Source organism: Mesorhizobium sp. WSM2240 (genome assembly GCF_040438645.1).
In the GTDB taxonomy this organism is placed as follows: domain Bacteria; phylum Pseudomonadota; class Alphaproteobacteria; order Rhizobiales; family Rhizobiaceae; genus Allomesorhizobium.
Map to the genome: position 1 here is coordinate 3554096 of NZ_CP159253.1, position 57423 is coordinate 3611518.

Consider the following 57423-nt stretch of genomic DNA (forward strand, 5'->3'; position numbering starts at 1 on the left):
GTTGTTGATCGCCGAAATCTGCGCCGGCACGTCCTCGCCGGTGGAGACGACCTTGAACTCCTTGAGCTTGGCCGCGACCTCCGGCTGCGCCGCATAGGCCTTGGCCGTCTGGATCATCTGGATGCGCCAGGTGTTGGCGATGTAGCCGTTGGCGAGCGCGATCCGGAACGGGCCTTCCTTCTTCGGGTATTTCAGGAATTTGGTATCGGCAGACCATGGAGCGAAACATTCCGGCTCGGCGGACGGGCCGCTCACGATTTCCGGCTCGGCCATGGCCGTCGTATTCAGCATGACGAGTGCAGTGGCGGCAACGATGCCGCCGAGAACGGTTCTGATCATCGATATTCCTCCCAAATGCAGTTCTGGTTTGACTTGTAGTCCCTGCGAATCTGGCCTCCTGCGGCGGCTGCGCTCCCCCCGCTGAACGTCCGTGGGCAGCTCTCCTCCAGCCGACCGCATTTGGCCTGATTTATCAGACAATATCAATACCGCAAGCCGTTCGCCACGGTCAGAAGCGCGAGCTTGCAGCAATGATGGTAGCGCTACCATCTCAGGCTGTAAAGCAGCTTTCCGCTACGTAAGCTCCCGTCAGCCGGCCCGTTTCGTGCTTTTGCGCGGCATCAGCTCGAAGCCGACATCGACCACTGGTTGCGGCGGCCGCTCGCCCGAAATTGCCGCCCGGGCCATGCTCACAGCCCGCCTGCCGATTTCGTAGCGGTGCGTCCTGACGCTGGTTATCGGCGGAAACGCAGCCTGCATCATCTCGAGATCGTTGAAGCCGGCGATGCCTATGGTGGCGGGAACCGCGAGCCCGGCGCCGTGGCATTCGAAAAGCACGCCGAGGGCAAGATCGTCATTGTTGCAGAAGACGGCGTCGAGCGCCGGCATCTTCGCCCGCGCCTCGCGAAGCAGGTCGCGCCCGAGCGACACGCTGGAGGGTGAGGCCGTGGTGGTGACGAGCCGCGGGTCGAATATGCCGGCGTTCTCCATCGCCGCCCGGTAACCCGCCAGGCGGCGCTGCGAACGCGGATCCATCCGCGCTCCGATGAAGCCGATATTTCGATAGCCGGCCTCGGCCAGGTGGCGGGTCACTGCCCGCCCGCCTTCGAAATGCGAAAACCCGACCATCATGTCGACCGGATCGGGGCCGGTCTCCATGATCTGGACGACCGGGCAGCCTGCGTCTTCCAGCAACGCGCGGGCGGTCGGCGTCTGGTCGATGCCGGAGACGATCAGCGCCGACGGCCGCTGGCTGAGAAATACCTGCAGCAGGCGCTCCTCTTCCAGCCCGGAATAATGCGTATTGCCGATCTGGACCTGAAGATGGCTATCGCCCAGCCCGTCATAGATGCCGCGCACCACTTCCGCGAACACATTGTTGGTGAGCGACGGCACCAGCACGCCGACGACGTCGGCGCGGGCGGAGGCCAGCGCGCGGGCGTTGCGGTCAGGCACGTAGCCCAATTCCGCGACGGCGGCGGCAACCTGGCTGCGCAATTCCGGCGAGACGCGCCCCGGCTCGCGTAGCGCCCGCGAGACGGTGATGGCGCCGACGCCGGCGCGTAGCGCCACATCGGCAATGGTTGGGCGGCCGCCGCCGCGGCGAGCGCGCGGCTTCACCAGTTCTGCGTCCGGCCCACTCTCATCCTGCGGCATGCCCACCCCGCGACCAGTCGTACCAGCCGAGCATGGCCGGCACGAGCAATGGGGTTGCGCAGCGCCTGCACTATGTCAAGCCAAGACCGGCGCTCATCGCAACCGGGTGAGGTCGGCCGCCCTGTTCTCGACGATAGCTTCCATGGAAAAGAAGCCGGTCACCGTGGCGAGGTCGAAATTGGTGATGAGCCGCTGGTAAAACGCGTCGTAGCCGGCCATGCCCCTGGTCACAACCTTCACGAGATAATCCCAGTCGCCGCCGATCCGGTAGAAGTCTATGACTTCCGGCAGGCGTTCGACGTGCTTGCGGAAGCTGTCGGCCCACTCCTTCGAGTGATGGCGAGTGCGGATCATGACGAAAACCGTAAGGTCGAGGCCCAGCGCGGCCAGATCGATATTGGTCCGCGAGCCGAGAACGAGGCCGCTGGCCTTCAGCCTCTGCAGCCTGCGCCAGCAGGCATTTTGGGAAAGACCGACCCGATCCGCCAGGTCCCGCTGCGAAATGGTTCCGTCATTTTGCAGGCAGGTCAGGATTTTCAGATCAAAGCTATCGATGTTTTCCATATTACCGATCATCTGACACAAGGCATCAGCCAAATCGCAGAATTTCGATAAGGTTTCAACTCGATTGTCGCGGTATTCTCATCGGCATAGCTTTATGGAGGCATGCCATGCCCATGACACGAGTAGATCCAGCCGCCGACCCGGGCCTGCTCCGGCAGTTCAGGGCGGCGCTTTCTTCGGGCGACGTGATGGAACGGCTGCGGGCTGGCCTAATCGGCAACGATGCCATGATCGACGGGCCGTTCGGACGCAAGCCCCTCGTCTATGCCGACTACGTGGCCTCCGGCCGGGCGCTGATGCAGGTCGAGGAATTCGTGCTGGCAAAGGTCCTGCCCTTCTACGCCAACAGCCATACAGAGGCGTCCTACTGCGGCGGCTTCATGACCAGGCTGAGGCGTGTGGCCCGCGCCGTTGTCGGCGAATGCTGCGGCGCGACCGGCGAGCACGCCGTGATCTTTGCGGGATCGGGAGCGACCGCCGGCCTCAACCGGCTGGTGTCATTGCTCGGCGTCGCCGAGGCCGTGGCTTCCGGCAGGCGGGCCCGCATCATCATCGGCCCCTATGAGCACCATTCCAACATACTGCCCTGGCGCGAAAGCGGCGCGGAAGTGGTCGAGATCGCCGAAGATCCGCTCGGCGGCCCAGATCTCGATGCGCTCGACGCGGCGCTGCGCGACGCCGACGGAATGGGATGCGTGGTCTGCGCTTTCTCCGCCGCATCCAACGTGACCGGCATAGTCACCGATGTCGCCGCGGTCACGCGCAAGGTCAAGGCGGCGGGCGCCAGGATGATCTGGGATTATGCCGGCGCGGGACCCTACCTGCCGATCGCCATGTCTCCCGCGGCGGGCGCCCAGATCGACGCAGTCGTGGTTTCGCCGCACAAATTCATCGGCGGTCCGGGAGCGTCGGGCGTGCTGATCGTGCGCCGCAAGGCGGTGACGGCGACGAAGCCGTCCTGGCCCGGCGGCGGCACGGTGCGGTTCGTGTCGCCTACGAGCCACGATTACAGCGACAGCCTCGAGGCGCGGGAGGAAGCCGGCACGCCCAATGTCGTGGGCGACATCCGCGCCGCACTGGCCTTCCTGGTCAAGGATGCCATCGGGGCGGATGCCATGCAAAGCCGCAATGCCGACCTCACCCAGTGCGCAACCACGGCATGGAGAGAGGTGGAGCAGATCGAACTGCTCGGCTGCCAGGCAGCGCCGAAACTGCCGATCTTTTCCTTCAGGGTCAGGGACGGCAATGGCGGCTATGTCCACCAGCAGCTGGTGACGCGCATGCTGAGCGACCGCTTCGGCATCCAGGCGCGAGGCGGTTGCGCCTGCGCAGGTCCCTATGTGCACCGCCTGCTCTCGATCGACGCGGCGGAATCCGAGCGGATGCGGCAGGCGATCCTGGCCGGTGCGGAGATGGAGAAGCCGGGCTTCACCCGGCTCAATTTCAGCGTTCTCCTGCCGGACGACAAGGTGAGGTTCATTCTGGACTCCGTCGCCGAACTCGCCCGCGATGCGGGGAAGTTCGCGCCGCGCTATGATGTAGATGCCGGCCGGGCGATCTTCTTTCCGCATGCGGCCTAAACCGAGCAGAGGTTCCCACATGCAACGCCCCGACGTCGCCGGCTTCTACGATCCCCGCACCTGCTCGATCCAGTATGTGGTCAGCGATCCGCGCACGCGCAAATGTGCCGTTATCGATCCCGTCCTCGACTTCGACGAGAAATCGGGTTCGACGGCGACCTACAATGCGGACCGGCTGCTCGACTTCATCCGATCTCAGGATCTCGACCTTCAGTGGATCCTGGATACGCATCCGCATGCGGACCACTTTTCCGCGGCAAGCTATCTGAAGTCCAGGACCGGCGTCCCGACCGCCATCGGCGCGCATGTCGTCGACGTCCAGAAGCTCTGGGCGGGCATATACAACTGGCCGGAACTGCGCACCGACGGCTCGCAATGGGACCGGCTGTTCGCCGAGGGCGAGACCTTCCGGATCGGCGACATCGACACGCGGATCCTGCATTCGCCCGGCCACACGCTGGCATCGATAACCTACATAGTGGGGGACGCGGCCTTCGTGCATGACACGATTTTCATGCCGGATAGCGGGACCGCGCGCACCGACTTTCCCGGCGGCAGCGCCAGGGCGCTATGGGCGAGCATACAGGAAATCCTGGCGCTTGACGGAGAGACGCGGGTGTTCGTCGGCCACGACTATCAGCCTGACGGGCGCGAGCCGCGTTGGGAAAGCACCGTCGCGGAAGAGAAGGCGCGAAACACCCACCTGACGCGCTACCCCAGCGAGGAGGCGTTCGTGGCGTTCCGCAACGAACGCGACAGCACGCTGGCCATGCCGAAGCTGATCCTGCATGCCCTGCAGGTCAACATCAATGGCGGCCGCCTCCCCGAGCCGGAGGCAAACGGCAGACGCTATCTCAAATTTCCGATCGACGCGCTCTCCGGCGCTGCCTGGGGCTGACGCAGCAACAGGCGGCGACATCGAGTCGCTTTTGATGGCGAGAGCCGGTTCTCGCGGTTCGGGCTCGGTAGATAGTGGAAGATCGTGCGATCGGCGGGACAGGTTCTTGTGCTGGTCCGCGCGATCTGATTCTCTTGGGTACTCCGATTCGGGCCGGGGCGCGCACAGGACCGGATGGCATGACGAACAGCAACAAACCCGAATTCACCGAAATGAAACCGCGGCTGACGGTCGTCGGGGTCGGCGGCGGAGGCGGCAACGCGGTCAACAACATGATCGCGGAAGGCTTGGAGGGTACCGAGTTCGTGGTGGCGAACACCGACGCCCAGGCGCTGACCATGTCGAAGGCGTCCCGGCTGATCCAATTGGGTTCGCTCGTCACTGAGGGGCTGGGCGCCGGATCACTGCCGGAGATCGGCCAGGCTGCCGCCGAAGAATCGATCGACGAGATCATGGACCAGCTGGCCGGCACGCATATGTGCTTCGTGACGGCCGGCATGGGCGGCGGCACGGGAACGGGCGCGGCGCCGGTGATCGCGAAGGCAGCGCGCCAGGCCGGCATCCTCACCGTCGCCGTCGTGACCAAGCCGTTCGTGTTCGAAGGCAAGCGCCGCATGCAGATGGCCGAACAGGGCATCGAGCTCCTGCGCGAATATGCCGATACCGTCATTGTCATTCCGAACCAGAACCTCTTCAGGGTCGCGACCGCCAGCACGACCTTCGAGAACGCGTTCGCCATCGCCGACAGGGTTCTCTTTTCCGGCGTCAGCTGCATTACCAACCTCATCGTCAAGGAGGGCCTCATCAATCTGGATTTCGCGGATGTGAGGACGGTGATGAAGGATATGGGACGGGCGATGATGGGCACCGGCGTCGGCACCGGCGAGCACCGGGCGAAGAAGGCGGCCGAAGCTTCGATCGCAAATCCGCTGCTTGACGAAAAATCGATGAAGGGCGCGCGAGGCGTGCTTGTGTCCATGTCGGGCGGCTCCGACATGACCTTGTTCGAGGTCGACGAGGCCGCCACACGCATCCGCGAGGAGGTTGGCGATAATGCCGACATCATCATAGGCGCCATCTTCGATGACCAGCTCGAAGGCCAGTTCAAGGTATCGGTGGTCGCGACCGGACTGGAAGGAAGCGAAGCTGAGGCCGGAGCCGAGATGATCCTCAGGTCCGGAACCGGCTCGGCCGAGATTCCGGGCCATACGCTCCAGTAGGTCGGGTTTGCGGCGAAAGCCCTCTGCGAGTACAGCCCGCGGGGATCGCCGTCGGCTTTCAGGCCAATTTATTAAAACCCAGATCATTTGGAGCCTTTCATGGCCACTTCATCGGACAGATTGCGTATCGCCGTGCTCTTTGGCGGACGCTCCGCCGAACATGACGTTTCGGTGCTTTCGGCAACCAATGTCATGCGCGCGCTGGAGCCCGCGAAATACGACGCCGTTCCCGTCTTCATCACCCGTGAAGGACAATGGCTGCTGAGCAGCTTCGAGAGCGGCACGCTGGCGAAACCTTCGAGCGGCGCGGAAATCTGCCTGGTGCCGGGCGGACAGGGGCGGATGATGGCGATCCCGACCAATGGCGCACCCTACGAACTGCCGAAGATCGACATCCTCTTCCCGGTGCTGCACGGCCTGCATGGCGAGGACGGGGCGGTGCAGGGGTTGGCGGAAGTGGCGCGCGTGCCGCTGGCCGGCTGCGGCATTCTCGGTTCGGCAACAGCTCTGGACAAGGACATCGCCAAGCGCCTGCTGAACGAGGCGGGCGTGCCCACAGCGCGATCCGTCACGATACACCAAGCCGCCGCACCGGCTTTTGCAGAACTGCAGAGCGCGCTTGGGCTTCCGTTTTTCATCAAGCCGGCGCGGCAGGGCTCCTCTGTCGGCGTGAGCAAAGTCTGGACCGAACGAGACTACGAGGCCGCGCTTACAGAAGGCTTCAGGCACGACCACAAGCTTTTAGCAGAAGAATTCATTCGAGGCCGGGAGATCGAATGCAGCGTGCTGGAGGACACGGAAGGCGGCCTCTTCGTTTCCCGTCCCGGCGAGATCGTGCCGGCGGAGAGCCACGGCTTCTACAGCTACGACGCCAAATATGTCGATGAGCACGGAGCGGCGCTGAAAATCCCGGCGGAGCTGCCGAAAGAGATCGAAGACAGTATCAGGGCGATGGCGGCAAAGGCCTTCCGGGCGGTCGGCTGCGATGGCATGGCGCGCGTCGATTTCTTCGTGACGCCGCAGCTGCGCATCCTCATCAACGAGCTCAACACCATTCCCGGCTTCACCGATATCAGCATGTATTCCAAGGCGATGGCGGCAAGCGGCGTCAGCTATTCCGAGATCATCGATCGGCTGGTGGCGCATGGCCTGGCCCGCGCCGGTCGATCAACCTGATGGTGAACCCCGGGGCCTGATAGCCAGTTTCACCTCACCGGCGGAACCGGGATAGGACCGGGCGGTGGCGTCGGCTGCGGCATCGGGTCCGGTGCGGGATCGGGGCCAGGGAAAGGCTGAGGCGGAATGGGCTGCGGCGGGATCGGCTGCGGATTTTGCTGATTGGTGGAGTTCAACATTTCGTGTCCCTTCGGGCGCTTGTTCCAAGTCCGTTTCAGGACCGTGGGGTCGTACCTCAACCATTCGGGCCTCACCTTGTTCCAACACGCGAGGCGGCGCCCGGCCCCTGTTCGACCGAGGCCCGGCGCAGCGCTTTCATTGGCCAGGAGATATCGCTGTTGGGAAAAAAGTGCCGCGTCCGAGAAGCGCCATGTTCGTCAGGCATTCATAAAGATGGGCTGCAAGAAAGCGGGTGCGACGCTTTAACCGGGCCTTAACCCGCGACTCATGCTAACATCGGATCAGAGAGTCAGGCTCGCGCGACACAGACTCTCCGGGATGTGAAGGAACCACAGGCCCATTCCGGAAGTTGAAGTTACGCTGGCCGCAGGCAACCAGACCGGCCAAAGCGCGAGGGTGTCATGCAAGGAAAAACATCCGACGTCTTCGACCTATTTTCGGAGATTTACACGGATACGGCTCGAGAGGAGATGAGCCTTCAGCAATATCTCCTCGCATGTTGCGAGGACAGTTCGATGTATGCCTCCGCCCCTGAGCGGATGGTAGCGGCCATAGGCAAACCTAACCTGGTCGACACCAGCAAGGATGAGCGCCTCGGCCGCATTTTCGCGAACCGGACGATCAAGATTTATCCTTCGTTCGCGGACTTCTACGGCATGGAGGACACGATCGAGCGGATCGTCGGCTATTTCCGCTATGCCTCCCAGGGGCTCGAGGAGCGCAAGCAGATCCTCTATCTCCTGGGTCCGGTCGGCGGCGGCAAGTCGTCGTTGGCGGAGCGGCTCAAGAAGCTCATGGAGGAGCGCCCGATCTACACGCTGAAGGTCGGCAACGAAATCAGCCCGGTTTTCGAATCGCCGCTCGGGCTCTTCAATCCGGACCGTATGGGCGACCTGCTGGAAGAAAAATACGGCATCGCACGTCGGCGTCTGAACGGCCTGATCTCGCCTTGGGCGGCCAAGCGACTGGATGAATTGAAGGGCGATATCTCCAAGTTCAGCGTCGTCAGGCTCACGCCTTCCCGGCTTCGCCAGATCGGCATCGCCAAGACCGAGCCGGGCGACGAGAACAACCAGGATGTTTCCGCCCTGGTCGGCAAGGTCGACATCCGCAAGCTCGAGGATTTCAGCCAGTCTGATCCCGACGCCTATTCCTACAGCGGCGGCCTGAACCGGACGACGCAAGGCCTGCTGGAATTCGTCGAGATGTTCAAGGCGCCAATCAAGGTGCTGCACCCGCTGCTGACGGCTACCCAGGAAGGCAGCTACAACGGCACCGAAAGCTTCGGGGCCTTCCCCTATCAGGGCATCGTGGTGGCCCATTCCAACGAGTCGGAATGGCTGCAGTTCAAGAACAACAAGAACAATGAGGCGTTCCTCGACCGCATACTGGTGGTCAAGGTTCCCTATTGCCTGAGGGTCACCGAAGAGAGGCAGATATACGAAAAGCTGCTGCGCGAAAGCGAGCTGGCCAACAGCCCCTGCGCTCCCGAGGTGTTGGACATATTGAGCCGGTTCACCGTCTCGACGCGCCTGGCCGAGCACGACAATTCGCCGCTCTACACCAAGATGCGTGTCTATGACGGCGAGAACCTGAAGGAGATCGACCCGAAGGCAAAATCGGTTCAGGAATATCGCGACGCCGCCGGGGTCGACGAGGGCATGACTGGCGTCAGCACGCGCTTCGCGTTCAAGATCCTGTCGCAGACGTTCAACTACGACACTGAGGAAGTGGCCGCCGATCCGGTGCACCTGATGTACATACTGGAGCAGGCGATCAAGCGCGAACAGTTCCCGAAGGAAACGGAGTCCGACTATCTCGATTTGATCAAGTCGGAACTGGCCACGCGATATGCGGAGTTCATCGGCCACGAGATCCAGAAGGCCTATCTGGAATCCTACAGCGAATACGGCCAGAATCTGTTCGACCGCTACATCGCCTACGCCGATGCCTGGATCGAGGATCAGGACTACAAGGACCCCGACACCGGCCAAAACCTCAATCGCGAGGTGCTGGATAACGAGTTGTCGCAGATCGAAAAGCCGGCCGGCATCGCCAATCCCAAGGACTTCCGCAACGAGGTGGTGAAGTTCACCTTGCGCGCGCGCGCCCGCAACCATGGGCGCAATCCGTCGTGGACGAGCTACGAAAAGCTGCGTGAAGTCATCGAAAAGCGGATGTTCGGACAGGTCGAGGATCTGCTTCCCGTGATCAGCTTCGGCTCCAAGCAGGACAGCGTGACGGAGAAGCGGCATACGGAGTTCGTGCAGCGGATGGTCGAGCGCGGCTATACCAAGCGCCAGGTGCGCCGGCTGGTAGACTGGTACATGCGCGTCAACAAGGCGGGTTGAAGCCGGCCCGATAAATTGGGTCAGGACCCATCATGCCGATCTTCATCGATCGCCGACTGAACCCGAAAGACAAGAGCCTTGGCAACCGCCAGCGCTTCCTGCGCCGTGCGCGCGAGGAGTTAAAGCGCAACATCAGGGATCAGGTCCGAACCGGCAAGATTTCCGATGTGGACGCCGAGCATACGGTTTCGATGCCGGCCAGGGGTACCAACGAACCGAGATTCGACGACGCTAAGGATAGCGGCCGGCGTCAGCACGTCCTGCCGGGAAACAAGCATTTTGCCCCCGGCGACCGGATTCCGAAGCCCAGCCAGGGCGGTGGGATCGGAAGCCGGCCGGGCAAGCGGATTTCCGAAGACGATTTCCGGTTCGTGCTTTCGCGCGAGGAGGTGCTCGATCTTTTCTTCGAGGATCTCGAATTGCCGGACATGGTCAAGCTCAACCTCAAGGAGATCGTCGCATACAAGCCGCGGCGGGCAGGCTTTACCGTGACCGGGGCTGCGACCAACATCAATGTCGGGCGCACAATGCGCCACAGCCATGGCCGCCGCATCGCGCTGAAGCGTCCCAAGCGGCAGGAGGTGGAGGCGGTGGAGCAGGAGCTTGCCGCGCTTGAAGCGGCACCGCCAAGTGCGGCCGCTAGCCAGCGCATAGCCGAGTTGCGCGAGGAGTTGGAACGGCTGGAGCGCCGGCGCAGGCTGATCGCCTTTGTCGACCCGATCGACATCCGCTTCAACCGCTTCGACCCGCAGCCGGTGCCTAACGCAAATGCGGTCATGTTCTGCCTCATGGACGTGTCGGGCTCGATGGGTGAGCGCGAGAAGGATCTGGCCAAGCGGTTCTTCGTTCTGCTCCATCTTTTCCTGAAGCGCCGCTACGACCGCACCGAAATCGTCTTCATCCGCCATACCCACGAGGCGCAGGAGGTTGACGAGGAAACGTTCTTCTACAGCACCCAAAGCGGCGGCACGATCGTCTCCACCGCGCTGGAGGAGATGCGCCGTGTCATCGACGAGCGCTATCCCAGCAAGGAATGGAACATCTATGCCGCGCAGGCATCGGACGGCGACAATTCGGTCACCGATTCCGAACGCTGCATCTCCCTGCTCGACGGCGAGATCATGCGACTCTGCCAGTATTTCGCCTATGTCGAAATCATCGACGAGCGCGAGAGCCACATCTTCGGCTCGACGGACAATGGCACCTCGCTGTGGCAGGCATACAGCACTGTCGACGACAATTGGCCGAACTTCCAGATGACCCGCATCGCCAAGGCCGCCGACATCTATCCGGTGTTCCGCCGACTCTTCACCAAGCAACCCGTCCTTCAAAAGGGCAGGTGAGAGCAAAGGTCGATGTCCATGGACGCAGGCATATCCGGTTTGCTGTTTTCCGGCTCGGACTGGGATTTCGCAACGTTGTCGCGCGCCCACGACGCCATCGAGAAGATCGCGACCGAAGAGCTTCACCTCGACGTCTATCCAGTGCAGATGGAGATCATCTCGTCAGAGCAGATGCTCGATGCCTATTCCTCGATCGGCATGCCGCTGATGTACCGCCACTGGTCGTTCGGCAAGCATTTCCTCTACCAGGAGCTCTTGTATCGCAAGGCTGGCCGCGGGCTCGCTTATGAGCTCGTCATCAACTCCGACCCATGCATCGTCTACCTGATGGAAGAGAACACCATGCCCTTGCAGGCCCTGGTGACTGCGCATGCAGCCTTCGGCCACAACCACTTCTTCAAGAACAATTATCTGTTCCGTCAGTGGACGGATGCGGGCTCCATCCTCAGCTATCTGGATTTTGCCAAGAGCTACATCACGCGCTGCGAGGAACGCCACGGGCTGGCCGCGGTGGAGGAGATCCTCGATGCGGCGCACGCATTGATGGAGCAAGGCGTGTTCAGATACCGGCGCCCGCCGAAACTGTCGACGGAAAAGCAGCGCGAAGGCATTCGCGAGCGGCTGGAGTATGAAGAACGGACATACAACGATCTATGGCGGACGGTTCCAAAATCGAAGAGCGGCGAACCGGCCGACGAGGCGGAATCCAAGATGGCGGAGCGCAAGAGATCGCTGCACCTGCCGGAAGAAAACCTGCTCTATTTCCTGGAGAAGAACAGTCTGATCCTGGAGCCCTGGCAGCGCGAGATCATCAGGATTGTCCGCATCATCGCGCAATATTTCTATCCGCAGCGCCAGACGCAGGTGATGAACGAAGGCTGCGCCACCTTCGTGCACTACACCATCATGAACACGCTTTTCGACCGGGGCCAGATCAGCGAAGGCGCCATGCTCGAAATCCTGCGCAGCCATTCGAACGTGGTGTTCCAGCCGGCTTTCGACGACCCTCGCTATTCCGGCATCAATCCCTACGCGCTCGGTCTCGACCTGATGCAGGACATCCAGCGCATCTCGATAGAGCCGACCGCCGAGGACCGCGACTGGTTTCCCGACATTGCGGGCAATGGCGACTGGCGCGAAACCCTTCTTGAGGCCTGGGCCAACCACCGCGACGAATCCTTCATCCGCCAGTATCTGAGCCCGACGCTGATACGGAAATGGCGGCTTTTCACCCTCAACGACGCTGCCAGCGAACCGCATTACCAGGTCGCGTCGATTCACAACGAACGGGGATACGAGAAGATTCGCTCGGCGCTCGCCGACAGCTATGATGTCGGGACGAGCCGGTCGGACATCCAGGTGGTCGATCTGGATCTCCTCGGCGACCGGCATCTGCGTTTGCAGCACAAGGTCAGGGACGGCATCGTTCTGGAGGAGGAGAGCCGGGACGCGACGTTGCGCCATGTCCGCAAACTCTGGGGCTACGATGTCAGCCTGCAGGGAGTGGACGCCGAAACCGGCGCTTCGGTCTACGAATGCTCGACACGCCAGATCGGAGAGTGACCAGGCGCGGCTACGCGGAAGAGACCCATTGTTTGGGTTAGACCGTTAGGAACTTTCGTACCTGCGGCCTGTCGAGGTCCTCGGCCGGACCGGTATGCACGATCTGGCCGCGATCCATGATATAGACCTCGTCGGCGAGTTCTCGGCAGAAATCGAGATATTGCTCGACCAGCAGCACGGCGATGCCCGCCTGGTCGCGCAGATAGCGGATGGCGCGGCCGATATCCTTGATGATCGACGGCTGAATGCCCTCGGTCGGTTCGTCGAGCACCAGCAGTTTCGGCCGCATTACCAGCGCACGGCCGATGGCGAGCTGTTGCTGCTGGCCGCCGGACAGATCGCCGCCGCGCCGCGACAGCATCTGGCTCAGCACCGGGAAAAGCTCGAAGACATGTCCGGGAACATTGCGGTCGGTCCGTTTGAGCGAGGCGAAACCGGATTCGAGATTTTCCTTCACCGTCAGCAAGGGGAAGATTTCCCGCCCCTGCGGCACGAATGCGATGCCCGACCGGGCGCGATCGTACGCCGCGCTCCGGTCGAGCGCCTTCCCCTCGAAGGCTACGCTTCCCGACGTCAGCCGGTGGTGGCCGACGATCGATCTCATCAGACTGGTTTTGCCGACGCCGTTACGGCCGAGCACGCAGGTGATCTTGCCGGCGTCCGCCTTGAGCGAGACACCGCGCAGCGCCTGGGCGGCGCCGTAGTGGAGGGTGGCGTTGGAGACTTCCAGCATCAGAAGCCTCCGCAAGAGGTCAGGAGGCTTTCGACCCGACCAGCCACAGCTTGGGCCGGGGCTTTCTTGTTTCTACGGTGATGGTCTTGTGATGGCAGCTGAACGAGACCCGCCAGCACTCCCGCGCACCGGAAGCCGTCTGCGTCTCCCACATGCCTTTCAATTTGAAGGGCGGCGCGCCGGCGTCGCCGCGCCACTCGACATTCCCGACTTGAAACTGGCCAGCCTTCAAGCCGGCGCGCAAACGCGTCCAAAGCTCGCGAGAGTTCATTGCAGTCCCTACCGCCCAAGATACACCTCAATTACTCGCTCATCTGACGAGACAAAATCAAGTGTTCCTTCGGACAGGACCGCACCTTCGTGCAGACATGTGACTTTTACGCCAAGCTCTCGCACGAAATGCATGTCGTGCTCGACGACGATGATCGAATGAGTCTGGTTGATGTCCTTCAGGAGGCGCGCGGTTTCTTCGGTTTCGGCGTCGGTCATGCCGGCAACGGGTTCGTCGACCAGGAGCAGCTTCGGATCCTGCGCCAGGAGCATGCCGATCTCCAGCCACTGCTTCTGGCCATGAGAGAGACTGGCTGCCGGCTTGTCGCGCTTGTCGCCGAGCCGCGTGACGCCGAGGATGTGGTCGATGCGGCGCGCGTCTTCGGCTGAACGCCTGTGAAACAGCGCGGGAAAGATCGAGCGCGGACCGCTGAGCGACAGCACCAGATTATCCTCGACCGTATGGCTTTCGAACACGGTCGGCTTCTGGAATTTTCGGCCGATGCCCATCATGGCGATCTCGGCCTCGTCGTGGCGTGTCAGGTCGACTTCCCCGTCGAAGAACACCTCGCCCTCGTCAGGCCGTGTCTTGCCAGTAACGATATCCATCATCGTCGTCTTGCCGGCGCCGTTGGGGCCGATGATCGCCCGCATCTCGCCCCTGTCGAGCACCAGCGAGAGCTTGTTGATGGCGCGAAAGCCGTCGAAGGCGACCGAGACGCCGTCGAGATAGAGGATAGTGCCGGATTTCGACATCTTCTACTCCGCCGGCTGCGGCTCGGGGCCGCCACTCGGTTTCGTCCAGTTTCCCGCTTGGACGCCGGCCTGCGGACGGGCGACCGGGGGCGGCGGGTCGACATCGGTGCCGGCCTCCGCCGCAACCGAGACTTCCCGCTGCGCTCGCGCATCGCGCCACTGGTCCCACAGGCCCAGAATGCCCTTGGGCAGGAAAAGCGTGACGGCGACGAACAACCCGCCGAGCGCGAACAGCCACAATTCCGGCAGCGCGCCGGTGAACCAGCTCTTTCCGGCGTTGACGAGCAGCGCGCCGATGATCGGGCCGACAATCGTGCCGCGGCCGCCTACCGCGGTCCACACCACCACCTCGATAGAATTGCCAGGCTCGAACTCGCCCGGATTTATGATGCCGACCTGCGGCACGTAGAGCGCGCCGGCGATGCCTGCCATCACCGCCGACACGGTGAAGGCGAACAGCTTCACGTTCTCGGCCCGCCAGCCGAGGAAGCGGGTGCGGCTTTCGGCGTCGCGCACGGCGATCAGCAGCTTGCCGAATTTCGAGCTCACGATCAGCCATGTGACGAAGACGCCGAGCGCCAGCGCGATGGCGCTCGCGGCAAACAGCGCCGAGCGCGTCGCATTCGCCTGCACGTTGAAGCCGAGTATGTCCTTGAAGTCGGTCAGGCCGTTATTGCCGCCGAACCCCATATCGTTGCGGAAGAATGCCAAGAGCAGGGCATAAGTCATCGCCTGCGTAATGATCGACAGGTAGACGCCGGTGACCCGGCTTCTGAAGGCGAACCAGCCGAACACGAAGGCGAGCAGCCCCGGCACGAGCATGACCATCAGCGCCGCGAACCAGAACTGGTCGAAACCGTACCAGAACCACGGCAGTTCCTTCCAGTTCAGGAACACCATGAAATCGGGAAGATCGGGGTTGCCGTAGACGCCCCTCGAGCCGATCTGGCGCATCAGATGCATGCCCATCGCGTAGCCGCCGAGCGCAAAGAAGGCGCCGTGGCCGAGCGAAAGGATGCCGCAATAGCCCCAGACGAGGTCGAGCGACAGCGCCAGCAGCGCATAGCAGAGATATTTGCCGACCAGCGCCACCATGTAAGGCGGCATGTGGAAGGCGCTGCCGGCCGGCACGACAATGTTGAGCACGGGTACGACCATCGCCGCCGCGACTAGGAGCACGATGGCAATGAAGATGCGGCGGTCGGAGCCGAAGAAGCGGGCAGCGATCATGCTTCCACCGCCCTGCCCTTCAGCGCGAACAGGCCGCGCGGACGCTTCTGGATGAACAGGATGATCAGCACCAGGACAAGAATTTTTCCGAGCACCGCTCCTGCATAGGGTTCCAGGAATTTGTTCAGCACGCCGAGCGAGAAGGCGCCGACCAGCGTACCCCACAGATTGCCGACGCCGCCGAACACCACGACCATGAAGCTGTCGATGATGTAACCCTGTCCGAGATTGGGCGAGACATTGTCGATCTGCGAAAGCGCCACCCCGGCGATTCCGGCTATACCCGAGCCGAGTGCGAAGGTCAGCGCATCGACCCATGGCGTCCTGATGCCCATCGACGAGGCCATGCGGCGGTTGGCCGTCACGGCGCGCATCTGCAGGCCCCAGGATGTCCGCTTCATGATGAAGAGCAGCAGGAAGAAGACGGCCAGCGAGAAGGCCAGGATCCAGAGCCGGTTCCAGGTCACGGAAAGCTCGCCGAGTTTGAAGGCTCCAGACATCCAGGACGGATTGCCGACCTCGCGGTTGGTCGGACCGAAGATCGAGCGCACCGCCTGCTGCAGGATCAGCGACACGCCCCAGGTGGCGAGCAGCGTCTCCAGCGGGCGGCCGTATAGGAAGCGAATGATGCCGCGCTCGATGGCGAGCCCCACCGCGCCGGCGACCAGGAAGGCAAGCGGCAGCGCGATCGCCAGCGACCAGTCGAACAGGCCGGGGAATGAGGTGCGGATGACGTTCTGCACGACGAAGGTCGTGTAGGCGCCGAGCATCACCATCTCACCATGCGCCATATTGATGACGCCCATCACGCCGAAGGTGATGGCGAGCCCGATCGCCGCCAGCAACAACACCGAGCCGAGCGACAGGCCGTACCAGACGTTTTGAGCGGAAGCCCAGACCGCCAGCGTCGAATTCATTCGGGTGACTGCTGCCGAAGCGGCGTCCTTCAGTATCCCCTCGGCGCCGGCTTCATAGCCGGTGAGCAGCGATAGCGCGTCACGGCTGCCCATGCCCGCGATCATGTCGATCGCGGCGAGCTTCTCGGCATCGGGCAGATCGGATACGAGCACCGAGGAGGCGCGCGCCTGCTCCAGTTTTAGCCTGACCGAGCCGACCGTTTCCTTGGCGATGGCAGCGTCGAGCGTTTCGATATTCGCGGCGGCAGGCGTTTTGAACATGGTGTCGGCGGCGACGATGCGGGCGTTGGAATCGGGCGAGCCGAGCGTCAGCCCGCCAAGTGCATCGCGGATGGATCGGCGCAGCGCGTTGTTCACCTTGATCTTGGCGACGGACGCCTTCGGTTCTTCACCCGCCTCGGCGCCGGTCAGCGGGTCGGTGAGCTTGATCGCCCGACCCGCCTCCGCACCGATGAAGACGGCGGCGTCGGATTTGCGGAAATAAAGGTCGCCCTCGGCAAGTGCCGCAAGCGGGCGTTCAACGGACGGGTCGCCGGTCGCGGCCAGTTCGCTGACGATCTCTTCGGTGGCCCTGAAGTTCTTCGCGATCGCGAACTTGCCGACGATTTCGCGCAGCGCGGCTTCATCGGCGTGAGCAGGCTGAGCCACGGAAAGAAGCGACAGAAAAAGCGAGACGATCGCTAGGAATGCGCGCATGCGGAAGATAGCCTTCGAAAAAACGCCCCGGGCAGGTATAGGGAACCCTGCCCGGGGCACGCGGGCCGCCTGGTAGGACGCGACGTCAGTTGATGCCCTTCCCGCCGCATTTCCCGGTGGCGACGTTGAAGTTTCCGCACGAGAGCGGCGCGCGCCAGTCGGCGATCAGATCCTTGGAGTCCGGCAGGTAGTCCGACCATTCGTCGCCGACTACGAGGCCCGAGGTCTCCCATACGGTTTCCATCTGGCCGTCGGCCTGGATTTCGCCGATCAGCACCGGCTTGGTGATGTGGTGGTTCGGCATCATGGTCGAGAAGCCGCCCGAGAGGTTCGGCACCGACACACCGACGATGGCATCGATCACGGCGTCCGGATCGGTGCTGCCGGCCTTCTCGACCGCCTTCACCCACATGTTGAAGCCGATCACATGGGCTTCCATCGGGTCGTTGGTGACTCTGCTGTCGTTCTTGATGAAGGCGCGCCAGGCCTCGATGAATGCTGCGTTTTCCGGCGTGTCGACCGACTGGAAGTAGTTCCACGCGGTCAGGTGCCCGACCAGCGGTGCGGTGTCGAGGCCGGCGAGTTCTTCCTCACCCACCGAGAAGGCGACGACCGGGATGTCCTCGGCCTTGATGCCCTGGTTGCCGAGTTCCTTATAGAAGGGAACGTTGGCGTCGCCGTTGATCGTCGACACCACGGCGGTCTTCTTGCCGGCCGAGCCGAAGTTCTTGATGTCTGTCACGATCGTCTGCCAGTCGGAATGGCCGAACGGCGTGTAGTTGATCATGATGTCTTCCTTGGCCACGCCCTTGGATTCCAGGTAGGCCTGCAGGATCTTGTTGGTCGTCTGCGGGTAAACATAGTCGGTGCCGGCAAGCACCCATCGCTCGACGCCTTCCTCGTTCATCAGATAGTCGACCGCAGGGATCGCCTGCTGGTTCGGGGCCGCGCCGGTATAGAAGACGTTGCGCTGGCTCTCCTCGCCCTCATACTGGACGGGATAGAAGAGCACCGAATTCAGCTCCTCGAAGACCGGCAGCACGGATTTGCGCGACACCGAGGTCCAGCAGCCGAACACGGCCGAAACCTTGTCGACGGCGATGAGTTCGCGCGCCTTTTCCGCGAATAGCGGCCAGTCCGATGCCGGGTCGACCACCACGGCCTCGAGTTTCTTGCCGAGCAGCCCACCCTTCTTGTTCTGCTCCTCGATCAGGAACAGCATCGTATCCTTGAGCGTCGTCTCCGAAATCGCCATCGTGCCCGACAACGAATGCAGGACGCCGACCTTTATCGTCTCTTCCTGGGCTAATGCCTGCGTTGCGAGACCGAGGCCTGCCGCGACAGCGCTCGCGGACAAAAAACTTCTGAATGTCGAGAAATTACCCATCATGTTGAACAGCTCCGAACAGGGTTGTTTTGCCGCAATAATGCAAAGCAACCGACGTGCCAGTTCGGGGCAGGCCTTATGCAGAGGAATTAAGATAGGGTTATCAACCGCTTAGAGGATATCAACGAAACTCGAGGTGGGGCCTGCGCCTGCAGCCGCGAAGAATTGGGCTTGTTTTGAGCAGTCGCAACCAGAACTGATTACAATTTCAGCAAACCCGAAGTCTGCATAAAATTCGCTCACATGGTGGATGCGAGTCAGCCAGTTCACGATGTCGCGATCTGGCCGTCTAACCGCTTGTTGGCTTCCCGGCCTGACCCTAACCTATCTGAGTACGCCTCGCGAAAACGCCGGCCGCCCCAGCCGGATGAGGCGCAACCCAATTAGCCAGCCCCAACAAGGAGAGCCAGCCATGGTCGCTTTCACCCTCAATGGCGAATCGCGAACGCTCGACGTCGACCCGGAAATGCCACTGCTGTGGGCGATCCGCGAGATCGTCGGGCTGACAGGAACGAAATTCGGTTGCGGCCTCGCGCAATGCGGCGCCTGCACGGTCCATATAGACGGCGTGCCGACGCGCTCATGCCAGACCGCGATCAGCGACATCGAAGGCGCCTCGATCACCACCATCGAAGGCCTGTCGGGCAAGGTCGGCGAGACGGTGCAGGCCGTCTGGGCCGAGCTCGACGTGCCGCAATGCGGCTATTGCCAGTCGGGCCAGATCATGTCCGCCGCCGCCCTCTTGGCCGAGACGCCAAACCCCACCGACGACGACATCGATTCGGCGATGAGCGGCAATCTCTGCCGCTGCGCCACCTATCAACGCATCCGCACGGCGATCCACAAAGCCGCACACCGGCTGGAGGCATGACCATGTTGCAATTTCGCGCAAAGAAAGAAGCGGTGCAGGCGACGCGCCGCCAGTTCCTCATCGGCACGGCAGCAACCGCGGCCGGCCTCGCGGTCGGCTACCGGCTGATCGCCGCCGGGCCGGCGGCCGCGCAAGCCGCGCCCGCGGCCGCACAGGCCAATCCCTTCCAGACCTATGTCGAGATCACGCCGGAGAACCGGATTATTATCCACTCCTCGCAGTTCGAAATGGGGCAAGGCTCCTATTTCGGCATCGCGACGCTGGTGATGGAAGAGCTTGACGGCGACTGGGCGCAGGTCGACGTGATCGGTGGCTCGGGCAATACCGCCCTGTTCGGCAATCTCGCCTGGGGCGGCGCCTTCCAGGGTACCGGCGGCTCCACCTCCATGACATCTTCGTGGGAGCGCTACCGCAAGGCCGGCGCTGCAGCCCGCGCCATGCTGGCCGCGGCGGCGGCGAAGGAGTGGAATGTACCTACCGGCGAGATCACCGTGGCTTCCGGCGTGATCTCCCATGGATCGGACAAGCGCGCCACATTCGGCGAACTGGCGCAAGCCGCGGCCGGCATGCCGGTTCCCGATGATCTTGTGCTCAAGACGCGCGAAAAATGGACCCAGATCGGCTCCGACAAGCTGAAGCGCTACGATTCCGCCGGCAAGACCAACGGAACCCAGCCTTATACGATCGACCTGAAGATGGACGGGCTTTTGACCGCCGTCATGATCCATCCGCCGAAATTCGGGGCCGAGGTGGCGAGCTTCGACGCAGCCAAGGCGAAGGCGCTCGACGGCATCGTCGACGTCGTCCAGACGCCGCGCGGCATAGCGGTGGTCGGCGAGAATATGTGGGCGGCGCTGAAGGGCCGCGACCTCGTCACCGTTGAATGGAACGAGGCCAAGGCCGAGCAACGCGGCACCGCCGAGATCATGGCGGAGTACAACAAGCTTGCCGACGGCCCGGCCAAGGCCACGGCCCGCAACGACGGCGATGTCGCTGCGGGGCTGGCCAGTGCGGACAAGGTGGTCGAGGGGCACTACGAATTCCCCTATCTCGTCCATGCGTCGATCGAGCCACTGAACGCCGTTGCCCGCATCGGCGAAGACGGCACGGTCGAGGTGTGGGGCGGCCACCAGATGCCCGACCTCTACCAGGCCGCCGCCGCGCAGGTTGCCGGAACCACGCCGGACAAGGTGAGGCTGCACGTCATGAAGACCGGCGGCAGCTTTGGCCGTCGCGCGGTCTCGGACGCGGATCTGATCGTCGAGTCGGTTGCAGTCGCCAAGGCGCTCGGCCCCGGCAAGCCGGTCAAGGTGCAGTGGACGCGCGAGAACGACATGCGGGGCGGCCGGTATCGGCCGGCCTATGTCCACGCGATCAAGGCGGGGCTCGACAAGGACGGAAAGATCGTGGCGCTGCACGACCATATCGTCGGCCAGTCGATCATGGCGGGATCGCCCATGGAGGCGATGATCGAGAACGGTGTCGATGCGACTTCGGTAGAAGGCGCGTCAAATCTTCCTTATGCGATGCCTAACCTGAAGATCGACCTGACGACGACGGACGTGAAAATCCCGGTGCTGTGGTGGCGCTCGGTCGGCTCGACCCACACCGCCTATGTCATGGAGACGTTCATCGACGAACTCGCCGCGGCCGCCAACCGCGACCCGGTCGAGTTCCGCCTGTCCATGCTCGAAAAGCATCCGCGGCACGCTGCGGTGCTTCGGCTCGCCGCGGAGAAGGCCGGCTGGGACAAGCCCCTGCCGGAGGGCCGCTTCCGCGGTGTGGCGCTGCATGAGAGCTTCCACACCTATGTTGCGGAAGTGGTGGAGATCACCTTCAACGGTGGTGCCGACTTCACCGTCGATCGCGTCGTTTGCGCCGTCGATTGCGGCATCGCGATCAACCCGGACCAGATCCGCGCCCAGATGGAGGGCGGCATCGGCTTCGGGCTCGGCGCGATCCTGCAGGAGGAGCTGACGCTGACCGGAGGCGTGGTCGACCAGGAGAACTATGACACCTATACGCCGCTGCGCATCGACCAGATGCCGAAGGTGGAGGTGCATATCGTACCCTCCGACGAGCCGCCGACGGGCGTCGGCGAGCCGGGCGTGCCGCCGATCGGTCCGGCCGTCGCCAACGCGCTGCGCGCCGCGACCGGCAAGACGATCCGCAAGCTGCCGATCGTCAAGAACCTGTCGGCATAGGCGAATACGGCATGCAGACCGGCCGCGATCAAATCGCGGCCGGTTTTGCTTTTGCTATGCTGGATAGCAGCCGCGCTCGATCGCCAGCCGACGCACCAGCGCCAGCACCATGTCGATCGCCGGCGTGGGCTGACCGGTCAGCCGCCCCAGTTCCTGCACTGCCGTCACCAGCGCGTCGATTTCCATCGGCCGCCCGCGTTCGAGATCCTGCAGCATCGAGGTCTTGTGGGCGCCGACATCTCCGGCGCCCTTGATCCGGCGGTCGACGCCTATCAGGAACCGCACGCCAAGGCTTTCGCCGATCGCCTGCGCTTCCAGCATCATGGCGCGGGCGACGGAGCGCGTGCCCTCGTCGGCGACAATGTCGGCCAGCGTGTTGCCGGTGAGCGCGGAGATCGGGTTGAAAGACAGATTGCCCCAGAGCTTCACCCACATCTCGCTGCGGATGTCGTCGCGCACAGGGGCCTGCAGTCCCGCCGCGACCAGCTCTTCGGCAAGCCGCGTGACGCGCTCGCTCCTTTCGCCGGACGGTTCCCCGAGCGAGAAGCGCTTGCCCTCGATATGGCGGATCAGGCCGGGCGCATCGACCTCGACGGCGGGATAGACCACCGAGCCGATGACGCGGTCCGGCCCAAGCCGCTCCCAGATCAGCCCGCCCGGATCGACCGCTCGCAGCCTCGTGCCTTCAAGCGGCCCGCCGAGCTTGTGGAAATACCACCACGGCACGCCGTTCTGCATGGTGACGACAGCGGTCCCCTCGCCCAGCAGCGGCGCGATCTGGTCAAGGGCCGGGCCGAGCGAGTGGGCCTTGAGCGCCAGCACGACATAGTCCTGGACCCCGAGTTCCTCCGCCTGCGCGGCCGCCCTGACCGGAACGGCGGTTTCCTTGCCAACCTCGATCAGGCGCAGCCCGCCCGCCCGGATCGCCTCCAGATGCGCGCCTCGCGCCACGACCGACAGGTCGGTCCTGCCGGCGAGGCCAAGCTTCGCCGCAAGGTAGCCGCCGATAGCGCCGGCGCCGAAAACAGTGATCCGCATCATCCCAGGCCGAGTTTGGCGGCAAGCCCGATGCGTTGCAACTTGCCGGTTGCGCCTTTCGGGATCTCGTCGAGGATGACGATCCTGCGCGGCACTTTGAAGTCGGCGAGCCTGCCGGAGGCGAAGCTGCGGATTTCGTTCTCGCTGGCGGCAGCGCCCTCGCGCAGCACGATCGCGGCGGCGACCTCTTCGCCGAGCTTGTCGTGCGGCATGGCGAAGGTAACGACCTGGGCGACGGCGGGATGATCCATCAGCACCTCGTCGACCTCCAGCGGCGAGATCTTCTCGCCGCCGCGGTTGATGATTTCCTTAAGCCGGCCGGTGACGCGCAGGTAGCGGTCTTCATCGAGAACGCCCTGGTCGCCGGTATGGAACCAGCCATGGGCGAAGGCCGAAGCGTTCGCTTCCGGGTTTTTTTCGTAGCCGGCGGTCACGTTCGGGCCGCGAATGACGATCTCTCCGGTTTCGCCCGGTCCGAGCAGCCGCCCGTCCGGCGCCATGACCGCAACCTCGGGCCCGGCGGCGGCGCCGACGCTGCCGGCCTTGCGCAGACCCGGCGGCAGGCGGTTGGAGGCCATCTGATGCGCGGCTTCGGTCATGCCGTAGGATTCGATCACCGGGCAGCCGAAAACCGACTCCAGCTCGGCCATTACCTGCGCCGGAAGCGAAGCCGAGGACGAGCGGATGAACCGAAGCCGTGCTTCCGCCACCGCTTCGGGGTTGCGCGCGGCGCGCGCGAGTATCGCCTGATGCATGGTCGGCACAGCCGTGTACCAGGTCGGCCGGGCTTCGGAGAGCCACTGGAAGAAGCGAAGCGCATTGAAGCCCGGTGTGCAGAAGATGCTGCCGCCCGCGGCGAGCGACGACAGCACCGCCGCGATCAGCCCATGGATGTGGAACAGCGGCATGATGTTGAGGCAACGGTCGTCCGCAGTCAGGCCGAGCGTCGCGCCGATATGCGACGCGGAGGCGGCGAGATTGGAGTGGCTCAGCGGCACCAGCTTCGGGCGCGATGTCGTACCCGAGGTGTGGAGGAGCAATGCAACGTCCTCAGCTTCGGCAAAGCCCGGCGCTGCCGGCTGCCCGACCGCGTCGCCCTCAATCCGGAAGCTTCCGGCTGGAGCCTCAGGCAATGTACGAAGCCTCAGAACGCCAATGCCGAGGCGTTCGGCCACGGTGACGGCCGGACCGGTCTCTTCCTCGCCGACGAGGATCGCCTTGGCGCCGATGTCGGTGAGATAGAATTCGAGCTCGTCGGCGCGGTAGGCCGGATTGAGCGGAGCGGTCGAGGCCGTCGCGGCGACCGAGAGGAAGGCCGTCGCCATTTCCGGCCCGTTCGGCAGCACGATGGCGACTCGGTCGCCACGGCCGAGGCCGAGCGCGTTCAACTGGCGGGCCGCATCCGCGATCTGGTGGCGGAGCCCGCCATGCGTGAGCGTCGCCCGGTCGGGCGCGGAAATCGCCGGCGCGTTTTCAGCGCCGGCCGCGATCCGCTCGACGATCGACGCCGCCTCAGACAACGCGAACCTCGATATCGCCTACGCCCTCGACATGGCCGCGAAGCATGTCGCCGCGATTGACCGCGCCGACGCCCGCGGGCGTTCCTGAAAGGATGACGTCGCCCGGCATCAGCGTGAACAGGCCCGACAAATAGCTGATCATCTCCGGCACCTTCCAGATCATCTGGTTCAAATCGCCTGTCTGCTTGCGCTCGCCATTGACGTCAAGCCAGATCGCGCCCTGGGTGGGATGGCCGATGGTGCTTGCCGGAACCAGCGGCGTGCACGGCCCCGACGCCTCGAACGCCTTTCCGACCTCCCATGGACGGCCCATGTCCTTTGCCTTGCCCTGCAGGTCGCGCCGCGTCATGTCAAGGGCGACGCCATAGCCGTAGACGCAGTCCAGCGCCTTCTCGACGGGAATATCCGTGCCGCCGCTTTTCAGCGCCACGACCATCTCGATCTCGTGATGAACGTCATTGGATGCGGGCGGATACGGAAATTCGCCTGATGTGTCGAGGTTGTCCGGATTCTTCTGGAAGAAGAAGGGCGGCTCCTTGTTCGGGTCGTGACCCATCTCGACAGCGTGTGCGGCATAGTTCCGGCCGACGCAATAGACCCGGTGCACGGGAAACAGTTTGTCGGTTCCCTGAACCGGCAGGGCCGGGATGGCGGTCGGCTGGATGACGTAGTTCGAGGTGGCGCCGTGCATGTTCACTGTCTTGCTCCTGCATAATATTCGACTTTGGCTTCGGCCCTCTCGATCAGTTCGGAGATCACCAGGGCGAAGGCAAAAAGGATGATGGTGAGGGCCCAGAATTCGGCCATGCGGAAATTCCGCGAAAAGGTTTCAAACAGCGCGCCGTAGCCGACAATGGCGACGAGCAACTGACCGATGACGACGCCTTTGACGCCTCGGATCAGGCCGAGGCGTATGCCGGCGAGGATTTCCGGCAACGCGGCCCAAAGGATGATCTTGGTATACAGCGCCGGGCGCGACGCGCCGTAGGAACGCGCCATTTCGATCAGGGAGGGCGAGATGTGGCGTACGCCTGCCCTCGTATCGAGAACGATGATCCAGATCGCGAACAGGAACACCGCAGCCACGATCGTCTTCTCGCCGAAGCCGAACAGGATCATCAGCACCGGTACGATCGCCGAGAGCGGCGCGCTGGAGAAAATGTTGACCCACATGCCGAGCAAATCGTCGGCGATCCTCACGCGTCCCATAAGTATGCCGAGCGGGATGCCGACAGCGATCGCCAGAGCCATGCCGACGGCGAAGGCGCGGAGCGTCGTGACGGTGGCGCTCTGCCAGGACGGCAATTGCACGAGATCGACCGCCGCCACCAGAACATCGCTGAAGGGCGGCAGCAGGAAGACGAGATCAAGGCGGCCGACGATCTCCCACACGACGCACCAGACCAGGAGCGACGCCATCATCGGCACACGGTAGCCAAAGAGGATCATGGCAGGTCACTCCACATATTGCTTCAGCCCCTGCCAGATCTCGTCGACCGTATCGAGGTAGTGCTTGTCGCGGTGGATGCGATCGGGGTCGCCGGAGCGGTCGATTTCTGGCTCGATGATCTGCGAGACGCGGCCCGGCCGCGGCGACAGCAGGACGATGCGGTCGGAAATGTAAACCGCCTCCTCGATCGAGTGGGTGACGAAGATGAAGGTCTTGTTCTGGTTGGTCCTGAGCCGGATCAAGTCTTCCTGGAATTTGCGCCGGTTCTGCTCGTCGACCGCCGAGAACGGCTCGTCCAGCAGCAATACCTCCGCATCCACCGACAGCGCGCGCGCCAGGCCGACGCGCTGGCGCATGCCGCCTGAAAGTTCATGCGGATATTTGTTCTCGAAACCGGCAAGGCCGACTTCGCCGATATAGTGGCGCGCTTTGTCTTCTCGTTCGGTCTTGTTCACGCCGCGCAGTTCGAGGCCGAAAGCCACGTTGCGCATCACTGTCGCCCAAGGCATCAGCGCGAAATCCTGGAAGACGAAGGCGCGTTCCGGCCCCGGTCCGCTGACCGGCTTGCCGTCAACCATGACTGTCCCCGCATTGGCCTCGATAAGGCCGGCGATGATCTTCAGCAGCGTGGTTTTTCCGCAGCCGCTCGGTCCGAGAAGGCTGGTCAGCTTGCCGCGGGGAAAGTCCAGATCGATGCCGCGCAGCGCCTCGACATCACCATAGGTCTTCGAGATGCCCCTGACCTCCACGATCGAATCGACTTGCGCCGGCATGGGCGATGGTTCCTTTCGCAAGACAGCGCTGCGCATGTCAGGCTCCTCTCTTTTCGGGCCTGAAAATGCGGACTTCCACCCACTGCAAAAAAACGAGCGTCAGGGTCGAAAGCGCGATGATCGAGCCGATTGTTGCATACATCTCGGCGTAATCTGCGCGCGAGCGGTGGAAGGTGATGAGATCGCCGATGCCGGTCGGCGTGATCAGCAGTTCGGCGAGCACGACCCCGACGAAGCCGGCGGCAACGCCGAGACGAAGGCCGGCGAAGATCACCGGACTGGCGTCGGGCAGGATGATCTTGGTGACGCTCTGCCAGCGCGTGCCCAGGAACGAGCGGCACATGACGAGCAGGGATTCGTTAACGTTGCGCACAGCCTTGTAGGTGTTGAGCACGATGACGGGCAGAGCCAGGATCATCACGGCCAACGTCTTGGCGGTCAGGCCTATGCCGTAGATAAAGGTGACCATCGGGATGAAGGCTGCGACCGGCGCCGCCTGCAAGACGATGAAGATCGGGATCGCCAGCCATTCTCCGGTGCGCCACAAGCCGCAGAGCGTGCCGAGCCCGACGCCGATGAAGGCCGACAGCACGACGCCCAGCAGCAACGGCTGCAGCGTCGAAAGATAGGCGCTGGGCATGCTGCCGTCGGCCATCAGCCCGAAGAATGCAACGATCGTGTCGGAGAAGGTCGGGAAGGCGAAACTGACGGGAATGCGCCCGGCAATTTCCCAGATGCCTGCAAAAAGCGCGATTGACACGAGGCGGAGCAGGATCGGACGATCCTGCCATCCTGCCGCTTCGCCGCGCCCGGAAAGGGGAGCGAAGCCAACGGCTTCGCTCTCTGTTCTGATGTTGCTCGCCATCAGGCCGCGCCTACTTCTTGCCGAGCTTGGCAAGGGCGCGGTCGATCGCCGATGTATCTCAGAAATCCTCGACCTTGAGCGTCGCGGGATCGCCTTCGATCTGGCCGGCGGCGGTAAAGAAAGCGAAGTCGTCGGCCGCAGCTTCTGCCCCGCCGCCATTCAGCGCCAGAGCGCCTGCCTCCGCCGTCTCCTTGTAGTATTCCGTGATTTCCGAGTCAGCTTCCGCCCCAAGGTCCGGTAGAAGATTGTATTTGTTGCGCAATTCGACAGCGACAGCCGGATTCTCTGTTATCTCGCGTCCGGTCTTGATCAATTCCTCGACCAGAATGTCGACGTCGGCCGCATTGTTCTTGAGATATTCGGCCGTAGCGAACACCGTCTCGTCCGAGGCGCTGACATTCTCGACCGGCAGAACGATGAACTTGCCTGGCGCTTCGGCTTCGAGCGCGCGCCGGTTGGCCGCATCGACGATGGAAGCTTTGATCGTTCCCTGGAGCAGCGCGTTGCGCCGGACCTCCGAGCCCGGGACATAGCTGATATTGCCGTATTCGATGCCGTGGTTCTTCGCCATCAGGAGCATCACCGCTTCGGTGCCGGAGCCACGCGCCTGGACCGCGATCTCCTGCCCGTCGAGATCCTTCCATTCCTTGTAGGCTTCGCTGTTGACCACAGGGAAAAAGCGCTGCGTGGAAATCTGCGCGAAAATCCGGATCGGCACGCCGACTTTCTGGATCAGCGTATAGGGCGCGCCGATGCCGACATCGGCCTGGCCGCCGACGACAGCCTGGGTCGCCAGATCCTCGTCATTGAGGATGATCAGCTCGACATTCACCCCGCGCTCCTTGGCGCGCTCGATCGCAGCCAGCGTCTGGATGGATTCGATGCCGGGCAGATCGCCGAACGCAATCCGCATGTCGCCGGCGCTGGCCGCCGACATAGGCGCGGCGCTTCCCAGAACCGCCGCGAAAACCGTTGCAAGGATGGTACGTCTGGACAGGCTGGCCATTTTTATTCCTCCCGTTTTGTAACCAATATGATATTGGTTAAGCTTCTGATCCTAATTGGTCAAGGATGAATCCGTCCTGTTCCGCCGATAAGGGCGCAGGTTCTGGATGTTGACGCGCTGGACCAATCGTCTTAACACCAGCAAAGGGAATCAATGCGAGAATTGGTTAAATCGATGGACGATGGCGGTAATGGCGGCCACGCCGCACTGGTCCAGCTTCAGGCCTACCTCGCCCAGATGGATCATACGGGCGAGACACGGCTGCCGGCGGAACGGGAGTTGTGCGAGAGCCTCGGCGTGTCGCGTGGCGACCTGCGCAAGGCGCTGGCGGTGCTGGAGAAGGACGGCCGGATCTGGCGACACGTCGGCAAGGGCACCTTTGTCGGCAGCGGCCCTGTCGAGGAAACCATCGGTATCTCGGAGATAGCCGGCCGCACCAATCCGGCCGACGTGATGCGCGCCCGCCTGATCATCGAGCCGGAGATCGCGCGGGAGGCGGCGCTGCACGCCACGCTCTCCGATATCGCCGCGATGCGTCAATCGCTGGTCCAGACGCGCGAAGCCGCCACCTGGCGGCAGTATGAGAATGTCGACAATCTGCTCCACCGGCAGATCGCGCAGGCGAGCCGCAACAACGTGCTGCTCGGCCTGTTCGACGTCCTGAACGCCGTGCGCCGCACCGTGGTGTGGGGCCGCCTGCGCTCGGAAGGCGCCCGCCCTCCGGCCGACCATCACAGCTTCGCCGACCATGAGCGCATCGTCGAGGCCATCGCCGAGCGCGACCTCGGCGGCGCCGCCGCCGCCATGCGCCTGCACCTGCAGCAGGTCGGCCGGCGCCTGATCCCCGTTCACGAAGCTGCGGAATAGCGGCCCGCGCCGGAATTCAATTCAGACGATCCCGCCGCCGCCCGAGGCGACAGCCGGGCGCTCCGCGGTCACCTTCCTGCGATAGCCGGCAGCGCGATAGGCCGCGACCGGATCGACCGCGCCGCCTTTCTCAAGGCGCGCCATGGCCAGGATCGGCTCGACGTCGGTGCGGTAGGCGGCCTTCAGCGTCTGCGTCGCCATCAGCGCATCATTGTCGTCCTGAAAAGACTCCAGCGCCTTGCGGTCGACCAGCAGCGCCTGGGCATAGGCGCGCTGCACCTCGGCCGCCGACAGCATCAGGCTCTCGATCGGGTCGGTGACATTGTGGCTCTGGTCGAGCATATGCGCGGGATCAAAACCTTTCGCGCCAGAGAGTTCCGCGTCGACCAGTTCGTTGAAGACAAGGAAGAGCCGGTACGGGTCGATCGAACCCGTGTCGAGGTCGTCGTCGCCATATTTGGAATCGTTGAAGTGGAAGCCGCCGAGCTTGCCGAACTGGATCAGTCGCGAAACGATCATCTCGATATTCACGTTCGGGGCATGGTGGCCGAGGTCGACAAGACAGAATGCCTTCGGGCCAAGCTCCTGCGCGATCAGATAGTTGGTGCCCCAGTCCTGCACCACTGTTGAATAGAAGGCCGGCTCGTACATTTTGTGTTCGGTGAACAGCCGCCAGTCCTCAGGCAGTTCGGCATAGATCTCCTGCATCGCATCAAGATAGCGGCGGAAGGCCTTGGCGAAGTTCACCTGGCCGGGAAAATTGGAGCCGTCGCCGATCCACACCGTCAGCGCCCTGGAGCCGAGCGCCTTGCCGATTTCGATGCATTCGAGATTGTGCTCGACAGCCTGCTTGCGCACGGCCGCATCGGCGTGGCTGAGCGAGCCGTATTTGTAGGAGAGCTTCTGGTCTTTCGCGTCGGAGAAAGTGTTGGAGTTCATCGCGTCGAAGCCGAGGCCGAAACGCGACGCCGCCTGCTTCAGCCGCTTCGGATCGGCCTTGTCCCACGGAATATGCAGCGAGACTGCCGGCGTCGCCCGGGTCAGTTGCGCGATGACGGCGCAATCCTCGATCTTGTCGAAGATGTCGCGCGGCTCGCCGCCGCCGGGAAAACGCGCAAAACGCGTGCCGCCGGTACCGACGCCCCATGACGGGATGGCGACGCCGAAGGATGCCACCTTCTTCTTGATTTCATCGATCGCTATGCCGCGACGGGAAAGCTGGTTGCCGAGCGCCTCATAGTCGCGCTTCAGCGCTGCCTGGCGGGATCCGTTTTCCCGTTCGACGATCTCGGCGGAGATGAGTTGCTCGGTCACTTTATTGTTCCTCCCAACGCTTGCTTGGCCGGCGCTGCCCCTCACCCTCTCCCCGTGAAGGACTGAGAGGGGTCGCCAGCGTTCAAGCCTCTCCTTCTCCCCGTCACTATACGGGGAGAAGGTGCCGGCAGGCGGATGAGGGGCGGCGCCCGACTTTGAAAATTGACGTTCTACCGCGTAAAACTCTGCGCGTTGCCGGCATCGACATTGATGATGTTGCCCGTCGATTTCGCCGACATTTCGGATGCGAAGAAATAGACCGCTTCAGCGATGTCTTCGGGAAATACCGAGCGCTTCAGCATCGAGCGCGAGCGATAATGCTCCTCGAGATCGTCGGTCGACATGTTGTAGGCAGCGGCGCGCTGCTCCTTCCACTCCCCGGTCCAGATCTTCGAACCGCGCAGAACCGCATCCGGATTGACGACGTTGACGCGGATCTGCGCCTCCGCCCCTTCCAGCGCAAGACACCGTGCAAGATGGATCTCGGCGGCCTTGGCGGTGCAATAGGCAGCCGCGTTCGGGGACGCCGCGAGGCCGTTCTTCGAAGCGACGAACACGACGTTGCCACCGATCTTCTGCGTGCGAAACAGCTTGAACGCCTCGCGGCTGACCAGGAAATAGCCGGTCGCGAGGATGTCCATGTTCCTGTTCCACAGCGACAGCGTCGTCTCCTCGATGGGAGCCGAAGAAGCGAGGCCGGCGTTGGACACGAGAATGTCGATGCCGCCGAACGCGACCGCAGTTTCGGCGAACCCGCCGATAACCGCTGCCTCATCGGTGACGTCTAGCTTTACAGCGCGGACGAAGTCGCTGCCGGCCTGCTTGCCGAGATCGGCCTCGGCCGCGGCAAGTGCTTCTTCGTCGATGTCGGCCAGGACCACGCAGGCGCCGTCGGCCAGAAGGCGAGCGGCCGTTGCGCGGCCGATGCCGCCTGCCCCGCCTGTGACGAGCGCGACCTGGCCGGCAAGCGGCTTGGGCTTCGGCAGGCGCTGGAGCTTTGCTTCCTCCAGCTGCCAGTATTCGATGCCGAACGCTTCCTTCTCGGGCAGGCCCATATAGGACGAGACGGTCGATGCGCCGCGCATCACATTGATGGCGTTGACGTAGAACTCGCCCGAAATGCGTGCGGTCGCCTTGTCCTTGGCGAAGGTGATCATGCCGACGCCTGGCACAAGGTACACGACTGCATTCGGATCGCGCATGGGCGGGGAATCCGGCTGCTTGCAGCGTTGGTAATAGGCGGCGTGGCCCTGGCGATAGGCTTCGAGGGCGGCGGGCAGGCCGGCCAGCGTCTTCTCGAGGTCAGGCTTTGCCGGATCGAAATCGATCACCAGCGGGCTGATCTTGGTGCGCAGGAAATGATCGGGGCAACTGGTCCCTAGCGCCGCGAGCTGTTCCATGTCCCTGGAGCCGACGAATTCCAGCACCGCGTCCTGGTCGTCGAAATGGCCGACCTTGCGTTCGGAGGCGGAGATCATGCCGCGGATCGCAGGCATCAGTTGCGCGGCGACGGCCTTGCGCTCGGCGGCCGGCAGCGTAGCGACGACCGCACCGCCAAACGCCGCCTTGCCGCGCGTTTCCTGCTCGAACCATTCGATCGCACGGTTGATGATGCGGATCGTCGTTTCGTAGCACTCCTTCGCGGAGTCGGCCCAGGTGAACAGGCCATGGCTTTCGAGCACCACGCCGGCAGCATTCGGATTTTCCCTCGCGAACTTTTCTAGCCATAGGCCGAGTTCGAAGCCCGGCCGCTTCCAGGGCAGCCAGCCGATCTCGTCGCCGAAGATGCGCGCTGTCAGCTCCTTGCTGTTGCTCGCGGCGGCGATCGCGATGATGGCGTCCGGATGCATGTGGTCGACATGCTTGCGCGGCACATAGGCATGAAGCGGCGTATCGATCGACGCCGCGCGCGGATTCAGGTTGAAGGTGCAGTGCGGCAGGTAGCCCACCATCTCGTCTTCATGGTCGAGCCCGCGATAGAGCTTCTTCAGCGCCTCGAGCTTTTCCATGTAGAGCGTCGCGAAACCGTCGCGCTTGATGGTTCCGACATCGCCGCCGGAGCCTTTCACCCACAGTACTTCGACGGGTTCGCCGGTGAGCGGATCCTTCTCCATCACCTTGGCGGAAGTGTTGCCGCCGCCATAATTGGTGATGCGCTTATCGGAGCCGAGCAGGTTGGAACGGTATAGAAGCCGTTCGGATTCGCTCATCCTGGACGCCTTGGCGCCGTCCCAAAGATTGGCGAGGCGCGAGGCGGTGCGCGTTTCAAGCATGACAGGCAATCCTCCCGATGCGCAGTGGAGAGCGCAATAATTCTGGATCGAAATTCGCACGCGCTGGCCGGCCATGTCAATCAAGAACGATCAATTTTGATCATGCTGCACCGCAATATGAAATAGTTTGATCGATATTGATTGACACTGCGCGGGCTTGCTGCCTAGATATCGGCGCTGGGAGGAGCAATGCACGAGAAGGAACGCCACAGGATCATTCTGTCCGCCGTCCAGGAAAAACCTGTCGTGACGGTGCCGGAACTGGTCGAGCTGACGGAATCGTCCGAGGCGACGATCCGGCGCGACATCGCCGCGCTTCACCTGCAAAAGCGGCTTCGCCGCGTCCGCGGCGGCGCGGAATCGATCACCCCGCCGCAATTCATGGGCATAGCCGGCCGGCCGTTCAGCGTGAACGAGACGCTGCACGCCGCGCAAAAGCGTGCGATCGCTCGGGAAGCCGTCGAACTGTGCAGGGATGGCGACCCGATCATCATCAATGGCGGAACCACGACCTTCCAGATGGTCCACTTCCTGACCAACCGCCGGATGACGATCTTCACCAACTCGTTTCCGATCGCCGACCATCTGCTGAAGCATTCCAAGAACACGGTGATGCTTTCGGGCGGAACGATCTATCGCGAGCAGAACATCATCCTGTCGCCGTTCGAGAACGACGTGACGCGGAATTTCTACGCCAAGCGCATGTTCATGGGCGCGCAGGGGCTCGGCCCGCTCGGCCTGATGGAAGGCGACCCGCTGCTCATTCAGGCCGAACAGAAGCTGATCGACCAGGCGGACGAATTGGTCGTGCTGATCGACTCGTCGAAATTCCGGCAACGCTCGAGCCTGATTCTCTGCCGTCTGGCGCGGATTTCGACGGTGGTGACCGACGCGGGCCTCGAGGACCGCGACGCAAAGATGCTGGAGGATGCGGGCGTTTCGCTGGTCGTGGCGAAAAACCAGCGTTCGAACAGTGAGGATGCTTCGCTGCAGGCATAAGCAGCGAGGAACAATGCAACCGCTCACGGGAGGAACCGACTAATGAGCATATTCAGGAAACTGCTGGCGACCGCGGCAATCGCGGCCGTCATGTTTACCGGCCCGGCCAATGCAGAATCAATTAAGATCGCCCTTGTCGTCAAAGCCCTCGGCAACGGCTTCTTCGACGCCGCCAATAAGGGTGCCCAGGAGGCCGCCAAGGAACTCGGCGACGTCGAGGTGATCTACACCGGCCCGACCGCGGCGACGGCCGAAGGCCAGATCGAGATCGTCAACTCTCTGATCGCGCAGAACGTCAACGCCATCGCGATCTCCGCCAACGATCCGGACGCGCTCGTGCCGGTGCTAAAAAAGGCGATGGACCGCGGCATCACCGTCATCTCGTGGGATTCGGGCGTCGCGCCGGAGGGCCGGCAGATGCACCTCAATCCTTCGGACACGGACCTGATCGGCGAGACGATCATCAAGCTCGCCGCGGACTATCTGCCTGAAGGCGGCGATGTGGCGATCCTGTCGGCATCATCCACGGCGACCAACCAGAACGCCTGGATCGAGGCGGCCAAGAAGGTCCTTCCGGAAAAGTTCCCGAAGATCAATCTCGTGGCCACCGTCTACGGCGACGACGACTCGGTGAAGAGCACCAACGAAGCCAAGGGCCTGATCGCCAGCCATCCCGATCTCAAGGCGATCATCGCGCCGACCACGGTCGGCGTCGTTGCCGCCGCGCAGGTCGTCACCGACCAGAATCTGATCGGCAAGGTCAACGTGACCGGTCTTGCGCTGCCGTCGGAGTTCAAGCAGTTCATCGACAACGGCGCCTCACAGGCAGTCGCGCTCTGGAACCCGATCGATCTCGGCTACTCGGCGGTCTACCTCGCCCACGGCCTCGCAACCGGCAAGGCGAAGGCCGAACCCGGCGCAAAGCTGTCGATTGGCAAGGTCGGCGAGGTCACGCTCGACGACACCAACTCCGCCGCCATGGCGCCGCCCTTCCAGTTCGACAAGTCGAACATCGAAGAGTTCTCGAAAATCTATTGATCCGACAAGGTGGTTGCGGCGGCATGGTCTAGACTTTGCCGCCGCGGCTCGATCAACGACAGGGCTTGAGAGATAAATGCACACGGCAGCCCTGAAGGCAGAACGTCCGGACAGCACCGCAGATACTCCGCTGCTTTCGCTTTCCGGCGTGACCAAGAGCTTCCCCGGCGTGCGGGCGCTCCACGACGTCAGCCTGTCGCTCTATCCTGGCCAGGTCACGGCGCTGATCGGCGAGAACGGCGCCGGCAAGTCGACGCTGGTCAAGATCCTGACCGGCATCTACCAGCCAGACGAGGGTGAAATCCGCATCGGCGGCGATGCAGTGAAGCTGCCGACGGCCGACGCGGCCTTCCGGCACGGCATCACCGCGATCCACCAGGAGACCGTCCTTTTCGACGATCTCTCCGTCGCGGAAAACATTTTCCTTGGCCATGCGCCGCGCAACCGCTTCGGCCTGATCGACTGGCGCACCATGCGCGCCAATGCGCGCGAAGTGCTGGAGACCATGGGCGCCGGCCACATCGATGCCGACGCGCGGCTGCGCGATCTCGGCATCGCCAACAAGCATCTGGTCGCGGTCGCGCGCGCAATGTCGATCGACGCACAGATCGTCATCATGGACGAGCCGACCGCCGCGCTGTCGGCCAAGGAGATCCAGGAGCTTTTCGAACTGATCGACTTCCTGAAGAGCGACGGCAAGGCGATCCTCTTCATCAGCCACAAGTTCGACGAGATCTATCGCATCGCCGATCGCTACACGGTGTTCCGCGACGGCGAGATGGTCGGCGAAGGCCTGCTTGCCGACAAGCCGCAGCACGAGATCGTCAGGATGATGGTCGGCCGCGCCGTCGACCATATCTTCCCCGAACGCCAGCCGAAGATCGGCGCAACGATCCTCTCGGTGAGCGGCCTTTCGCATCCGACCGAATTCGACGGGATCGGTTTCGAACTGCGGCAGGGTGAAATCCTCGGCTTTTACGGGTTGGTCGGCGCGGGCCGCAGCGAAGTCATGCAGGCGATTGCGGGCATGACGCGCACCAGCGCCGGGAGCATCACGCTTGACGGCGCGCCGATTGCGCCGAAATCGGCGGCGGAGGCGATCGAGGCCGGCATCGTCTACGTGCCCGAGGAACGCGGACGGCAAGGCGTGGTGATCGGCCTGCCGATCTTCCAGAACGTTTCGCTGCCTTCGCTCGACCGAACCTCCAAATCCGGCCTGCTCCGGCTCGCGGAAGAGTTCCGCCTTGCGCGAACCTACACCGAGCGCCTCGACCTCCGGGCGTCGTCGCTCAGCCAGGACGTCGGGACGCTGTCGGGCGGTAATCAGCAGAAGGTGGTGATCGCCAAATGGCTCGCCACGAAGCCGAAGGTCATCATCCTCGACGAGCCGACCAAGGGCATCGACATCGGCTCCAAGGCCGCCGTCCACGGCTTCATGGCGGAGCTTGTCGCCGAGCGGCTTTCTGTGATCATGGTTTCATCCGAACTGCCGGAAATCCTGGGCATGTCAGACCGCGTCATCGTCATGCGCGAGGGCCGCATTGCAGCAGTGTTCGAGAACAAAGGGCTGGACGCCGAGACACTGGTGCGCGCCGCAGCGGGGATCGCGGCTTGAGCGCGCTACTGAAATACCGCGAGATGTTTCTCGTTGCCGCGATCGCTCTGCTCATCGCGGCGATCACGCTGCGCTTTCCTGCCTTCGCACGGCCGGGGAATCTCGCCGCCGTGTTCAACGACACTTCCATCCTGATGATCCTGGCGCTTGGGCAGATGGCGGTCATCCTGACGCGCTCGATCGACCTCTCGATGGCGTCAAACCTAGCGCTGACCGGCATGATCGTGGCGCTGACCAACGCCAATTTTCCCGGCATTCCGATCCCGCTGATTATCCTCGAGGCAATGGCGATCGGGGCGGTTCTCGGCGCCTTCAACGGTGTGCTTGTCTGGAAGCTCGGCATTCCGGCGATCGTCGTCACGCTCGGCACCTTGACCATCTTTCGTGGCGCAACCTTCGTCGTTGCCGGCGGGACCTGGGTCAATGCCGACCGGATGAGCCCGGCATTCATCGCCCTGCAGCGTGGCGTCTTCCTCGGCATGCCGGTTCTGTCCTGGTTCGCCATCGTGGCGATCATCACCTTCTACCTCGTGATGACCAGAACGCCGGTCGGCCGCTCGATCTACGCAGCCGGCGTCAATCCGTCGGCCGCGGTTTACGCAGGCATCGATGTCGGCCGCGCCAAGTTCATCGCCTTCTGCATTTCCGGCATGGTCGCGGGGCTGTGCGGCTATCTCTGGGTGTCGCGCTACGTGATAGCCGCGACTGAAGTCGCCAATGGATACGAGCTCAACATCATCGCCGCCTGTGTCATCGGCGGGGTGTCGATCGCCGGCGGCATCGGTTCGGTCGGCGGAGCCGTGCTCGGCGCGCTGTTCCTCGGCATCATCAGCAATGCGCTGCCGGTCATCAACATCTCGCCCTTCTGGCAAATGGCGATCTCCGGCACGGCGATCCTCGCCGCAGTGATCCTCAATGCGCGCGGCGAACGCAAGCAAGGACGCATCATCCTGAAGAAGGCGGAAGCAGCATGAGCGCGATCGAAACCATCGCCGCGCCGCGCAAGATACCAGACCGGCTCGACACGCCGCTCAAGGGCGCCGTGCTGTCGTGGGAGGCCCTGCTGATCGCTGTGGCGGTGACGATCTTCGTCATCAACAGCCTGGCGTCACCCTACTTCCTGAATGCGTGGTCGCTGTCTGACCTCACTTTCAACTTCACCGAAAAAGGCCTGATCGCGCTCGCCATGGCGCTTCTGATCATCTCCGGAGAGATCGACCTGTCGGTCGCGGCAATCATCGCGCTCGCCTCGACCCTGATGGGCATGGCGCTGCAGGCCGACGCCGGCACGCCCATGCTGGTTGCGATCGGCATCGGCACGGGGCTTCTGTGCGGTGCGTTCAACGGCCTGCTGGTCACCGGGCTCGGCCTGCCGTCGATCGTCGTCACCATCGGCACGATGAGCCTCTTTCGCGGCATCGCCTTCATCATCCTCGGCGACCAGGCGTTCAAGGGATATCCGGCGAGCTTCGCTTTCTTCGGCCAGGGCTATGTCTGGTGGGTGGTGTCGTTCGAACTGACGCTCTTCCTTATCGCGGCGCTGGTCTACTGGTTCCTGCTGCACCGGACGAGCTTCGGCCGCCGCGTCTTCGCCATCGGCAACAATCCTGTCGCGGCGCAGTTTTCCGGCGTTCGGGTCGCGCGGGTGAAGTTCATCCTGTTCTGCCTCACCGGGTTGATGGCCGGCGTCGCCTCCGTGCTCATCACCTCGCGGCTCGGCTCGACCCGGCCCTCAATCGCCCAAGGCTACGAGCTGGAGGTTATCACCATGGTCGTGCTTGGCGGCGTCAGCATTCTGGGCGGCGCGGGCAGCATCGCCGGCGTGGTCCTTGCTGCCATCATCATGGGCATGGTTACCTTCGGCTTCGGCCTGCTCAACGTGCCAGGCATCGTCATGTCGATCTTCATCGGCCTGCTGCTGATCCTGGTCATTGCGCTGCCCATCCTCTGGCGGCGTCTGTTCGGACGGAGGCCCGCATGACCGGCGAGAAATACGCCTTCAGGATGAAGCTCAATCCGGGCATGAAGGACGAGTACAGGAAACGCCACGACGAGATATGGCCGGAACTCGTGGCGCTGCTGAAGGACGCCAGCGTCTCCGACTATTCGATCCATCTCGACGAGGAGACCAACACCCTGTTCGGTGTGCTCTGGCGGCGCACGGATCACACCATGGACGACCTGCCGAACCACCCGGTGATGAAACGCTGGTGGGCGCACATGGCCGACATCATGGAAACGAAGCCGGACAATGAGCCGGTCGCCGTGCCGCTCGAAACCGTCTTCCATATGAAATGATGCGCCAAATCGCCGTCATCGATATCGGCAAGACCAATGCGAAGATCGCGCTGGTCGACCTCGAGCACATGCGGGAAGTCGCGGTCCGCACCCGGCCGAATGCAGTGCTGCGCGATGGTCCCTACCCGCACTACGACATAGAAGGGCTGTGGAACTTCGTCCTCGACAGTCTGGCAGCCGTCAACCGAGAGCGACCGGTAGAGGCGGTCGCCGTGACCACGCATGGCGCGACGGCCGTATTGCTCGACGGGCAGGGAAACCTTGCTTTGCCGGTGCTCGATTATGAGCACGACGGTCCCGATGCGCATGCCGCCGAGTACGATGCCGTTCGCCCGACTTTCGAGGAGACGGGATCGCCGCGCCTGCCGAACGGGCTGAACGTCGGGGCCCAGATCTTCTGGCAGATGAAAACATTCCCGGACGAGTTCGCGCAGACCGCGTCGATCGTCATGTACGCGCAATACTGGTCCTGGCGCCTGTCGGGCGTGCTCGCAAACGAGGTGACCTCGCTCGGCTGCCATACGGATCTGTGGAGTCCATCCGCGCGCGACTATTCCTCACTTGTCGATCGCCAGGATTGGCGAAAGCTGATGGCGCCGGTGGGCCGGGCCAGCGACAGACTTGGGCCGCTTCTGCCGGACCTCGCGCTGAAGACCGGGCTCGCAAGCGGCACGTCGGTTTTTTGCGGCATTCACGATTCCAACGCTTCCCTGCTGCCGCATCTGCTCTCGCGAAAGCCTCCGTTCGCCGTCGTGTCGACGGGAACATGGGTGATCTCGATGGCGGTCGGCGGCAGGGCGGTCTCGCTCGATCCGGCGCGCGACACGCTCATCAACACAAACGCGGTGGGCGATCCCGTGCCCTCCGCGCGCTTCATGGGCGGCCGTGAGTTCGAGACGATCATGAGCGGCCGTGAGGCGCGATGGGATGAAGCCGATCAGGAGAGCGTGCTCGGCAACAGCGTCATGCTTCTTCCTGCCGTCCAGCAGGGATCGGGTCCGTTTCCGGCGCTCAGGTCGAAATGGACCCCCGCGGAGGCGGCCAATGATGGACAGCGCACCGTCGCGGCTTCCTTCTACCTCGCTCTTACGACGGCAACCTGTCTGGATCTGATCGGGGCGGATGGTCCCACGATCGTCGAAGGGCCTTTCGCCAGGAATTCCGCGTTTGTCCGGATGTTGGCCGCAGGTACCGGCCGACCGGTGGTAGCAGATAGCGCGGGCTCGACCGGCACAAGCGTGGGGGCCGCGCTGTTGGTTTCCGCCACACCGCCGGCCGTCCCTGCGAGCGTTCCGAACCCGCCTGACGAAGACGGTTGGAAAGTCTACGCGGATGCGTGGAAGTCGGCCGTCAGCAATGTGACTGCGCGATCTTGACCTCAAGCGGCTGGAGCTGAGGCGTTCGCCGCTCACCTCGCCCTGTATCGCGTCACTTCGCGATGAAGTCCTCCATGGCGCGAACGGCGATCCCATAACCCCGCGGTCCAAGCCCCGCCATGACTGCCGTGGCAATCTTCGAGACGAAGGAGTTGTGGTAGTAGGCCTCCCTCCTGTGGATGTTGGAGATGTGCAGTTCGATGATAGGGCCGGGAAACATCTTCAGCGCATCGAGAATGGCGATTGAGGTGAAGGTGAACGCGGCCGGGTTGATGATGATGCCCGCGCCCTCGTCGATCGCTTCGTGGATCCAGTTGACGATCTCGCCCTCGATGTTCGACTGGTGGAAACGCACCGGACGTTCGCCGGCCGCCTCGCGGCACATCGCCTCCACTTCCGCGAGCGTCGTGGTGCCGTAGATTTCCGGCTCGCGCTTGCCGAGACGGTTCAGGTTCGGGCCGTTCAGAATGAAGATTGGCTTCGTCATGTCTGTTTCCATTTGTCAGCCCTGGTAACCGAGAAGACGCGGCAGCCAGAGAACCATTGCGGGAAAGAAGGTGATGAGCGCCAGCGATCCCAGCATGGCCCACAGGAAAGGCAGCACGTCGCGCACGATGTCCCTCAGCGGGACTCCGGCGATCCGGGTCATGATGAACAGCAGCAGCCCATAGGGCGGCGTGATCAGGCCGAGCATGATGTTGACGACGACGACTACGCCGAAATGCACCATGTCGATGCCGAGCGCCTGGGCTGTCGGGATGAGCACAGGCACGATGACGAGCAGGATCGTCGTTCCTTCCAACACGCAGCCGAGCAGCAAGAGGATAATGTTGACGAGGATGAGGAAGCCGACGGGCGACAATTCCCAACTCGTCAGGAGCATGCGCAGTTGGCCCGGAATGTTCTCGACCGTGACGACGTAGTTGAAGACGAGCGCACCGGCGATCAGCATGCCGATCGAGGCCGTGGTCCGCGCGCTGGCCAGCAGCGAGCGGTAAAAGTCGGTGAAGCTGACGCTGCGATAGAGAACGATGGAGATGACCAGCGCGTAGGCCGCTGCGATTGCGGCCGCCTCGGTCGGCGTGGTCACGCCGGTGTAAATGCCGCCGAGCAGCACCACCGGCATCATCAAGGTCGGCAACGCGCGCCAGGTGATGCCCGGCAACTTGCGCAGCGGCGTCGGCGGCTCGACCGGAAAATTCCGGCGGCGTGCGGCGACGGCGACGATCGCCATCTGCGACAGCGCCATCAGCAAGCCGGGAACCATGCCGCCAAGGAAGAGGTAGCCGATCGAGGCGTCGGAAACGAGTGCGTAGATGACCATGGGAATGGATGGCGGGATTATCGGACCGATTACCGAGGTCGCCGCGGTCATGGCGGCCGCGAAGCTCGCCGGATATTTGTCGTCCTTGGTCATCATGTTCTGCATCATCTTGCCGGTGCCGGCGGCGTCGGCGATGGCCGATCCGGACATGCCGGCGAAGATGATGCTCTGAAGGATGTTGACCTGCGCCAGGCCGCCGCGGAAACGCCCGACGAAGGCGTCGCAGAAGCCCAGCAGGCGCTCTGTCATCGAGCCGATGTTCATCAACTCGGCAGCGAGGATGAACAGCGGCACCGCCAGGATGATGTAATTGGAATACATCCCATTGAGGAACTGCTCGGCGGCGGTGCCCATGTCGAGCCCGGCCAGCAGCAGATAGAGGATCGAACCCGCGATCATGGAATGGCCGATGGGAAGCCCGAGAAAGGCCAGCAGCGTGATCGCGACGATCGAGAGCGAGAACGGGCTGGCGAGATTCATACCCCCGATCCCGCCTTGGTCGGATCGAATTCGTCGGGAGCCGAGCCGCGCAATGCCCGCCACGACAGCCACAGATAACGAATGATCGTCGCCACCACGAAGACGAGATAGATGGAAAACAGCCAGTCGAACCGGATCTTGAGGTAGGCCGTGCTTTCGACCTTCATGAAGGTCACGTAATCCCAGGTCGCCGGCAGCGAGACGAGATAGAGGGCGATAAGGGCGGCTGCCGACAACAACATCATAATGCGGCGCGTCCGCGCCCCCACAGCCGCGTAGAAGAGGTCGAAGCGGATTTCTTCTTCCTCGCGCAGCACGAAGGCTGCCCCGAAAAGCACCAGCCAGAGCCACAGCACGACGCTGATCTCGTTGGGCCAGCCGATGGGCAAATTGAGCACATAACGGAAGATGATCTGGAGCAGGAAGGCGCCGAACATCGCCGCAAGCATTGCCGCGATCAAGTTTTCGGCGCGCCGGTAGAGCCAGCCGCCGATGCGCGGTAATTGGCTAATCACTTTCTGTCCTCCCCTCCCGAGACGAGCCGGCGCCGGCGATACGAGCCGCCGGCGTCGGTGGCCGAGATCTCAGAGCGCGTTGATCTTGTCGACCATGCCGGCCGGCCAGTCCTTGGCGAGATCCGAGGCGAGATACTGTTCCTGCGCGTGCTTGCGGAACGCTGCAACGTCGGGCTCGTAGATCTTAAGTCCCTTGCCTTTGAAGATTTCCACGAGTTCCTTCTCGCGGGCGAGATGCTTCTCGGTCGAGAAGTCGATCGCCGCGTCGGCCGCAGCCTGAAATTTCGCCTGCTTCTCGGCGCCCATCTCGTCCCAGACCTTCTTGGAGACGACGAGAAGATCGAATCCGACCAGATGAGAGGTCAGCACGATCTGCGACATCACCTCGTAGAATTTCATGTTCTCGACGTTCGGCAGTGGGTTGTCCTGGCCGTCGATCGCGCCGGTCTGAAGGCCGGTATAGACCTCGGCATAGGCCATCGGCGTCGGGTTGGCGCCAAGCGCTTCGCCGAGGAACTGCCAGGCGTCGCCGCCCGGCATGCGCAGCTTTATGCCGGCCATGTCTGCCGGTGTCTTGATCTCCTTGTCCGGCTTTAGCCCTACTTGCCGAACGCCGAAATAGGTCGGACCGAGGACCTTCACGCCGAGTTGGTCCTCGGCCATCTTCTTCAGCTCGGCGCCGGCTTCACTTGCGAAGAATGCCTTCACGTGAGCCGCATCCCGGAACAGATAGCCGGCCGTCACGATCGACCAGGCCGGGATCTGCTTGGAGATGTCCTGCGGCGCGATGTTAACCATCTCGAGATTGCCGCGCTGGATCGCGACGAGTTCGGTTCCCTGCTTGAACAGGTTGCCGCCGTAATAGCCTTCGAAGGTGAAGTCATCCTTGATGGCGTCGGCGAACATCTTCATCATCTCGGCGCGGATGTCCTGCTCGGAGAACACCGCGGAAAAGCGCAGTTTCGGCTTGTCCTGGGCAAATGCCGGAAAGGCGGCGGCTGTGGCGAGCATGCCGGTTCCAACCAGGAACTGGCGACGGGTCGTATTCAAGCTCATATCTTCCTCCCTGTTGCTTTTTCTAAAGTCCTTCACCGGGGCAGCGCCCGGCATTCACCCGCTGGCAGCGGGCTCACCGACAAAGGCGGCGAAAGCCGCCTTCATCCGATCGACATTCGGCGAAATGCCGGTGAACAGTTCGAAGGCGCGCGCCGCCTGGTAGACGGCCATGCCCTCGCCATTGAGCGTGCGGCAACCACGCCGGCGCGCTTGGGCGAGCAGCTCCGTCTCCAGCGGGAAATAGACGATGTCGGCGACCCAGCACTCCGGGCGAAGGAGCGCCGGGTCGAGAGGGATGCCCGGCAGCTTGGCCATGCCGACCGGGGACGCGTTGACGATGCCGTCGGCCCGCGCTGCGGCCGCACCAAGGTCCGAGACGACAGCAAGCCGGTCGGCGCCGAAACGTGATGCGAGCCGCGCGGCGAGCGTCACCGCTTTCTGTTGCTCGACATCGCTCAGCAGAAGCAGCTCTACGCCGCTATCGAGCAGCGCATGGGCTACAGCGGCGCCCGCGCCACCGGCGCCGAGCAGCAGTACGCTAGCGCGAGGTGCGTCAGCCATTCCCTGCCGGAAACTCTCCTTGAAGCCCCACAGGTCCGTATTGTGGCCGGTGCGACGGCCGTCGCGCAGTACGACCGTATTCACCGAGCCGAGCGCCTCAGCCGCTTCGGACAGCCCGTCCAGGAGCGGCATGATCTCCTGCTTGTAGGGGAAGGTGACGTTTAGGCCGTCGAAGCCGAGATGCTCCGCGAATGCCAGGATGCTGGCGACGCTCGGCGGTGCATCGCCCATCCGGTCCGTATCGAGCAAGCGGTAGATGTAGGCGTAACCCTGCGCCCGGCCCTCCGCCTCGTGCATGGCCGGCGTGCGAGAAAGCTGAATGCCGTGGCCCAGCAGCCCCACCAATATGCGACGTGACTGGGGAGCAGCCTCCCATTCCCCTGCCAGGCGCGTAGCTGCTGACACCATCGAACTCTCCCGGATGTCGACCGCGTTCTACGGCTCCTCACGACATTCCAGGCCCTACTTTGTACCAACCAGTTAATTTCGTCAATTGCTTTGTACCAGCCGGTTAATTTGCTATGACCGTGTCGCAATGCGATCGTCGAGGCCGGGAGGACGCCAGGCAATCATGAACGACAAACCGGCCAACGGCCGCGCCGGCTGGAAGCAGGATCCGGCGGGGGTGCGCAAGAACATTCTCGCTGTGGCGATGGCGGAGTTCGCAGCCAACGGGCTTTCGGGCGCGCGCATAGACGAGATCGCGGCAAAGACGAGCACGTCGAAGCGCATGATCTACTACTATTTCGGCGACAAGGAGGGTCTATACGGCCAGGTTCTCGAGGAAGCCTACCGGCAAGTCAGAACCGGCGAGCAAGAGCTCGAGCTCGACCATTTGCCGCCGGTCGAGGCACTGAAGCTGCTCGCCGAATTCACCTTCGACCACCACAGCCGCCATCCGGATTTCATCCGGCTTGTCATGATCGAGAACATCCATGACGGGGCATATCTGGAACAATCCGAACTGATCCGTCTGCTCAACGCCGGCGCCATCCAGAAACTGGAAGCAATCTGCCGGCGCGGACGAGATGCCGGCCTTTTCCGAGACGATGTCGCTCCGCTGGAACTGCACTGGCACATCAGCGCCCTTAGCTTTTTCAACGTCTCCAACCGGGCCACTTTCTCCCGGATATTCGGCAACGCGCTGTTCAGCCCCAAAGGCCAGCAGACTTTGAAGGAACATTTGGTGGAAATGGTCATCAGTCTTGCGTTGAAGCGAGACCGGCGATCACGACGCTAGGCGCCCTGCCCCCACGGGCAGTTCGCCAGCGCGCCCCGAGGCGCTCGCCGCTCCGCAGCGCCGATTTCAGCTTTCAAGCAGCCATACTTGCATCGAGCCTTTCGCCCGATTGTTCCAAAGATAATACGGTAGAGCGGTCAGCCTGCAGTCCGCAGCGTCGGGGGGGACATTCCTGTACAGGCTGTCTTCCCAGCCGCGGTCTTCGACGCGCTGTGCGGCGGCTGTCAGCGTGACCACGCCATCGAAGAGATCGCCACGTTCCTCCGTTTCGATCCTGGCATCACGGGGCAATTTGAGCTGCTGCACTCGACCCCCGGGATTGTCGACCTCTTCGACGCAATAGACCAACGGTCCCCGCTTGAGCGCCACCCGGCCGATATCCTGCTTGACCGAAGGATGAGCATAGATGCGCTCCGGACGCATCGGCAGTTCGAGTTCGATCGTGTCCCCGGCATTCCAGAGCCGCGAGATCGAGAGATAGCCGTTCAGGGTGCGGGACTCGACGTCAACGGGCTCGCCGTTGACGGCCGCGCTGGCTCCGTGCGCCCAGCCGGGAACGCGGAGCCTGACGGTGAACTCGGCTGGCGCGTCCGGGCTGAGCTCGATCCTGATCGAGCCGGACCATGGGTAGGCGCTGGTCTCCCGCAGGAACACGTTTCCGGTTGCGAGCCGGATGTTCGTCGAAATACCGCCGTAGATATGGAAGGCGATCGCGTCGTCGCTGGCCGAGACGAAATAGCCTCCGACCGAAGCGATGAGACGCGACGAATTCATGGTGCAGCATGGGCATGTGTGCCAGGCCCATCGGCTGTGCCGCCCATCGCTATCCAGCGGGTTGGAGTAGAAATAGTGCTCGCCGTCGCGAGACAGCCCGGTCAGCGCGCCGTTGAACAGAGCCTGCTCCATGACATCAGCATACCGGCCGTCAAGATCGAGATGCAACATGCGATGCGCCCAGAATATCAGCGCTACCGAGGCGCAGGTCTCCGCATAGGCCGTGTCGTTCGGCAGGTCGTAGTCTTCAGTAAAGCCTTCGTTTGCGGCAGCCGGACCCAGGCCGGAGGTGATGTAGATCTTCGAGGTCATGACATCGCCCCAGAGCACCTCGCATGCTTGCTTGAGGCTGTCGTCGTTCAGTTCAGCGGCGAGATCGGCCATGGCGGAAAACATGTACATCGCCCGAACGGCGTGGCCGACCACCTTCGTCTGCTCGCGCACCGGCCTGTGCGACTGGTTGTACTCGTAACTCTTCGCCCAGAAATCCCTGGGGCTCTCCCCGCGCGCGACCGCTTCCTGATCGAAATAGTGGGGCTGACGTCCGCGCTCGTTGATGAAGTAGGCAGCCAGATCAAGATGCTTCTTCTCTCCCGTAAGGCGATAGAGCTTGATGAGCGCCAGCTCGACCTCCTGATGGCCGCAATAGCCGCGCCTCTGGCCGGGATTCGGGCCGAAGGTCTTGCGCACATGTTCGACATAGCGCTCGAGGATATCGAGGAGCCGGCGCCGGCCCGTCGCCAGGAAATAGGCGATGCCGCCTTCGAGCAGATGTCCCAGATTGTAGAGTTCGTGATTGTCGCGCAAATTGGTCCAGCGTTTGTCCGGCTCGCGCTGCAGGTACCAGCAGTTGAGATAGCCGTCGGGAGCCTGCGCCTTTTCGAGATCGTCGACGATCTTTTCGATCCTGGCCTCGATATCGGCGTCGCGACGATGCGACAGCGCATAAGACGCGGCCTCGATCCATTTGCCTACATCGGAATCCCAGAACACCTGCACAGTGAAATTATGCTCGTTTCGCGGAAACCTCAGCGGCGGCGGCGGATTCGGCAGCGTCAGGGACTCCAGGATGCCGTGCTTGCCAAGCTGGATATGCTGGCTGGGGATGGTTCGCGTCAGCACCGTCTCCAGCCGCTCGCGCCAGAATTGCCCCTCCAGCGCGACATCGACGAACCGAACCGGCTTGAACTCGTTCATTGAAACGTCTCCGTTCCTGCAATGAAGTGCATTGGCGTGCTCATGGCTTCGACGATGCCCGCACGACCAGTGAACACGGCCGCCGCCTGACGCCGCTCAGCTTCCTTCCGGCGATCATCTCCAGCACGCTGTCGCCAGCCTCGCGCCCGAGCGCCTTCAGGTTCATGTCGATGCTGGTCAGCTGCGGCCGCGCCGCAAGCACCATCACGTCCCAGTTGTCGAAACCGACGATGGCGACGTCGGCGGGTACCGCCAGGCCGATCTCGCGCAGCGTATCGGACACGCCGCGGGCGATCTGATCGTTGCCGCAGAAGATCGCGTCCGGCGTTTGGGGCCCCGAGAACAATCTGGCCGCCGCCTCGCGCCCCCACGCCTCGGACCAGACGCCCGAGAGATAAAAACCCTCGATCTCTGGCAGCCCTGCTTCGGCCAGGGCCGAGCGATAGCCTTCGCGCCGCAGTCGCACGGCCTCGAAATGCTCGGGTCCCGTGATATGGGCGATGCGCCTTCGGCCCAGCGCCGCCAGATGGGCGACGGCCAGCACCGCGCCACCTTCGTCGTCGGGAAGCAGCGAAAGCGCCTCGGGATCATCGGCCCGTGAGAAGACGTAGATGACCGGCAGACCATGCGCGAGCGGACCGATCGGAGCGCGCTTGTCGGCGCGCCGCGCCGTCACCACGAGCCCGTCGATCCGCTTTCCCAGGAGCTGATCGAGGTGCTGGCGCTCGCGCGCCGGATCGTCGGTGGCGTTGCACATGAATACGGCTATGCCCTCCTCCGCCAGCCGCTCCTCCAGCGCCTCGACGATCGGAAAGGTGAAACGCCCGAAACTGTCGTTGGAGATGATGCCGATCGTGCGTGACTTCGCCCGATGCAGGCTCTGCGCAAGGTCATTGGGCCGGTAGCCGATCTCGCGCGCGATGCGCAGCACCTTGTCGCGCGTCTCCTGGCTGAGCCGGCCGCCTGCGTTGAGAGCCTTCGACGCCGTGCCGATCGACACGTCGGCTATGCGCGCCACGTCGCGTATGGTTGGAGCCCCGCCGAAAGCGGGGTTCGGCACGTAGCCTTCCGGGGGCGGCGGATCGGCCTCCTGCATGCTACTTCACCGCCCCGCTGAGGAGGCCGGCCATGTAATACTTCTGCAGCAGCAGATAGAAGGCCATGCAGGGGATTATCGAGATCGTTATGCCGGCCTGCAGCATGCCCCAGTCGGTGCCGCCGATACTCGTCTGCTGCCGCGCCGCTGCGAGGATCAAGGGCAGCGTGAAAGACGAATCCTTGTTCATGATCACCAGCGCCGCCAGAAGCTCGTTCCACGAGGTGATGAAGGCGAACAGCGATACCGTGATGATCGCCGGCACGACCGCCGGCAGGCAGATGTGAACCAGCACCTGAAAGCTGTTGCAGCCGTCCATTATCGCGGCTTCTTCCAACTCGCGGGGCACCGCCTCGAAAGCGTTGCGCATGACATAGATGCTGAACGGCAGCTGGATCGCTGTGTGGACGATGGCAAGTCCGACCAGCGAATTGTGCAGCTTGAGCTGGACGAACAGGAAAAACAGCGGTGTGAGCAGCGCCTGATAGGGCACGATCAATCCGAGCAGGAGCACCACGAACAGCGCCTCCTTGCCGGGGATCCGGAACTTCGCCAGCCCGTAGCCGGCCGGTATCGTCAGCGCGAGGCAGAAGAGGATGGTCAGGCCGGCGGCGCCGAGACTATTCGAAAAATAGACCGGCAGCCCGGCCTGATAGTTCCAAAGCCGTTCGTAACTGTCGAGACTAAGTCCGCGCGGGATGTAGGTTGGCGGCGCCGCCGCCGCTTCCTCGGTTGATTTCAGCGAAGCGAGCACCGATGCAACCAGCGGCAGCAGCATGACCGTACAGACGGCCACGCAGGCCGCCGCCACGAGATACTTCTGGCGCCCGTTGATCAGACGGCCGACCAGCCCTTGGGCGTGATGCTGCGCCGAGGTGCGGCTCATGCCCCGCCCTGCCGCTTCGCCGAACGCGCTCATGCATGGCTCCTGCGACTTAGCAGCATCTGCAGACAGGTGCAGACGAGAATGATCCCGGCCAATATCAGCGACAGTGCCGCGCCGTAGCCGAGCTTCAGATAGGGGAACGAGTTGAGGTAGATCAGGAAGACTGATGTCGCCGTCAAATTGCGCGGCTGGCCGGCGGTCATGATGTAGAACTGATCGAAGGCAAGCAGCGAGCCGATCACGCTGACCAGTGTGACGAGCAGGATGGTCTTGGCGGTAAGCGGCAGCGTGATCCTGCGCACGCGCTGCCAGTAACTCGCTCCGTCGACCATCGCCGCCTCGCCGATTTCGCCTGGAATGGCGTGAATAGCGGCCACGAACAGGATCGTCCCGAAGCCGACGACCTTCCATACGATGGAGACGATGACCGCTCCGAGCGCGATATCCGCGTCGGCGCCGAACCAGACAACCGGCTTGGCGATCACGCCGAGATCCATCAGAGCGCGATTGATGAGCCCGAAATCGTAGCTGAACAGCCAGTACCAGAGCAGGCTGGATGCGCCGAGCCCGATGACCACCGGGGCGAAGACGACGCTGCGCGTGAACTGCCGAAGCGGCCTGTTCTCCGCCGTCAGCAGCGCGATCAGGTAGCCGAGCACCATCAGCACCGGCGTGATCAGGATGGTGTATTTCAGCGTGAACTCGAGCGATGTCCAGAATTGCGGATCGTTCCAAGCTTTCACGAAGTTTCCGAAGCCGATGAATTTCTTGGCCGCGATCAGCGACCAGTTGTGGAGCGACATCCACACCATCTGCACCAAGGGATAGACCGTGAAGGTCAGCACGAAGGCAAGCGCCGGTGCGACGTACAAGAGTCCGACATAACTGCTCGTCTTCGAATGCATCGAACCTGCTTGACTGCGATGGACCGGACAGGCCGGCTGTTGTTCGGGATCGGGCCGCAGCGCCTGTGAAGCGGCGCCGCAGCCCTCCGGGGAGAAGCTATTCCGCGGCTATGGCTTTCATCTGCGCCTTGGCCTCCGAAATGATCGTGTCGAGATCGGTGTCCTCGTAGTAGGCCCGCTGCAGCATCTGCAGCCACGGACCTTGAGGCGAGTTGATCAGTTCGAAGAACTTCAGTGTATATGGCGTCTCCGCAACCGCGATCGCCTTTGCCACCTGCTGCACCTTGGGCTCGGCCTGGAAGTACTTGTTATCAGTCATGTCGCCCCGGGTCGTCATGTTGAGCATCTTGGCGTAGACCTCGACCTGGGTCTCGTCCGACAGCAGGAACTTCATGAAGTCGATCGCGTCGTCGATCCGCTTGCTGCCGTTCGGAATGGTGACGATGTCGCCGCCCGCGAACGACGAGACCTGCCCGCTCTTCACGCCCGGCAGGAGCGCGATGCCGAAATCCATGCTCGGGTTCTGCTCCTTGGCGAGCGTGATGTTGAAATTGCCCGTTCCCATCATGCCGATCTTGCCCGATCCGAAACGCAGGTGGAACGTCTCGCCGGTCTCGGCGCGTGCGTCTTCATGCACGTTGCCGGCCTTGATCATGTCGCGGGCCCACTGCAGCACTTCCTTGACGCCGTCGCCCTGGAGCGGTTCGTCATTGGCATCCCTCGGCTCGATCGTCGCGCCGCTCGCCCACATCAAGGGGCCGACGGTGAAGATGTTGCACCCGGCGCACGAGCCGGGAAGGAAATAGCCCTTCACGTCGCCGCCAAGCGCAGTGATCTTGTCGGCGTATTCGCGTATTTCGGCGAGGCTCGTCGGCGGCTTCTCCGGATCGAGGCCGGCTTTCCGGAACAGGTCCTTGTTGTAGAACAGCGCCGAAACGTCGGCGTAGAGCGGCACGCCGTAGAGCCGGCCCTCATAGGTCGAGACCGCCATGTGGCCCTGAACGGCCGTCTTCAGCTCGGGCCAGTCCTTGACCTTGTCGGTGATGTCGACAAGCTGTCCGGCGGCTTCGAATTGAGGGCCGTAGATCAGGTCCATGCCCATCAGGTCGGGCACCTCGCCGCTGGCGATGGCCTGGGCGATCTTGGGCACCATCTCGGTATGCGGAATGTAGGTAAGGTTGATCTTGCGGTCCGGGTTCTTCTCGTTCCAGGCCGCCACGAGAGCATCGACCATGCCGGCATTGCCGCCACTTCGCTCCCACATCTGAAGGTCTTCCGCCATTGCCGGCAACGCCACCATTGCCAGCAGGCCGGCCAAGGCCGACCGGCATCTCGTCGATAACTGCAAGCTCATAGGTTCCTCCCTGTAGTCAGCTCGCATCTTGGGAAAAGCTTTTCCCGATCCTCCCGCAAAAAAGACGGTTTTGGTTCCGCCGATGCGTTGGGAAAAGCTTTTCTCACGCCATACACGCACAATTTTGATCGGCGCGCAACCGGGTGCAACGCTGCAAACTCGCTCCGAATGTGGAATCCTGTGCCGTGCGCCGCCCGGGAGCGAGCGGGCAAAAACTTCGGCGAGTTGGCGGATCATGAACATCAGATTCCCGAAGCTTGCGCGGACGCGCATTTCTAAGAACAGTCGCTCGGCTCAGCACCGTGGCTATGCGGCTGAGCCATCGACGCCATACCTCGGATTCCGACATGTTAATCCCGGTCGGGGTTTCCTGACGGGACTTTCCGTGCAACAAAAATCAAAACAATCGTAAAAAAGAGAGGTGGAGCATGTATCGACAATCATTTCTTTCCAGAGCGGCAGGCGCGGTCGCCCGCGCTTCCCTCGTCGCCGGCGCGATGACCGCCGCGACGTTTTCGGCCAATGCCCAAGACAAGACGCTGCGCTTTGCTTTCCAGGGCACCTTGAACGCGCTCGACCCCTACTCCCTCAACGAGACCTTCACGCTCGGCATGCTGGGCAACGTCTACGAAGGCCTGACCAAGCGCGACAAGGATCTGACGATCATTCCCGGGCTCGCCGAGAGCTGGGAGACGATCGATCCGCTGCATTGGCGCTTCCATCTCCGCCAGGACGTGAAATTCGCCAATGGCAATGCCTTCACCGCCGACGACGTCGTATTCTCGGCCGAACGCGTGCGAGCCGACGGCTCCGACCTCAAGACCCGCATTCCGGCTGATTCGGTTTGGACCAAGGTCGACGACCATACGGTCGACGTCGAACTCAAGACCCCGAATCCCATTCTCCATTACGAGTGGGACACCTGGTACATCATGGACAAGGAGTGGGCCGAGGCCGAAGGCGCGACCAAGCCTGTATCCGCCAAGGACACCAATCCAGGCCCGTCCGCCTACAAGGCAAACGGCACAGGACCTTTCACCATCGAAAGCCATGAGCCGGGCGTAAAAACCATCTTCAAGGCGAACGCGGACTGGTGGGGCACTGTCGAGCACAATCTCGACGGGGTCGTCTTCACGCCGATCGCCTCCGACGCGACACGCGTCGCCGCGCTGCTTTCGGGCGACGTGGACCTGATCGAGCCGGTTCCGGTGCAGGACATCGATCGCGTCAATTCCGATCCCAACACGGAAGCGCTGACGGGACCCGAACTGCGCGTCATCCATCTCGGCTTCAACCAGATACGCGACGAACTTCCGACCTCGGACATCAAGGGCAAGAACCCGTTCAAGGATCCGAACGTCCGCAAGGCGATTTATCAGGCCATCGATATCGAGGCGATCGACAAGCGCGTCATGCGCGACTTGGCCACGCCGGTTCCGCTGCTCATCGCTCCTCAGCTCTTTGACGCCCCCGATCTCAAGCGCTGGCCTTACGAGGTCGAAGCGGCCAAGAAGCTTCTATCCGATGCAGGCTATCCCGACGGCTTCAGCGTCGGCATGGACTGCCCCAACGACCGCTACGTCAATGACGAGCAGATCTGCCAGGCGGTGGTGTCGATGCTCGCCAAGGTCGGCGTTACGGTGAACCTCAACGCTCAGCCCAAGGCGCAGTATTTCGCCAAGGTTCTGGCGCCGGGCGGCTACGATACCGACTTCTACCTGCTTGGCTGGACCCCCGGCTCCTTCGACTCCTGGAACGTGCTGGTCAGCCTTGCGACCTGCCGCGATGAGACCGGCAAGGGCGGCCCCTTCAATCTCGGCGGCTACTGCAACCCCAAGGTCGACGAGTTGGCCAAGCAGATCGTGGTCGAAACCGACACCGCCAAGCGCAATGAGCTGATCCATCAGGCCTACAAGATCATGCTCGACGAGACTTCACACATCCCGCTGCACCAGCAGTCGCTGGCTTGGGGCAAGCGCAAGAATCTCGCCATCGTACAGCGCGCCGATGACCAGGTGCTGTTCTACTGGGCCAAGTTGAACTGAGCCTCATGCGAAGCCGCACGCCCGGATCGATCGATGGTCCGGGCGTCACAATCCGCGGGGGCCGTTGAATGTTCGCCTTTGCCATCCGGCGCCTGATCCAGGCTGCAGGCGTCATGTTGGTCGTGGCGCTGATCTCGTTCCTGATGTTCCGGTTCGTCGGCGACCCGGTCAATCAGCTCGTCGGCGTCGACACGACGCCAGAGCAGCGGGCGCAACTGCGCCAGGATCTCGGCCTAAACGATCCGGTCCACGTGCAATTCGCGCGTTTCATAGGCAAGGCGGCGCGCTTCGACTTCGGCATTTCGTACCAGATCAAGCAGCCGGTGGCGCAACTAATCGCGTCGCGTCTCCCGGCGACGCTGGAGCTTTCCTTCGTCTCGGCGGTGTTCGCGCTGCTCGTCGGCCTGCCGATGGGCGTCTATACCGGGCTCTACCGGGACACGCTTCTGTCGCGGCTCTTTCTCGCCGTCAGCCTGGTCGGCATATCGCTGCCGACGTTCCTGATCGGCATCCTCCTGATCTTCATCTTCTCGGTCAACCTCGGCTGGCTGCCGTCGTTCGGCCGCGGCGAAACCGTCTCGATCGGCGGTTTCTGGACCACCGGCCTTTTGACCCGCTCCGGGCTGGTCTCCCTTATTCTTCCGGCAATCACGCTTGGGCTGTTCCAGATGACGCTGATCATGCGCCTGGTGCGTGGCGAGATGCTGGAAGTGCTGCGCACCGACTACATCAAATTCGCCCGCGCCCGCGGCCTTTCCCGGCGCGCGATCAATTTCGGCCATGCGCTGAAGAACACGCTGGTGCCGGTCATAACCATCACCGGCCTTCAGATCGGCTCGATCATCGCGTTCTCCATTATCACCGAAACGGTCTTCCAGTGGCCCGGCATGGGGCTCCTGTTCCTGCAGGCGGTGCAGAATGTCGACATACCGATCATGGCCGCCTACCTGCTCCTGATCGCCTTCCTGTTTACGCTGATCAATTTCATTGTCGATCTGCTCTACGTCGCGGTCGATCCGCGCATCAGGCTCGGCGGAACGGCAGGCTGACGATGCCCTATTTCACAGGCGAAGAATCGAAGGCAAGGGTGGGGGTTGCGGCAGGTGATACGGCCGGTCGCGGCGCGTTCGCGCGCGCGCTCGATTCCGACATATGGTATTCCTTCCGCCATTCGCCGCTGACTGTCGCCTCCGCCATCGTCAGCCTGATCCTCGTCCTGGCGGCGCTGTTCGCGCCGATTATCGCTCCGCACGACCCGTTCAACCCGGCGTCGATCTCGATCATGGACAGTTTTTATCCGCCGGCCTGGTCCGCCGACGGACAGCCCGGCTTCCTGCTCGGCACCGACGACCAGGGGCGCGACGTTCTCTCCACCATCCTCTACGGAATGCGCATCTCGCTGGCGGTCGGCTTCGCCAGCGTCCTCCTGGCCATGGTGCTCGGCGTGACGCTCGGCCTCGTCGCAGGCTATGTCGGCGGCATCACCGACACGATCATCATGCGCATTGCCGACGTCCAGCTTACATTTCCCGCCATCCTGACGGCACTGCTCATCGATGGCGTGGCGCGGGCGCTTGCCGGTCCGCGGGCATATGACGAGATCGTCTTTGGCGTTCTCGTTCTTGCGATCGGCTTGAGCTTTTGGGTGCAGTACGCGCGAACGGTCCGCGGCTCGGTGCTCGTCGAGGCCAACAAGGAATACGTGCTGGCCGCCCGGCTCATCGGCCTGAGGCCGGTAACGATCATGTTCCGCCACGTGCTGCCCAATGTGCTCGGGCCGGTCCTGGTGATCGCCACAATCAACCTGGCGCTCGCCATCATCACCGAGGCCACGCTCTCCTTCCTCGGCGTCGGCGTTCCCTCGACGCAGCCGTCGCTCGGCACGCTCATCCGCATCGGCAACGACTATCTTTTCTCCGGCGAGTGGTGGATCACCATCTTCCCTGGCATCACCCTCGCCATCCTTGCCCTCGCCGTGAACCTTCTGGGTGACTGGCTGCGCGACGCGCTCAACCCGAAGCTCCGATGACACCGACCCTTTCCGTCAGAAATCTCCGGGTGGAGATCCCGACCCGCCACGGCGCGCTCACCGCGATCGACGATTTGTCCTTCGACATCGCGCCGGGCGAAGTGCTCGGCGTCGTCGGAGAATCCGGCGCGGGCAAATCGATCACCGGCTCGGCCATTATCGGCCTCCTCGACCCGCCCGCCCGCATCGCCGGTGGCCAGATACTCCTCGGTACCCAGCGCATCGACAATCTTCCACCGACCGCCATGCGTGGCATCCGGGGCAACCGCATCGGCATGATCTTCCAGGATCCGCTGACCAGCCTTAACCCGCTCTACCGGATCGGCGACCAGTTGACCGAGACCATCCTGACGCATGAGAGACTGTCGCCCAAGGCGGCAGCGGACAAAGCGGAGCGGCTGCTCGTCGAAGTCGGCATCCCGGCGGCAGGCGCCCGGCTCTCCTCATATCCGCACCAATTTTCCGGAGGCATGCGCCAGCGGGTCGTTATCGCGCTGGCGCTGGCGGCCGACCCGGAACTAGTCATCGCCGACGAGCCGACGACAGCGCTTGACGTGTCGGTGCAGGCGCAGATCATCGCGCTGCTCAAACGCCTGTGCAGGGACCGCGGAACCTCGGTCATGCTGATCACCCACGACATGGGCGTGATCGCCGAGACGGCCGACCGTGTCTGCGTGCTCTATGCCGGCAGGCTCGCCGAAATCGGCGCGGTGCGAAACGTCGTCAAGCATCCGCAGCACCCTTATACGCGTGGGCTGATGGCGGCGATCCCATCGCTGACAGGCGACCCCGACGAGAAGCTCGAGCAGATACCCGGTTCCATGCCACGCCTCGGCGCCATTCCGGGCGGTTGCGCCTTCAATCCGCGCTGCACCTTCCGCTTCGACCGCTGCCCGGCCGAGCGGCCCGGCCTCTATGAGACCTCAGGAAGCCGGGCGTCCTGCTTTCTCCTCGATCCATCGGGCAATCCGCCGCCTGCCGAAACGGCGGCCAGGGCTCTGGCTGCAGGCATCGAGGTCCGCGCCGCTCCCGCGGGAGCAGGCCTGTGAGCGCCGCCCCCGATTATATTGCGGACGCGCCGGCGGCAGACAGCGCGCCGCTGGTCGAAGTCGAGGGGCTGGGCCGCGTCTTCGACCTGTCCAAGCGCTGGCTGAACCGCATTCTCGAAGGCAGCGGCAAGGTGACGCTGACCGCCGTCGACGGCGTCGACATATCGATCAACCGCGGCGAAACCTATGCGCTGGTCGGCGAATCGGGATCGGGCAAATCGACCATCGCCAGGATGGTGGTCGGCCTTTTGCCGCCGACGTCCGGCAGCGTCCATATCGGCGGGGCCGACATCTGGGCCGAGAGCGGCGGCCCGAGCCAGCGTCAGATACGCCGGCGGATCCAGATGATTTTCCAGGACCCCTTCGCCAGCCTCAACCCGCGCTGGCGCGTCGGCTCGATCGTCGCCGAGCCGATCAAAGCGTTCGGCCTGATTACCGACGCCCGCGACCGCGAGGCCCGTGTCGGCGAACTTCTGGCGCTCGTCGGCCTCGATCCGCGCGACGCCGGAAAGTTCCCGCACGAATTCTCCGGCGGTCAGCGCCAGCGCATCGCGATCGCCCGGGCGCTCGCCTCCGAACCCGAATTCATCGTCTGCGACGAGCCGACCTCGGCGCTCGACGTCTCGGTGCAGGCGCAGGTTCTTAACCTGCTGCGGGAGTTGCAGGAGCGCCTCGGGCTGACTTACCTGTTCATCAGCCACAATCTGGCCGTGGTGCGCCATATGGCGACAAGAGTCGGCGTTCTCTATCTCGGACGCCTGGTCGAGGAAGCGCCAGCGCGCGAACTCTTCGCCGCGCCGAAGCACCCCTACACCAGGATGCTGCTCGACGCCGTCCCCGACATCGGCATGGAAGGCGTCGAGCGCCAATCGATCGCCGGCGAGA

Annotated in this window: 49 protein-coding genes and 1 pseudogene (2 of these 50 only partly in view); 23 read left to right on the plus strand and 27 right to left on the minus strand. The window is 63.1% G+C overall.

From position 1 onward, the window contains the following. From ABVK50_RS17590 to ABVK50_RS17600, 3 genes are all read right to left on the minus strand, one after another. Nucleotides 1-339, minus strand: the 5' end (the start) of a protein-coding gene (locus tag ABVK50_RS17590) for a sugar ABC transporter substrate-binding protein (protein WP_353645348.1). Its footprint begins 786 nt before the window's first position; 339 of the gene's 1125 nt are visible here — the first part of the coding sequence; it begins with the start codon at nucleotides 337-339; its stop codon lies beyond the left edge, outside the window. A gap of 249 nt (nucleotides 340-588) precedes the next feature. Beyond that, on the minus strand, nucleotides 589-1656 hold the full coding sequence (locus tag ABVK50_RS17595; protein WP_353645347.1) for a LacI family DNA-binding transcriptional regulator: 1068 nt from the start codon (nucleotides 1654-1656) through the stop codon (nucleotides 589-591). Between the two features lie 93 nt (nucleotides 1657-1749). Continuing rightward, the gene (locus ABVK50_RS17600; protein WP_353645346.1) at nucleotides 1750-2232 is read right to left on the minus strand and encodes an Lrp/AsnC family transcriptional regulator; all 483 of its coding nucleotides are present in this window, start codon (nucleotides 2230-2232) and stop codon (nucleotides 1750-1752) included. A gap of 176 nt (nucleotides 2233-2408) precedes the next feature. Between ABVK50_RS17600 and ABVK50_RS17605 the strand changes: the two genes are divergently transcribed. The 7 genes and pseudogenes from ABVK50_RS17605 (at nucleotide 2409) to ABVK50_RS17635 (ending at nucleotide 12531) form a co-directional block, all read left to right on the plus strand. Further along, the gene (locus ABVK50_RS17605; RefSeq protein WP_353645902.1) at nucleotides 2409-3800 is read left to right on the plus strand and encodes an aminotransferase class V-fold PLP-dependent enzyme; all 1392 of its coding nucleotides are present in this window, start codon (nucleotides 2409-2411) and stop codon (nucleotides 3798-3800) included. Between the two features lie 22 nt (nucleotides 3801-3822). Beyond that, a pseudogene (locus ABVK50_RS17610) lies at nucleotides 3823-4698 on the plus strand (MBL fold metallo-hydrolase); the annotation flags it as partial. A gap of 179 nt (nucleotides 4699-4877) precedes the next feature. Next, entirely contained in the window at nucleotides 4878-5918 is a 1041-nt protein-coding gene (gene ftsZ, locus ABVK50_RS17615) for a cell division protein FtsZ (protein ID WP_353645345.1), read from the plus strand. A 99-nt stretch (nucleotides 5919-6017) separates the two neighbouring features. Beyond that, nucleotides 6018-7094 (plus strand): D-alanine--D-alanine ligase family protein, encoded by a 1077-nt coding sequence (locus ABVK50_RS17620; protein ID WP_353645344.1) that lies wholly within the window; start codon nucleotides 6018-6020, stop codon nucleotides 7092-7094. A 581-nt stretch (nucleotides 7095-7675) separates the two neighbouring features. Continuing rightward, nucleotides 7676-9625, plus strand: a complete 1950-nt coding sequence (locus ABVK50_RS17625) for a PrkA family serine protein kinase (RefSeq protein ID WP_353645343.1) — start codon at nucleotides 7676-7678, stop codon at nucleotides 9623-9625. Nucleotides 9626-9657: 32 nt separating this feature from the next. Next, entirely contained in the window at nucleotides 9658-10968 is a 1311-nt protein-coding gene (locus ABVK50_RS17630) for a YeaH/YhbH family protein (protein WP_353645342.1), read from the plus strand. Nucleotides 10969-10986: 18 nt separating this feature from the next. Then, nucleotides 10987-12531 (plus strand): SpoVR family protein, encoded by a 1545-nt coding sequence (locus tag ABVK50_RS17635; protein ID WP_353645901.1) that lies wholly within the window; start codon nucleotides 10987-10989, stop codon nucleotides 12529-12531. A gap of 37 nt (nucleotides 12532-12568) precedes the next feature. Here ABVK50_RS17635 and urtE read toward each other — a convergent pair whose 3' ends face one another. The 5 genes from urtE to urtA form a co-directional block, all read right to left on the minus strand. Beyond that, on the minus strand, nucleotides 12569-13264 hold the full coding sequence (urtE, locus tag ABVK50_RS17640; RefSeq protein ID WP_353645341.1) for an urea ABC transporter ATP-binding subunit UrtE: 696 nt from the start codon (nucleotides 13262-13264) through the stop codon (nucleotides 12569-12571). Between the two features lie 279 nt (nucleotides 13265-13543). After that, complete coding sequence (urtD, locus tag ABVK50_RS17645) at nucleotides 13544-14290, minus strand: urea ABC transporter ATP-binding protein UrtD (protein WP_353645339.1); 747 nt, start codon at nucleotides 14288-14290, stop codon at nucleotides 13544-13546. Nucleotides 14291-14293: 3 nt separating this feature from the next. Then, nucleotides 14294-15520 (minus strand): urea ABC transporter permease subunit UrtC, encoded by a 1227-nt coding sequence (gene urtC, locus ABVK50_RS17650; RefSeq protein ID WP_353645338.1) that lies wholly within the window; start codon nucleotides 15518-15520, stop codon nucleotides 14294-14296. Next, complete coding sequence (gene urtB / locus ABVK50_RS17655; RefSeq protein ID WP_353645337.1) at nucleotides 15517-17133, minus strand: urea ABC transporter permease subunit UrtB; 1617 nt, start codon at nucleotides 17131-17133, stop codon at nucleotides 15517-15519. The genes urtC and urtB overlap by 4 nt, the downstream gene beginning before the upstream one ends. Nucleotides 17134-17218: 85 nt before the next feature. Beyond that, nucleotides 17219-18523 (minus strand): urea ABC transporter substrate-binding protein, encoded by a 1305-nt coding sequence (urtA, locus tag ABVK50_RS17660; RefSeq protein WP_353645336.1) that lies wholly within the window; start codon nucleotides 18521-18523, stop codon nucleotides 17219-17221. Between the two features lie 409 nt (nucleotides 18524-18932). Between urtA and ABVK50_RS17665 the strand changes: the two genes are divergently transcribed. After that, nucleotides 18933-19391, plus strand: coding sequence for a (2Fe-2S)-binding protein (locus ABVK50_RS17665; RefSeq protein ID WP_353645335.1), 459 nt, complete (start codon nucleotides 18933-18935; stop codon nucleotides 19389-19391). Between the two features lie 2 nt (nucleotides 19392-19393). Next, entirely contained in the window at nucleotides 19394-21595 is a 2202-nt protein-coding gene (locus ABVK50_RS17670) for a xanthine dehydrogenase family protein molybdopterin-binding subunit (RefSeq protein ID WP_353645334.1), read from the plus strand. A 54-nt stretch (nucleotides 21596-21649) separates the two neighbouring features. Here ABVK50_RS17670 and ABVK50_RS17675 read toward each other — a convergent pair whose 3' ends face one another. The 7 genes from ABVK50_RS17675 to ABVK50_RS17705 are packed head-to-tail and all read right to left on the minus strand — an operon-like array spanning nucleotide 21650 to nucleotide 28247. Beyond that, nucleotides 21650-22633 carry a 2-dehydropantoate 2-reductase gene (locus ABVK50_RS17675; RefSeq protein WP_353645333.1) on the minus strand — a complete coding sequence of 328 codons (984 nt, stop codon included), beginning with the start codon at nucleotides 22631-22633 and terminating at the stop codon, nucleotides 21650-21652. Next, a complete protein-coding gene (locus tag ABVK50_RS17680) occupies nucleotides 22633-24153 on the minus strand; it encodes an acyl--CoA ligase (RefSeq protein WP_353645332.1) in 1521 nt (506 codons plus the stop codon). Before ABVK50_RS17680 ends, ABVK50_RS17675 begins: the two co-directional genes overlap by 1 nt. Continuing rightward, a complete protein-coding gene (locus tag ABVK50_RS17685; protein ID WP_353645900.1) occupies nucleotides 24146-24844 on the minus strand; it encodes a fumarylacetoacetate hydrolase family protein in 699 nt (232 codons plus the stop codon). The genes ABVK50_RS17680 and ABVK50_RS17685 overlap by 8 nt, the downstream gene beginning before the upstream one ends. A 2-nt stretch (nucleotides 24845-24846) precedes the next feature. Further along, on the minus strand, nucleotides 24847-25602 hold the full coding sequence (locus tag ABVK50_RS17690) for an ABC transporter permease subunit (protein ID WP_353645331.1): 756 nt from the start codon (nucleotides 25600-25602) through the stop codon (nucleotides 24847-24849). Between the two features lie 6 nt (nucleotides 25603-25608). After that, nucleotides 25609-26376, minus strand: a complete 768-nt coding sequence (locus tag ABVK50_RS17695; protein WP_353645330.1) for an ABC transporter ATP-binding protein — start codon at nucleotides 26374-26376, stop codon at nucleotides 25609-25611. 37 nt (nucleotides 26377-26413) lie between these two features. Continuing rightward, nucleotides 26414-27241 (minus strand): ABC transporter permease, encoded by an 828-nt coding sequence (locus ABVK50_RS17700; protein WP_353645329.1) that lies wholly within the window; start codon nucleotides 27239-27241, stop codon nucleotides 26414-26416. Nucleotides 27242-27299: 58 nt separating this feature from the next. Continuing rightward, on the minus strand, nucleotides 27300-28247 hold the full coding sequence (locus ABVK50_RS17705) for an ABC transporter substrate-binding protein (RefSeq protein ID WP_353645328.1): 948 nt from the start codon (nucleotides 28245-28247) through the stop codon (nucleotides 27300-27302). A gap of 174 nt (nucleotides 28248-28421) precedes the next feature. On the opposite strand from ABVK50_RS17705, the gene ABVK50_RS17710 reads away from it, so the two are divergent. Continuing rightward, complete coding sequence (locus ABVK50_RS17710) at nucleotides 28422-29114, plus strand: FCD domain-containing protein (protein ID WP_353645899.1); 693 nt, start codon at nucleotides 28422-28424, stop codon at nucleotides 29112-29114. A gap of 21 nt (nucleotides 29115-29135) precedes the next feature. On the opposite strand, the gene rhaI is transcribed toward ABVK50_RS17710, so the two are convergent. Together rhaI and ABVK50_RS17720 are read right to left on the minus strand one after the other, a co-directional pair. Further along, complete coding sequence (gene rhaI, locus ABVK50_RS17715) at nucleotides 29136-30428, minus strand: L-rhamnose catabolism isomerase (protein ID WP_353645327.1); 1293 nt, start codon at nucleotides 30426-30428, stop codon at nucleotides 29136-29138. A gap of 170 nt (nucleotides 30429-30598) precedes the next feature. Then, nucleotides 30599-32701: a bifunctional rhamnulose-1-phosphate aldolase/short-chain dehydrogenase gene (locus tag ABVK50_RS17720; protein ID WP_353645326.1), complete on the minus strand. Its 2103-nt coding sequence runs from the start codon at nucleotides 32699-32701 to the stop codon at nucleotides 30599-30601. A gap of 189 nt (nucleotides 32702-32890) precedes the next feature. Between ABVK50_RS17720 and ABVK50_RS17725 the strand changes: the two genes are divergently transcribed. The 7 genes from ABVK50_RS17725 to ABVK50_RS17755 all read left to right on the plus strand — a co-directional run bounded on the left by ABVK50_RS17725 (nucleotide 32891) and on the right by ABVK50_RS17755 (nucleotide 40027). Then, on the plus strand, nucleotides 32891-33700 hold the full coding sequence (locus tag ABVK50_RS17725; protein ID WP_353645325.1) for a DeoR/GlpR family DNA-binding transcription regulator: 810 nt from the start codon (nucleotides 32891-32893) through the stop codon (nucleotides 33698-33700). Nucleotides 33701-33742: 42 nt separating this feature from the next. Further along, nucleotides 33743-34738 (plus strand): rhamnose ABC transporter substrate-binding protein, encoded by a 996-nt coding sequence (gene rhaS, locus ABVK50_RS17730; RefSeq protein WP_353645324.1) that lies wholly within the window; start codon nucleotides 33743-33745, stop codon nucleotides 34736-34738. Between the two features lie 76 nt (nucleotides 34739-34814). Continuing rightward, nucleotides 34815-36353, plus strand: a complete 1539-nt coding sequence (locus ABVK50_RS17735) for a sugar ABC transporter ATP-binding protein (RefSeq protein WP_353645323.1) — start codon at nucleotides 34815-34817, stop codon at nucleotides 36351-36353. Further along, nucleotides 36350-37327 (plus strand): ABC transporter permease, encoded by a 978-nt coding sequence (locus ABVK50_RS17740; RefSeq protein WP_353645322.1) that lies wholly within the window; start codon nucleotides 36350-36352, stop codon nucleotides 37325-37327. The genes ABVK50_RS17735 and ABVK50_RS17740 overlap by 4 nt, the downstream gene beginning before the upstream one ends. Continuing rightward, nucleotides 37324-38334, plus strand: coding sequence for an ABC transporter permease (locus ABVK50_RS17745; RefSeq protein ID WP_353645321.1), 1011 nt, complete (start codon nucleotides 37324-37326; stop codon nucleotides 38332-38334). The genes ABVK50_RS17740 and ABVK50_RS17745 overlap by 4 nt, the downstream gene beginning before the upstream one ends. Continuing rightward, complete coding sequence (rhaM, locus tag ABVK50_RS17750; RefSeq protein ID WP_353645320.1) at nucleotides 38331-38651, plus strand: L-rhamnose mutarotase; 321 nt, start codon at nucleotides 38331-38333, stop codon at nucleotides 38649-38651. The genes ABVK50_RS17745 and rhaM overlap by 4 nt, the downstream gene beginning before the upstream one ends. Next, on the plus strand, nucleotides 38648-40027 hold the full coding sequence (locus tag ABVK50_RS17755) for an FGGY-family carbohydrate kinase (RefSeq protein ID WP_353645319.1): 1380 nt from the start codon (nucleotides 38648-38650) through the stop codon (nucleotides 40025-40027). The genes rhaM and ABVK50_RS17755 overlap by 4 nt, the downstream gene beginning before the upstream one ends. A 52-nt stretch (nucleotides 40028-40079) precedes the next feature. Here the strand turns inward: ABVK50_RS17755 and ABVK50_RS17760 are convergent, their stop codons facing one another. The 5 genes from ABVK50_RS17760 to ABVK50_RS17780 all read right to left on the minus strand — a co-directional run bounded on the left by ABVK50_RS17760 (nucleotide 40080) and on the right by ABVK50_RS17780 (nucleotide 44371). Beyond that, a complete protein-coding gene (locus ABVK50_RS17760) occupies nucleotides 40080-40514 on the minus strand; it encodes a type II 3-dehydroquinate dehydratase (protein WP_353645318.1) in 435 nt (144 codons plus the stop codon). A gap of 15 nt (nucleotides 40515-40529) precedes the next feature. Continuing rightward, on the minus strand, nucleotides 40530-41831 hold the full coding sequence (locus tag ABVK50_RS17765; protein ID WP_353645317.1) for a TRAP transporter large permease: 1302 nt from the start codon (nucleotides 41829-41831) through the stop codon (nucleotides 40530-40532). Next, nucleotides 41828-42346, minus strand: coding sequence for a TRAP transporter small permease subunit (locus tag ABVK50_RS17770; RefSeq protein ID WP_353645316.1), 519 nt, complete (start codon nucleotides 42344-42346; stop codon nucleotides 41828-41830). The genes ABVK50_RS17765 and ABVK50_RS17770 overlap by 4 nt, the downstream gene beginning before the upstream one ends. Nucleotides 42347-42415: 69 nt before the next feature. Next, nucleotides 42416-43402 carry a TRAP transporter substrate-binding protein DctP gene (gene dctP / locus ABVK50_RS17775; RefSeq protein ID WP_353645315.1) on the minus strand — a complete coding sequence of 329 codons (987 nt, stop codon included), beginning with the start codon at nucleotides 43400-43402 and terminating at the stop codon, nucleotides 42416-42418. A 54-nt stretch (nucleotides 43403-43456) separates the two neighbouring features. Then, nucleotides 43457-44371, minus strand: coding sequence for a shikimate dehydrogenase (locus ABVK50_RS17780; protein ID WP_353645314.1), 915 nt, complete (start codon nucleotides 44369-44371; stop codon nucleotides 43457-43459). Nucleotides 44372-44534: 163 nt separating this feature from the next. Here ABVK50_RS17780 and ABVK50_RS17785 point away from each other — a divergent pair, with 163 nt between their 5' ends. Next, nucleotides 44535-45203, plus strand: a complete 669-nt coding sequence (locus ABVK50_RS17785; protein ID WP_353645313.1) for a TetR/AcrR family transcriptional regulator — start codon at nucleotides 44535-44537, stop codon at nucleotides 45201-45203. 66 nt (nucleotides 45204-45269) lie between these two features. Here the strand turns inward: ABVK50_RS17785 and ABVK50_RS17790 are convergent, their stop codons facing one another. The 5 genes from ABVK50_RS17790 to ABVK50_RS17810 all read right to left on the minus strand — a co-directional run bounded on the left by ABVK50_RS17790 (nucleotide 45270) and on the right by ABVK50_RS17810 (nucleotide 51415). Continuing rightward, nucleotides 45270-47174: a beta-L-arabinofuranosidase domain-containing protein gene (locus ABVK50_RS17790; RefSeq protein ID WP_353645312.1), complete on the minus strand. Its 1905-nt coding sequence runs from the start codon at nucleotides 47172-47174 to the stop codon at nucleotides 45270-45272. A gap of 40 nt (nucleotides 47175-47214) precedes the next feature. Next, nucleotides 47215-48270, minus strand: a complete 1056-nt coding sequence (locus ABVK50_RS17795) for a LacI family DNA-binding transcriptional regulator (protein ID WP_353645311.1) — start codon at nucleotides 48268-48270, stop codon at nucleotides 47215-47217. 1 nt (nucleotide 48271) lies between these two features. After that, nucleotides 48272-49189 (minus strand): carbohydrate ABC transporter permease, encoded by a 918-nt coding sequence (locus ABVK50_RS17800; RefSeq protein ID WP_353645310.1) that lies wholly within the window; start codon nucleotides 49187-49189, stop codon nucleotides 48272-48274. After that, nucleotides 49186-50061 (minus strand): sugar ABC transporter permease, encoded by an 876-nt coding sequence (locus ABVK50_RS17805; protein ID WP_353645309.1) that lies wholly within the window; start codon nucleotides 50059-50061, stop codon nucleotides 49186-49188. The genes ABVK50_RS17800 and ABVK50_RS17805 overlap by 4 nt, the downstream gene beginning before the upstream one ends. Before the next feature lie 97 nt (nucleotides 50062-50158). Continuing rightward, complete coding sequence (locus ABVK50_RS17810; protein ID WP_353645308.1) at nucleotides 50159-51415, minus strand: sugar ABC transporter substrate-binding protein; 1257 nt, start codon at nucleotides 51413-51415, stop codon at nucleotides 50159-50161. Between the two features lie 428 nt (nucleotides 51416-51843). Here ABVK50_RS17810 and ABVK50_RS17815 point away from each other — a divergent pair, with 428 nt between their 5' ends. The 5 genes from ABVK50_RS17815 to ABVK50_RS17835 form a co-directional block, all read left to right on the plus strand. Beyond that, nucleotides 51844-53460, plus strand: coding sequence for an ABC transporter substrate-binding protein (locus tag ABVK50_RS17815; RefSeq protein ID WP_353645307.1), 1617 nt, complete (start codon nucleotides 51844-51846; stop codon nucleotides 53458-53460). A 68-nt stretch (nucleotides 53461-53528) separates the two neighbouring features. Next, entirely contained in the window at nucleotides 53529-54509 is a 981-nt protein-coding gene (locus ABVK50_RS17820) for an ABC transporter permease (protein WP_353645306.1), read from the plus strand. A gap of 2 nt (nucleotides 54510-54511) precedes the next feature. Then, complete coding sequence (locus ABVK50_RS17825; protein ID WP_353645305.1) at nucleotides 54512-55489, plus strand: ABC transporter permease; 978 nt, start codon at nucleotides 54512-54514, stop codon at nucleotides 55487-55489. Then, on the plus strand, nucleotides 55486-56538 hold the full coding sequence (locus ABVK50_RS17830; protein ID WP_353645304.1) for an ABC transporter ATP-binding protein: 1053 nt from the start codon (nucleotides 55486-55488) through the stop codon (nucleotides 56536-56538). The genes ABVK50_RS17825 and ABVK50_RS17830 overlap by 4 nt, the downstream gene beginning before the upstream one ends. Beyond that, nucleotides 56535-57423, plus strand: the 5' portion of a protein-coding gene (locus ABVK50_RS17835; RefSeq protein ID WP_353645303.1) for an oligopeptide/dipeptide ABC transporter ATP-binding protein. Its footprint extends 179 nt past the window's final position; 889 of the gene's 1068 nt are visible here — the first part of the coding sequence; it begins with the start codon at nucleotides 56535-56537; the stop codon falls past the right edge of the window. The genes ABVK50_RS17830 and ABVK50_RS17835 overlap by 4 nt, the downstream gene beginning before the upstream one ends.

Excerpts from the sequence above, each read along its gene's own strand:
- ABVK50_RS17595 (WP_353645347.1), bottom strand. The coding sequence starts at position 1,656 with ATGCCGCAGGATGAGAGTGGGCCGGACGCAGAACTGGTGAAGCCGCGC.
- ABVK50_RS17600 (WP_353645346.1), bottom strand. The coding sequence starts at position 2,232 with ATGATCGGTAATATGGAAAACATCGATAGCTTTGATCTGAAAATCCTG.
- ABVK50_RS17605 (WP_353645902.1), top strand. The coding sequence starts at position 2,409 with ATGGAACGGCTGCGGGCTGGCCTAATCGGCAACGATGCCATGATCGAC.
- ftsZ (WP_353645345.1), top strand. The coding sequence starts at position 4,878 with ATGACGAACAGCAACAAACCCGAATTCACCGAAATGAAACCGCGGCTG.
- ABVK50_RS17620 (WP_353645344.1), top strand. The coding sequence starts at position 6,018 with ATGGCCACTTCATCGGACAGATTGCGTATCGCCGTGCTCTTTGGCGGA.
- ABVK50_RS17625 (WP_353645343.1), top strand. The coding sequence starts at position 7,676 with ATGCAAGGAAAAACATCCGACGTCTTCGACCTATTTTCGGAGATTTAC.
- ABVK50_RS17630 (WP_353645342.1), top strand. The coding sequence starts at position 9,658 with ATGCCGATCTTCATCGATCGCCGACTGAACCCGAAAGACAAGAGCCTT.
- ABVK50_RS17635 (WP_353645901.1), top strand. The coding sequence starts at position 10,987 with ATGGACGCAGGCATATCCGGTTTGCTGTTTTCCGGCTCGGACTGGGAT.
- urtE (WP_353645341.1), bottom strand. The coding sequence starts at position 13,264 with ATGCTGGAAGTCTCCAACGCCACCCTCCACTACGGCGCCGCCCAGGCG.
- urtD (WP_353645339.1), bottom strand. The coding sequence starts at position 14,290 with ATGTCGAAATCCGGCACTATCCTCTATCTCGACGGCGTCTCGGTCGCC.
- urtC (WP_353645338.1), bottom strand. The coding sequence starts at position 15,520 with ATGATCGCTGCCCGCTTCTTCGGCTCCGACCGCCGCATCTTCATTGCC.
- urtB (WP_353645337.1), bottom strand. The coding sequence starts at position 17,133 with ATGCGCGCATTCCTAGCGATCGTCTCGCTTTTTCTGTCGCTTCTTTCC.
- urtA (WP_353645336.1), bottom strand. The coding sequence starts at position 18,523 with ATGATGGGTAATTTCTCGACATTCAGAAGTTTTTTGTCCGCGAGCGCT.
- ABVK50_RS17665 (WP_353645335.1), top strand. The coding sequence starts at position 18,933 with ATGGTCGCTTTCACCCTCAATGGCGAATCGCGAACGCTCGACGTCGAC.
- ABVK50_RS17670 (WP_353645334.1), top strand. The coding sequence starts at position 19,394 with ATGTTGCAATTTCGCGCAAAGAAAGAAGCGGTGCAGGCGACGCGCCGC.
- ABVK50_RS17675 (WP_353645333.1), bottom strand. The coding sequence starts at position 22,633 with ATGCGGATCACTGTTTTCGGCGCCGGCGCTATCGGCGGCTACCTTGCG.
- ABVK50_RS17685 (WP_353645900.1), bottom strand. The coding sequence starts at position 24,844 with ATGCACGGCGCCACCTCGAACTACGTCATCCAGCCGACCGCCATCCCG.
- ABVK50_RS17690 (WP_353645331.1), bottom strand. The coding sequence starts at position 25,602 with ATGATCCTCTTTGGCTACCGTGTGCCGATGATGGCGTCGCTCCTGGTC.
- ABVK50_RS17695 (WP_353645330.1), bottom strand. The coding sequence starts at position 26,376 with ATGCCGGCGCAAGTCGATTCGATCGTGGAGGTCAGGGGCATCTCGAAG.
- ABVK50_RS17700 (WP_353645329.1), bottom strand. The coding sequence starts at position 27,241 with ATGGCGAGCAACATCAGAACAGAGAGCGAAGCCGTTGGCTTCGCTCCC.
- ABVK50_RS17705 (WP_353645328.1), bottom strand. The coding sequence starts at position 28,247 with ATGGCCAGCCTGTCCAGACGTACCATCCTTGCAACGGTTTTCGCGGCG.
- ABVK50_RS17710 (WP_353645899.1), top strand. The coding sequence starts at position 28,422 with ATGGACGATGGCGGTAATGGCGGCCACGCCGCACTGGTCCAGCTTCAG.
- ABVK50_RS17720 (WP_353645326.1), bottom strand. The coding sequence starts at position 32,701 with ATGCTTGAAACGCGCACCGCCTCGCGCCTCGCCAATCTTTGGGACGGC.
- ABVK50_RS17725 (WP_353645325.1), top strand. The coding sequence starts at position 32,891 with ATGCACGAGAAGGAACGCCACAGGATCATTCTGTCCGCCGTCCAGGAA.
- rhaS (WP_353645324.1), top strand. The coding sequence starts at position 33,743 with ATGAGCATATTCAGGAAACTGCTGGCGACCGCGGCAATCGCGGCCGTC.
- ABVK50_RS17735 (WP_353645323.1), top strand. The coding sequence starts at position 34,815 with ATGCACACGGCAGCCCTGAAGGCAGAACGTCCGGACAGCACCGCAGAT.
- ABVK50_RS17745 (WP_353645321.1), top strand. The coding sequence starts at position 37,324 with ATGAGCGCGATCGAAACCATCGCCGCGCCGCGCAAGATACCAGACCGG.
- rhaM (WP_353645320.1), top strand. The coding sequence starts at position 38,331 with ATGACCGGCGAGAAATACGCCTTCAGGATGAAGCTCAATCCGGGCATG.
- ABVK50_RS17755 (WP_353645319.1), top strand. The coding sequence starts at position 38,648 with ATGATGCGCCAAATCGCCGTCATCGATATCGGCAAGACCAATGCGAAG.
- ABVK50_RS17760 (WP_353645318.1), bottom strand. The coding sequence starts at position 40,514 with ATGACGAAGCCAATCTTCATTCTGAACGGCCCGAACCTGAACCGTCTC.
- ABVK50_RS17765 (WP_353645317.1), bottom strand. The coding sequence starts at position 41,831 with ATGAATCTCGCCAGCCCGTTCTCGCTCTCGATCGTCGCGATCACGCTG.
- dctP (WP_353645315.1), bottom strand. The coding sequence starts at position 43,402 with ATGAGCTTGAATACGACCCGTCGCCAGTTCCTGGTTGGAACCGGCATG.
- ABVK50_RS17780 (WP_353645314.1), bottom strand. The coding sequence starts at position 44,371 with ATGGTGTCAGCAGCTACGCGCCTGGCAGGGGAATGGGAGGCTGCTCCC.
- ABVK50_RS17785 (WP_353645313.1), top strand. The coding sequence starts at position 44,535 with ATGAACGACAAACCGGCCAACGGCCGCGCCGGCTGGAAGCAGGATCCG.
- ABVK50_RS17790 (WP_353645312.1), bottom strand. The coding sequence starts at position 47,174 with ATGAACGAGTTCAAGCCGGTTCGGTTCGTCGATGTCGCGCTGGAGGGG.
- ABVK50_RS17795 (WP_353645311.1), bottom strand. The coding sequence starts at position 48,270 with ATGCAGGAGGCCGATCCGCCGCCCCCGGAAGGCTACGTGCCGAACCCC.
- ABVK50_RS17800 (WP_353645310.1), bottom strand. The coding sequence starts at position 49,189 with ATGAGCGCGTTCGGCGAAGCGGCAGGGCGGGGCATGAGCCGCACCTCG.
- ABVK50_RS17805 (WP_353645309.1), bottom strand. The coding sequence starts at position 50,061 with ATGCATTCGAAGACGAGCAGTTATGTCGGACTCTTGTACGTCGCACCG.
- ABVK50_RS17810 (WP_353645308.1), bottom strand. The coding sequence starts at position 51,415 with ATGAGCTTGCAGTTATCGACGAGATGCCGGTCGGCCTTGGCCGGCCTG.
- ABVK50_RS17815 (WP_353645307.1), top strand. The coding sequence starts at position 51,844 with ATGTATCGACAATCATTTCTTTCCAGAGCGGCAGGCGCGGTCGCCCGC.
- ABVK50_RS17820 (WP_353645306.1), top strand. The coding sequence starts at position 53,529 with ATGTTCGCCTTTGCCATCCGGCGCCTGATCCAGGCTGCAGGCGTCATG.
- ABVK50_RS17825 (WP_353645305.1), top strand. The coding sequence starts at position 54,512 with ATGCCCTATTTCACAGGCGAAGAATCGAAGGCAAGGGTGGGGGTTGCG.
- ABVK50_RS17830 (WP_353645304.1), top strand. The coding sequence starts at position 55,486 with ATGACACCGACCCTTTCCGTCAGAAATCTCCGGGTGGAGATCCCGACC.